This is a genomic window from Pseudomonas sp. JBR1 (genome assembly GCF_028198185.1).
Taxonomy (GTDB): Bacteria; Pseudomonadota; Gammaproteobacteria; order Pseudomonadales; family Pseudomonadaceae; genus Chryseomonas; species Chryseomonas oryzihabitans_E.
Genome location: NZ_CP116340.1, coordinates 4577347 through 4633500 on the forward strand (window position 1 = coordinate 4577347; position 56154 = coordinate 4633500).

General features: G+C 66.6%; 50 protein-coding genes and 1 tRNA gene (2 of these 51 cut by a window edge). 22 read left to right on the forward strand and 29 right to left on the reverse strand.

What is annotated here, in order from left to right; translation table 11 throughout:
* On the forward strand, positions 1–2012 hold the 3' portion of the coding sequence (gene purL / locus PJ259_RS21175; protein WP_271654077.1) for a phosphoribosylformylglycinamidine synthase. Its footprint begins 1888 nt before the window's first position; the window shows 2012 of its 3900 coding nt (coding positions 1889–3900); the start codon falls outside the window, past its left edge; it ends in the stop codon at positions 2010–2012.
* A gap of 102 nt (positions 2013–2114) precedes the next feature.
* A complete protein-coding gene (locus tag PJ259_RS21180; protein ID WP_271654078.1) occupies positions 2115–2429 on the forward strand; it encodes an NGG1p interacting factor NIF3 in 315 nt (104 codons plus the stop codon).
* A 3-nt stretch (positions 2430–2432) separates the two neighbouring features.
* Here PJ259_RS21180 and PJ259_RS21185 read toward each other — a convergent pair whose 3' ends face one another.
* The 7 genes from PJ259_RS21185 to PJ259_RS21215 all read right to left on the reverse strand — a co-directional run bounded on the left by PJ259_RS21185 (position 2433) and on the right by PJ259_RS21215 (position 8954).
* The gene (locus PJ259_RS21185) at positions 2433–2729 is read right to left on the reverse strand and encodes a winged helix-turn-helix domain-containing protein (protein ID WP_059313851.1); all 297 of its coding nucleotides are present in this window, start codon (positions 2727–2729) and stop codon (positions 2433–2435) included.
* A gap of 112 nt (positions 2730–2841) precedes the next feature.
* Positions 2842–3147, reverse strand: a complete 306-nt coding sequence (locus PJ259_RS21190; protein WP_271654079.1) for a HepT-like ribonuclease domain-containing protein — start codon at positions 3145–3147, stop codon at positions 2842–2844.
* A 31-nt stretch (positions 3148–3178) separates the two neighbouring features.
* Positions 3179–3469: a nucleotidyltransferase family protein gene (locus tag PJ259_RS21195; RefSeq protein ID WP_333909682.1), complete on the reverse strand. Its 291-nt coding sequence runs from the start codon at positions 3467–3469 to the stop codon at positions 3179–3181.
* A gap of 201 nt (positions 3470–3670) precedes the next feature.
* A complete protein-coding gene (locus tag PJ259_RS21200) occupies positions 3671–6502 on the reverse strand; it encodes a valine--tRNA ligase (RefSeq protein ID WP_271654080.1) in 2832 nt (943 codons plus the stop codon).
* An 85-nt stretch (positions 6503–6587) separates the two neighbouring features.
* Positions 6588–6950: a hypothetical protein gene (locus tag PJ259_RS21205; RefSeq protein ID WP_059313853.1), complete on the reverse strand. Its 363-nt coding sequence runs from the start codon at positions 6948–6950 to the stop codon at positions 6588–6590.
* A 5-nt stretch (positions 6951–6955) separates the two neighbouring features.
* On the reverse strand, positions 6956–7384 hold the full coding sequence (locus tag PJ259_RS21210; protein WP_059313854.1) for a DNA polymerase III subunit chi: 429 nt from the start codon (positions 7382–7384) through the stop codon (positions 6956–6958).
* 70 nt (positions 7385–7454) lie between these two features.
* A complete protein-coding gene (locus PJ259_RS21215; RefSeq protein WP_271654081.1) occupies positions 7455–8954 on the reverse strand; it encodes a leucyl aminopeptidase in 1500 nt (499 codons plus the stop codon).
* A 171-nt stretch (positions 8955–9125) separates the two neighbouring features.
* On the opposite strand from PJ259_RS21215, the gene lptF reads away from it, so the two are divergent.
* Together lptF and lptG are read left to right on the forward strand one after the other, a co-directional pair.
* On the forward strand, positions 9126–10238 hold the full coding sequence (gene lptF / locus PJ259_RS21220) for an LPS export ABC transporter permease LptF (protein ID WP_059313856.1): 1113 nt from the start codon (positions 9126–9128) through the stop codon (positions 10236–10238).
* Positions 10235–11296: an LPS export ABC transporter permease LptG gene (lptG, locus tag PJ259_RS21225; protein WP_059313857.1), complete on the forward strand. Its 1062-nt coding sequence runs from the start codon at positions 10235–10237 to the stop codon at positions 11294–11296. Before lptF ends, lptG begins: the two co-directional genes overlap by 4 nt.
* Positions 11297–11315: 19 nt before the next feature.
* Here lptG and PJ259_RS21230 read toward each other — a convergent pair whose 3' ends face one another.
* The 3 genes from PJ259_RS21230 to PJ259_RS21240 all read right to left on the reverse strand — a co-directional run bounded on the left by PJ259_RS21230 (position 11316) and on the right by PJ259_RS21240 (position 12409).
* Positions 11316–11636: a hypothetical protein gene (locus PJ259_RS21230; protein WP_059313858.1), complete on the reverse strand. Its 321-nt coding sequence runs from the start codon at positions 11634–11636 to the stop codon at positions 11316–11318.
* A gap of 99 nt (positions 11637–11735) precedes the next feature.
* Positions 11736–12203: a hypothetical protein gene (locus PJ259_RS21235; RefSeq protein WP_271654082.1), complete on the reverse strand. Its 468-nt coding sequence runs from the start codon at positions 12201–12203 to the stop codon at positions 11736–11738.
* A 35-nt stretch (positions 12204–12238) separates the two neighbouring features.
* Positions 12239–12409 (reverse strand): hypothetical protein, encoded by a 171-nt coding sequence (locus tag PJ259_RS21240; protein ID WP_271654083.1) that lies wholly within the window; start codon positions 12407–12409, stop codon positions 12239–12241.
* Between the two features lie 196 nt (positions 12410–12605).
* Between PJ259_RS21240 and PJ259_RS21245 the strand changes: the two genes are divergently transcribed.
* Positions 12606–12935: a DHCW motif cupin fold protein gene (locus PJ259_RS21245; RefSeq protein ID WP_271654084.1), complete on the forward strand. Its 330-nt coding sequence runs from the start codon at positions 12606–12608 to the stop codon at positions 12933–12935.
* 108 nt (positions 12936–13043) lie between these two features.
* Here the strand turns inward: PJ259_RS21245 and PJ259_RS21250 are convergent.
* A tRNA-Leu gene (locus PJ259_RS21250) sits at positions 13044–13128 on the reverse strand.
* A gap of 106 nt (positions 13129–13234) precedes the next feature.
* Between PJ259_RS21250 and queA the strand changes: the two genes are divergently transcribed.
* The 6 genes from queA (at position 13235) to PJ259_RS21280 (ending at position 19333) form a co-directional block, all read left to right on the forward strand.
* Positions 13235–14278, forward strand: a complete 1044-nt coding sequence (gene queA, locus PJ259_RS21255) for a tRNA preQ1(34) S-adenosylmethionine ribosyltransferase-isomerase QueA (RefSeq protein ID WP_271654085.1) — start codon at positions 13235–13237, stop codon at positions 14276–14278.
* Between the two features lie 10 nt (positions 14279–14288).
* Complete coding sequence (gene tgt, locus PJ259_RS21260; RefSeq protein WP_271655908.1) at positions 14289–15407, forward strand: tRNA guanosine(34) transglycosylase Tgt; 1119 nt, start codon at positions 14289–14291, stop codon at positions 15405–15407.
* Positions 15408–15554: 147 nt separating this feature from the next.
* Positions 15555–15899 (forward strand): preprotein translocase subunit YajC, encoded by a 345-nt coding sequence (gene yajC / locus PJ259_RS21265; protein WP_007162951.1) that lies wholly within the window; start codon positions 15555–15557, stop codon positions 15897–15899.
* Between the two features lie 64 nt (positions 15900–15963).
* A complete protein-coding gene (secD, locus tag PJ259_RS21270; RefSeq protein ID WP_271654086.1) occupies positions 15964–17832 on the forward strand; it encodes a protein translocase subunit SecD in 1869 nt (622 codons plus the stop codon).
* Between the two features lie 10 nt (positions 17833–17842).
* Positions 17843–18748 carry a protein translocase subunit SecF gene (secF, locus tag PJ259_RS21275; protein ID WP_271654087.1) on the forward strand — a complete coding sequence of 302 codons (906 nt, stop codon included), beginning with the start codon at positions 17843–17845 and terminating at the stop codon, positions 18746–18748.
* Between the two features lie 57 nt (positions 18749–18805).
* Positions 18806–19333 (forward strand): glycine zipper 2TM domain-containing protein, encoded by a 528-nt coding sequence (locus PJ259_RS21280; RefSeq protein ID WP_059313864.1) that lies wholly within the window; start codon positions 18806–18808, stop codon positions 19331–19333.
* Positions 19334–19480: 147 nt separating this feature from the next.
* On the opposite strand, the gene PJ259_RS21285 is transcribed toward PJ259_RS21280, so the two are convergent.
* The 7 genes from PJ259_RS21285 to PJ259_RS21315 all read right to left on the reverse strand — a co-directional run bounded on the left by PJ259_RS21285 (position 19481) and on the right by PJ259_RS21315 (position 25410).
* On the reverse strand, positions 19481–20521 hold the full coding sequence (locus PJ259_RS21285) for an acyltransferase family protein (RefSeq protein ID WP_271654088.1): 1041 nt from the start codon (positions 20519–20521) through the stop codon (positions 19481–19483).
* Positions 20522–20806: 285 nt separating this feature from the next.
* Positions 20807–21352, reverse strand: a complete 546-nt coding sequence (locus PJ259_RS21290) for a hypothetical protein (RefSeq protein WP_271654089.1) — start codon at positions 21350–21352, stop codon at positions 20807–20809.
* Between the two features lie 120 nt (positions 21353–21472).
* On the reverse strand, positions 21473–21610 hold the full coding sequence (locus tag PJ259_RS21295; protein WP_167348556.1) for a hypothetical protein: 138 nt from the start codon (positions 21608–21610) through the stop codon (positions 21473–21475).
* A gap of 64 nt (positions 21611–21674) precedes the next feature.
* The gene (locus tag PJ259_RS21300; RefSeq protein ID WP_271654090.1) at positions 21675–23027 is read right to left on the reverse strand and encodes an MATE family efflux transporter; all 1353 of its coding nucleotides are present in this window, start codon (positions 23025–23027) and stop codon (positions 21675–21677) included.
* An 81-nt stretch (positions 23028–23108) separates the two neighbouring features.
* A complete protein-coding gene (gene pcp, locus PJ259_RS21305) occupies positions 23109–23747 on the reverse strand; it encodes a pyroglutamyl-peptidase I (protein WP_271654091.1) in 639 nt (212 codons plus the stop codon).
* 8 nt (positions 23748–23755) lie between these two features.
* Positions 23756–24706, reverse strand: coding sequence for a DUF979 domain-containing protein (locus PJ259_RS21310; RefSeq protein ID WP_271654092.1), 951 nt, complete (start codon positions 24704–24706; stop codon positions 23756–23758).
* Positions 24703–25410, reverse strand: coding sequence for a DUF969 domain-containing protein (locus PJ259_RS21315; protein ID WP_059313870.1), 708 nt, complete (start codon positions 25408–25410; stop codon positions 24703–24705). Before PJ259_RS21315 ends, PJ259_RS21310 begins: the two co-directional genes overlap by 4 nt.
* Positions 25411–25682: 272 nt before the next feature.
* On the opposite strand from PJ259_RS21315, the gene PJ259_RS21320 reads away from it, so the two are divergent.
* The 6 genes from PJ259_RS21320 (at position 25683) to bfr (ending at position 30717) form a co-directional block, all read left to right on the forward strand.
* Positions 25683–26603 (forward strand): LysR family transcriptional regulator, encoded by a 921-nt coding sequence (locus PJ259_RS21320; protein ID WP_059313871.1) that lies wholly within the window; start codon positions 25683–25685, stop codon positions 26601–26603.
* A 105-nt stretch (positions 26604–26708) separates the two neighbouring features.
* Positions 26709–27455 carry a 5-oxoprolinase subunit PxpA gene (locus PJ259_RS21325; RefSeq protein WP_271654093.1) on the forward strand — a complete coding sequence of 249 codons (747 nt, stop codon included), beginning with the start codon at positions 26709–26711 and terminating at the stop codon, positions 27453–27455.
* Positions 27452–28129, forward strand: a complete 678-nt coding sequence (pxpB, locus tag PJ259_RS21330) for a 5-oxoprolinase subunit PxpB (RefSeq protein WP_271654094.1) — start codon at positions 27452–27454, stop codon at positions 28127–28129. Before PJ259_RS21325 ends, pxpB begins: the two co-directional genes overlap by 4 nt.
* On the forward strand, positions 28126–29058 hold the full coding sequence (locus tag PJ259_RS21335; RefSeq protein ID WP_271654095.1) for a biotin-dependent carboxyltransferase family protein: 933 nt from the start codon (positions 28126–28128) through the stop codon (positions 29056–29058). The genes pxpB and PJ259_RS21335 overlap by 4 nt, the downstream gene beginning before the upstream one ends.
* A 150-nt stretch (positions 29059–29208) precedes the next feature.
* Positions 29209–30099: a PA4780 family RIO1-like protein kinase gene (locus tag PJ259_RS21340; RefSeq protein ID WP_059313875.1), complete on the forward strand. Its 891-nt coding sequence runs from the start codon at positions 29209–29211 to the stop codon at positions 30097–30099.
* Positions 30100–30219: 120 nt separating this feature from the next.
* Positions 30220–30717 carry a bacterioferritin gene (gene bfr, locus PJ259_RS21345; RefSeq protein WP_007159675.1) on the forward strand — a complete coding sequence of 166 codons (498 nt, stop codon included), beginning with the start codon at positions 30220–30222 and terminating at the stop codon, positions 30715–30717.
* 30 nt (positions 30718–30747) lie between these two features.
* Here the strand turns inward: bfr and PJ259_RS21350 are convergent, their stop codons facing one another.
* The 11 genes from PJ259_RS21350 to PJ259_RS21400 form a co-directional block, all read right to left on the reverse strand.
* Positions 30748–33315 (reverse strand): ATP-binding protein, encoded by a 2568-nt coding sequence (locus tag PJ259_RS21350; RefSeq protein WP_271654096.1) that lies wholly within the window; start codon positions 33313–33315, stop codon positions 30748–30750.
* Between the two features lie 100 nt (positions 33316–33415).
* Positions 33416–34744, reverse strand: a complete 1329-nt coding sequence (locus PJ259_RS21355; protein WP_059313877.1) for a bifunctional DedA family/phosphatase PAP2 family protein — start codon at positions 34742–34744, stop codon at positions 33416–33418.
* Between the two features lie 63 nt (positions 34745–34807).
* A complete protein-coding gene (locus PJ259_RS21360; RefSeq protein ID WP_271654097.1) occupies positions 34808–35953 on the reverse strand; it encodes an alginate O-acetyltransferase AlgX-related protein in 1146 nt (381 codons plus the stop codon).
* 10 nt (positions 35954–35963) lie between these two features.
* The gene (locus PJ259_RS21365; RefSeq protein WP_271654098.1) at positions 35964–37379 is read right to left on the reverse strand and encodes an MBOAT family O-acyltransferase; all 1416 of its coding nucleotides are present in this window, start codon (positions 37377–37379) and stop codon (positions 35964–35966) included.
* Positions 37380–37392: 13 nt separating this feature from the next.
* Positions 37393–38040, reverse strand: a complete 648-nt coding sequence (locus PJ259_RS21370) for an alginate O-acetyltransferase AlgF (protein ID WP_271654099.1) — start codon at positions 38038–38040, stop codon at positions 37393–37395.
* Entirely contained in the window at positions 38037–38702 is a 666-nt protein-coding gene (locus PJ259_RS21375; protein ID WP_059313881.1) for an SGNH/GDSL hydrolase family protein, read from the reverse strand. Before PJ259_RS21375 ends, PJ259_RS21370 begins: the two co-directional genes overlap by 4 nt.
* Positions 38703–38716: 14 nt before the next feature.
* Entirely contained in the window at positions 38717–42499 is a 3783-nt protein-coding gene (locus tag PJ259_RS21380) for a cellulose biosynthesis protein BcsC (protein WP_271654100.1), read from the reverse strand.
* 3 nt (positions 42500–42502) lie between these two features.
* Positions 42503–44731: a cellulose biosynthesis cyclic di-GMP-binding regulatory protein BcsB gene (gene bcsB, locus PJ259_RS21385; RefSeq protein WP_271654101.1), complete on the reverse strand. Its 2229-nt coding sequence runs from the start codon at positions 44729–44731 to the stop codon at positions 42503–42505.
* Entirely contained in the window at positions 44728–46926 is a 2199-nt protein-coding gene (gene bcsA, locus PJ259_RS21390) for a UDP-forming cellulose synthase catalytic subunit (protein WP_271654102.1), read from the reverse strand. The genes bcsB and bcsA overlap by 4 nt, the downstream gene beginning before the upstream one ends.
* Before the next feature lie 2 nt (positions 46927–46928).
* A complete protein-coding gene (locus PJ259_RS21395; RefSeq protein ID WP_059313884.1) occupies positions 46929–47984 on the reverse strand; it encodes a cellulose synthase operon protein YhjQ/BcsQ in 1056 nt (351 codons plus the stop codon).
* A gap of 357 nt (positions 47985–48341) precedes the next feature.
* Positions 48342–51359: a cellulose biosynthesis protein BcsC gene (locus tag PJ259_RS21400; RefSeq protein WP_271654103.1), complete on the reverse strand. Its 3018-nt coding sequence runs from the start codon at positions 51357–51359 to the stop codon at positions 48342–48344.
* Positions 51360–51762: 403 nt separating this feature from the next.
* On the opposite strand from PJ259_RS21400, the gene PJ259_RS21405 reads away from it, so the two are divergent.
* The 5 genes in view from PJ259_RS21405 to mrdA are tightly spaced (at most 12 nt apart) and all read left to right on the forward strand, a layout consistent with a single transcriptional unit that may run on beyond the window.
* Complete coding sequence (locus PJ259_RS21405) at positions 51763–53028, forward strand: glutamate-5-semialdehyde dehydrogenase (RefSeq protein ID WP_271654104.1); 1266 nt, start codon at positions 51763–51765, stop codon at positions 53026–53028.
* Positions 53028–53690 (forward strand): nicotinate-nucleotide adenylyltransferase, encoded by a 663-nt coding sequence (nadD, locus tag PJ259_RS21410; RefSeq protein WP_271654105.1) that lies wholly within the window; start codon positions 53028–53030, stop codon positions 53688–53690. Before PJ259_RS21405 ends, nadD begins: the two co-directional genes overlap by 1 nt.
* 10 nt (positions 53691–53700) lie before the next feature.
* Positions 53701–54051, forward strand: coding sequence for a ribosome silencing factor (gene rsfS, locus PJ259_RS21415; protein ID WP_059313888.1), 351 nt, complete (start codon positions 53701–53703; stop codon positions 54049–54051).
* 4 nt (positions 54052–54055) lie between these two features.
* A complete protein-coding gene (rlmH, locus tag PJ259_RS21420; protein ID WP_007159668.1) occupies positions 54056–54523 on the forward strand; it encodes a 23S rRNA (pseudouridine(1915)-N(3))-methyltransferase RlmH in 468 nt (155 codons plus the stop codon).
* A 12-nt stretch (positions 54524–54535) separates the two neighbouring features.
* On the forward strand, positions 54536–56154 hold the 5' portion of the coding sequence (gene mrdA, locus PJ259_RS21425) for a penicillin-binding protein 2 (protein ID WP_059313889.1). It continues 289 nt past the right edge of the window; the window shows 1619 of its 1908 coding nt (coding positions 1–1619); the start codon lies at positions 54536–54538; its stop codon lies beyond the right edge, outside the window.

Consider the following 56154-nt stretch of genomic DNA (forward strand, 5'->3'; position numbering starts at 1 on the left):
ACCTGACCGAGTCGGTCGAGCGTGTGCTGCGTCACCCGGCGGTGGCCAGCAAGAGCTTCCTGATCACCATCGGCGACCGCACCATCACCGGCCTGGTCGCCCGCGACCAGATGGTCGGCCCCTGGCAGGTCCCGGTAGCCGACTGCGCCGTGACCGCCACCAGCTTCGACGTCCACACCGGCGAAGCCATGGCCATGGGCGAGCGCACCCCGCTGGCGCTGCTCGACGCGCCCGCTTCCGGTCGCATGGCGATCGGCGAGACCATCACCAACCTGGCCGCTGCGCGCATCGAGAAGCTCGGCGACATCAAGCTCTCCGCCAACTGGATGGCCGCCGCCGGCCACCCGGGCGAAGACGCGCGCCTCTATGAAACCGTCAAGGCGGTAGGCATGGAGTTGTGCCCGGAGCTGGGCATCACCATCCCGGTCGGCAAGGACTCCATGTCCATGAAGACCCGCTGGCAGGACGGCGGCGAAGACAAGAGCGTCACCGCGCCGCTGTCGCTGGTGATCACCGGCTTCGCCCCGGTGCAGGACATCCGCCGCACCCTGACCCCCCAGCTGCGCCTGGACAAGGGCCAGACCGACCTGATCCTCATCGACCTGGGTCGTGGCCAGAATCGCCTGGGCGGCTCCATCCTCGCCCAGACCCATGGCAAGCTCGGCCAGCAGGCTCCCGACGTCGACCAGGCCGAAGACCTCAAGGCCTTCTTCGCGGTGATCCAGGGCCTCAACCAGGATGGCCTGCTGCTGGCCTACCACGACCGTTCCGATGGTGGCCTCATCACCACCGTGGTGGAGATGGCCTTTGCCGGTCACTGCGGCCTGGCCCTGCGCCTGGACGCCCTGGCCGCCGACCGTGACGAACTGACCCGCGCGCTCTTCGCCGAAGAGCTGGGCGCCGTCATCCAGGTGCCCCAGGACTTCACCCACGAGGTGCTGGCCCAGTTCAGCGCTGCCGGTCTGGAAGATTGCGTGGCGGTGATCGGTAATCCGGTCAACGGTTACGAGATCAACATCCACTACCACGACGAGCACCTGTACCGGGCCGAGCGGCGCATGCTGCAGCGCGTCTGGAGCGAAACCAGCTTCCAGATCCAGCGCCTGCGCGACAACGCCGACTGCGCCCAGCAGGAATTCGATGCCCTGCTGGAAGAGGATCATCCGGGTCTGTCGGCCAAGCTGGCCTATGATCCCAACGAGGACATCTGCGCCCCCTACATCAAGAAGGGCGTGCGGCCCCAGGTCGCCATCCTGCGCGAGCAGGGCGTCAACGGTCAGGTGGAGATGGGCGCGGCCTTCGATCGCGCCGGCTTCGCCGCCATCGACGTGCACATGAGCGACATCCTCTCCGGTCGCATCGACCTGGCGGACTTCAAGGGCGTGGTCGCCTGTGGCGGCTTCTCCTATGGCGACGTGCTCGGCGCCGGCGGTGGCTGGGCCAAGTCCATCCTGTTCAACGCCCGCGCCCGTGACGGCTTCCAGCAGTTCTTCGAGCGCACCGACACCTTTACCCTCGGCGTGTGCAACGGCTGCCAGATGGTCGCCAATCTACGTGAGCTGGTGCCCGGCAGCGAATTCTGGCCGCGCTTCGTGCGCAACCGCTCCGAGCAGTTCGAGGCGCGGGTGGCCATGGTCCAGGTGCAGGATTCGCGCTCCCTGTTCCTCGCCGGGATGGCCGGGTCGCGGCTGCCCATCGCCATCGCCCACGGCGAAGGCTTCGCCGAGTACCCGAACCAGCAGGCGCTGGTTGCCGCCGATGTCTCCGGCACCGTGGCGCTGCGCTACGTGGACGGTCACAGCAAGGTCACCGAGGCCTATCCGGCCAACCCCAACGGTTCGCCGCTGGGCATCACCGGTCTGTCCAGCCAGGACGGTCGCGTGCTGTTGATGATGCCGCACCCCGAGCGCTGCTTCCGCGCCGTGCAGAACTCCTGGATCCCGGCCGACTGGCAGGGCGAGGACGGCGGCTGGATGCGCCTGTTCCGCAACGCGCGGGTCTGGGTGGACTGAGTCCACGGCTTGCGCCTGACGAAACCCGCGCCTCGGCGCGGGTTTCGTCTTTCTGGGAAGGGATTAAGCTGAAGGGACCGTCCAGCGTCTCCGGAGTCTTCGATGTTCAAGCTGTGTTTCTATGTCCCCGACTCGCACCTTGATGCCGTCAAGCAGGCGATCTTTGCTGTCGGCGGTGGCCGCATCGGGCTCTATGACAGTTGCTGCTGGCAGGTCCAGGGCCTCGGTCAGTTCCGCCCGTTGCCAGGCAGCCAACCGCACCTGGGCGAGCAGGGCAGTCTCGAACAGCTAACGGAATGGCGAGTGGAGCTGGTACTGGGCGATGAACAGGTCGCCCGCCAGGCCGTGGCGGCGCTCAAGGAGGTGCATCCCTATGAAACGCCGGCCTACGACGTGGTGCAGATGCTGGATTTCTAGCCGTCAGGGATAGCCGAGAACGGTCTTGATCCGTGCAAGCTCACGCTCGACCCAGCGTGGATCCACCGCGCCCCAATCGCGAATCTCGTAGCCGCCGGCGTTGTTGCGCGCGCCGTCGCCCTGCACGAACTGACAGTCTATATCCAGATCGGCCAGGGCCAGCAGGGTGTCCTGGGCCGTACGCCGCGGCATGCCGGTGGCGGCCATCAGCGCGGGTACGCTGGTGGCGGTGCCGCTGGCCACCAGCCAGGCCACATAGAGCCGGCGATAGAAGCTGGTCTTGGTCTTGCTCACGTCCATGTCATTGATCCTGCAGAGCTCAAGGCATCGATATTGGGATAGTGGAGGGAAGATCTAGGGCTCGCGGAGCGAGTCGCACAAAGGCGTGTTGTTCGTCAGGCCCGGATTACGCTCAGCTAGCGTCTCTCAAGGCGCCAAGCTGATCCAGTAGCCTGGGCAGGTCATCCCGGATGATGCTCCAGAGGATGTCGTCATCGATACCCAAGTAGCCATGGATCAGTCGATTGTGCGTCGCTATGACCTGTCGCCAGGAAATATCCGGGTTACCCTCGCGCACGACCGCTGGAATGCGCGTCGCCGCTTCGCCGATCAATTCGAGATTACGAAGCGTCGCATCATAGACCAGGGTATTGGTCGAGAAGGTGGTCCTGTCCAAACCTTCGCAATAGGTAACGGCTTTCTCGGCGAAGTCGATCATGTCTTCGATATAGAACGTTCAGAGGCGCTCATCAGACATGGATAGCGTCTCTTTCGATCAGCGGACGCAACTCGCGGCGCAATGCCTTTTCGGTCACCAGATCGACGGGGCGGCCCAACTGATCCTCAAGGTGGAATTGCACGCCGAAGTAACGCTCCGAGGTGGCTGGTCCGTCGAAGTCGACCAGGATATCGATGTCACTGTCGGCTTTGGCCATCCCTCGCGAAGCCGAACCGAACAGGGCGAGCGAGACCAGTCCGAAGCGCGCCGCCAGATAAGGTTTGCTGAGACGAAGCTTGGCCAGGATGACGTCGCGTTCCAGGGTCTTGTCCTCGACAGAGGGTGGTCAGTGCAGTCTGGCATGGATCAGCAGGGGCTTCCAACTCGGTACCAGCCTGCCGAAGCCGAAACAGCGGGGTGATTAATGGCGATCCTCACCACTACAGCCCTCGCAGCTCTGGTAACGGCTGATCGACATCCATAGATGAAAACGCCGCAGTCGTCTCCGACTGCGGCGTCTGCTTTACAGCGTCGCGATGCGCTGCCGCTGTTCCACCATCTTGGCCAGGGCCTGCTCGGCTTCGGCCAGTTTGGCGCGCTCCTTCTCCAGCACCTCGGCCGGGGCCTTGGCGACGAAGCCTTCGTTGGCCAGCTTGCCGCCGACGCGCTTGACCTCGCCCTCCAGGCGGCCGATCTCCTTGTCCAGGCGCGTAAGTTCCGCGTCCTTGTCGATCAGCCCGGCCATGGGTACCAGCACTTCCATCTCGCCCACCAGGGTGGTGGCGGACATCGGTGCTTCCTCGCCGGCGGCCAGGACGCGGACCGATTCCAGCTTGGCCAGCTTGTTCAGCAGCGGCTCGAAGTCGGCCAGGCGACGCTGGTCCTCGGCGCTGGTGTTGGCTACGATGATGTCGATGCGCTTGGCCATGGAGATTTTCATCTCGCCACGGATCTGCCGCACGCCCAGCATCAGCGCCTTGACCCACTCGATGTCGCCTTCGGCGGCAGCATCGATGCGCGCCTCGTTGGCCACCGGCCAGGGTTGCAGCATCAGGGTCTCGCCCTGGACACCGGCCGGCGCCTTGAGGCGCTGCCAGATTTCCTCGGTGATGAAGGGCATGAAGGGATGCGCCAGGCGCAGCACCACTTCCAGGACCCGCGCCAGGGTGCGGCGGGTGCCACGCTGACGCTCGATGGAGGCGTTCTCGTCCCACAGCACCGGCTTGACCAGTTCCAGGTACCAGGCGCAGTACTCGTCCCAGACGAATTCATAGAGGGCCTGGGTAGCCAGGTCGAAGCGGAAGGCGTCGAGCTGACGGGTCACCTCGGCCTCGGTGCGCTGCAGCTGGGAGATGATCCAGCGATCCACCGAGGAGAGCTCCACGGGTTCGTCGTTGACGCCGGTGTCCTGGCCTTCTACGTTCTCCATGACGAAGTTCGCCGCGTTCCACAGTTTGTTGCAGAAGTTGCGATAGCCCTCGACGCGACCCATGTCGAACTTTACGTCGCGGCCGGTGGTGGCCAGGGAGCAGAAGGTGAATCTCAGGGCGTCGGTGCCGTAGCTGGCGATGCCATCCGGGAATTCGGCGCGGGTCTGCTTGGCGATCTTCTCGGCCAGCTTAGGCTGCATCAGGCCACTGGTGCGCTTCTGCAGCAGGGTCTCCAGGTCGATGCCGTCGACGATGTCCAGCGGATCGAGCACGTTGCCCTTGGACTTGGACATCTTCTGGCCCTGGCCATCGCGGACCAGGCCGTGGACGTAGACGGTCTTGAAGGGGATCTGCCCGGTCAGGTGGGTGGACAGCATGATCATCCGGGCGACCCAGAAGAAGATGATGTCGAAGCCGGTGACCAGCACGTCGGTGGGATGGAAGGTCTTCAGCGCCTCGGTCTGCTCGGGCCAGCCCAGGGTGGAGAAGGTCCAGAGACCGGAGCTGAACCAGGTATCCAGGACGTCATCGTCCTGGCGCAGGGCGATGTCACCGAGGTCGTGCTTGGCGCGTACCTCGGCTTCGTCACGGCCGACATAGACGTTGCCGGCCTGGTCGTACCAGGCGGGAATGCGGTGGCCCCACCAGAGCTGGCGGCTGATGCACCAGTCCTGGATGTCGCGCATCCAGCTGAAGTACATGTTCTCGTACTGCTTGGGCACGAACTGCACCTCGCCGCTCTCGACCACGCCAATGGCCTTCTCGGCCAGGGGCTTGGTGGAGACGTACCACTGGTCGGTCAGCCAGGGCTCGATCACGGTGCCGGAACGGTCGCCCTTGGGCACCTTGAGGGCGTGGTCCTCGATCTTCTCCAGGCGGCCGGCGGCGTCCAGGTCGGCGACGATACGCTTGCGCGCCTCGAAGCGGTCCAGGCCGGCGTAGGCCTCGGGCAGGGTGGCGTCGAACATGCCGTTGACGCTGCCGTCCAGGTTGAACACCTGGGCACCGGGCAGGATGGCCGCGTCGGCATCGAAGACGTTGATCAGCGGCAGGTTGTGGCGCTTGCCGACTTCATAGTCGTTGAAATCGTGGGCCGGAGTGATCTTGACGCAGCCGGTGCCGAATTCGGGGTCGCAATAGTCGTCGCCGACGATGGGGATGCGGCGGCCCACCAGGGGCAGTTCGACGTACTGGCCGATCAGATCCTTGTAGCGTGGATCTTCCGGATGCACGGCCACGGCGGCATCGCCCAGCAGGGTCTCGGGGCGGGTGGTGGCGACCACCAGGTGATCCATGCCTTCGGCGGTGCGGGCGCCGTCCGCCAGGGGATAGCGCAGGTGCCAGAGGTGGCCCTTCTCGTCATGGCTTTCCACTTCCAGGTCGGAAATGGCGGTGTGCAGCTTGGTGTCCCAGTTGACCAGGCGCTTGCCGCGATAGATCAGGCCGTCCTCGTGCAGGCGTACGAAGGCTTCCTTGACCGCCTCGGAGAGGCCGTCGTCCATGGTGAAGCGTTCGCGCGACCAGTCCACCGAGGAGCCCAGGCGGCGGATCTGCCGGCTGATGTTGCCACCCGATTCGTTCTTCCATTCCCAGACCTTTTCCAGGAATTTTTCTCGGCCCAGGTCATGGCGCGACAGGCCCTCGGCACCGATGCGGCGCTCCACCAGCATCTGGGTGGCGATGCCGGCGTGGTCGGTGCCCGGCTGCCAGAGGGTGTTGCGACCCTGCATGCGGCGGAAGCGGATCAGGGCATCCATGATGGCGTTGTTGAAGCCATGGCCCATGTGCAGGCTGCCGGTCACGTTCGGCGGCGGGATCATGATGGTGTAGGGCTCGCCCGACCCCTGGGGCGCGAAGTAGCCCTGGCGTTCCCAGGTCTGGTACCAGGAGGTTTCGATGGCGTGCGGCTGGTAGGTCTTGTCCATGGAGGGGGCTTTTGTCGCTGGAAGAGGAAAGCCTCCGAGTATAGCGACTCCAGCCCGCCGACGGCAGGGCGCCTTGCCCGTCGGCTCAGGAGCGTTGCAGGAGTTCTTCCAGGCGTTGTGCCAGGCGGCGCTGCAGTTCGGCTTCCAGGCGCGGCAGCTGCTCGTCGAGCAGTTCCTGCAGGATGGCCGGTGCCTCCTGGCGCAGGCGGACGTGGGCCAGGTCTTCGCGCGGCGCGCTGGGCGTCACGTCTTCGATGGACTCCGGCACGATCTGGTCGAGCAGCGGCGGAATGGCCTTGAGCCGCTCGGCGCTGGGGGCGATGACATCGGACAGGATGGGGATACCGTCGGCGCTGCTCGGCTGGACCGTGTTACGGCTCTTGTCGAGCACCTGGCGGATGGCTTCGAGGTCTTGCAGGACGTGCGCGGGAGGCTTGGTGCTGGTCATGGATATCAGACACGCGACAACTGATGGTCCTGTAGAGCATAGCCAAGCTTGCGGTAGAAGCGAAAACCTTCGCGCATCGCCTGGCGCACGTCGGGGGCCTCGACGACCACCTCGGCGATCCGGGCGAAACCCGCATGGCAGGGCGGTGGGGCCAGGGTCAGGTTGATCAGCAGTTCGCCCGTCTGCTCGGCGGGCGTGGTCAGGCCGAGCACCACCGGACTGTCACTGGCGGTTTCCGCCAAGTCGTGGGGAATGAAGCTGTCGGGACGGAAGGCCCATAGCTGTTCGTCCAGGCGCTGACGCTGCTCGGTGTCGGCGCAATGCACATAGACCGGCATGCCCTGCTTCCAGGCCTTGTCCACCAGCCTGCAGGCAAAGGCCAGCCGCGCCGCGGGATCGGTGGAGGGCAGGACATAGAAATCGACACGGGTCATGGAGGATCACGCGGAGAAGAGGAAAACGGCAAGGCCGCGACGTAGGAGCGCCGCGGCCTTGGGTAGAGGCTTAAGCCTCGGCGGTGCGGTCGAGCAGATACTGCACCAGCAGCGGTACCGGGCGACCGGTGGCAGCCTTGTCCTTGCCGCCGCTGATCCAGGCCGTGCCGGCCACGTCCAGGTGGGCCCAGGGATAGGCCTTGGCATAGCGCGCCAGGAAGCAGCCCGCGGTGATGGTGCCCGCCTTGGGACCGCCGATGTTGGCCATGTCGGCGAAGGGGCTGTCCAGCTGCTCCTGGTACTCCTCGTGCAGCGGCAGTTGCCAGACACGGTCGTCGGCACGATCGCCGGCCTGCTTGACCTGGTCGATCAGGGCATCGTCGTTGCCCATCAGGCCGGAGACCAGCGAACCCAGTGCGGTGATGCAGGCGCCAGTCAGGGTGGCGATGTCGATCACGGCCTTGGGCTGGAAGCGCTCGGCATAGGTGAGGGTGTCGCACAGCACCAGCCGGCCTTCGGCGTCGGTGTTGAGGATCTCGATGGTCTGGCCGCTCATGCTGGTGACGATGTCACCCGGACGGGTGGCGGTACCGCTGGGCATGTTCTCGGCCAGGGCCAGCAGGCCCACCACGTTGATCGCCGGCTTGAGCTCCATGAGGGCGCGGAAGGTGCCCAGGACGCTGGCAGCGCCGCACATGTCATACTTCATCTCGTCCATGCCGGCGCTGGGCTTGATGCTGATGCCGCCGGTGTCGAAGGTGATGCCCTTGCCGACCAGGGTGTAGGGCTGGGCATTCTTGGACCCGCCCTTGTATTGCAGCACCACCAGGCGCGGCGGCTGGGCGCTGCCCTGGGCCACGGCGAGGAAGGAACCCATGCCCAATTCGCGCATCTTCTTCTCGTCGAGCACCTCGACGGAGAGGCCGGCGTCCTTGAACTGCTTGCCCAAGGCCTTGGCCTGATCGGCGACATAGACCGGATTGCAGACGTTTGGCGGCAGGTTGCCGAAGTCCTTGGCGTAGGCGGTACCGTGGGTGATCGCCAGGGCATGGGTCAGGGCACGCTCAGCCTCCGGCTGGGAGGCCTTGGTGGTGACCAGGGTCAGCTTCTTCAGCGGCCGCGACTCGGCCTTCTTGCTCTTGAAGCGGTCGAAGACGTAATCGCCATCGGCCAGGGTCTCGGCCAGCAGGCGCAGGCGGGCGTAGCCGTCGCGATTCTTGACCGGCACATCGCCCAGGGCGATGGCGGCGTCGCTGCCGCCCAGGCTCTTGAGCACGCCCAGGGCGCCACTGGCCAGCTTGCGGTACTGACGGTCGGAAAGGCCTTCGGTAGCGCCGCTACCCACCAGCAGCACGCGCTCGGCCTTGATACCGGAAAGATTGGTAAGCAGCAGGGTCTGGCCGGCCTTGCCGGCGATGTCACCGCGCTTGACCGCCGCGCTCAGGGCGCCGGAGGTGGCAGCGTCCACGGCGCTGGCCGCTGCGTCGAGCGCGCCGCCTTCACCGACGGCCACGACCAGCGTGGCGGTTTTCAGGGTTTCCGGACGAGCGTTTTTGACGACGAATTCCATTAGGAGAAGCTCCCCAAGACAAACACATGAGTTCGCAGGATATAATGCGGGGCTTTCGCCAGGACCTTTCCCGGCGATCGGCCTTCAACGGGTGGGCCTTGCGACGCCAGCCTTGCAACCGAGCTAGTGTGAGCGTTCGCGCCAGAGCCTGACAACCCTGGAGAATCCTGTTTGATCGTCTTCCGCTATCTGTCTCGAGAAGTTCTCACCACCCTCGGTGCGGTCAGTGCCGTGCTGCTGGTGATCATCATGAGCGGCCGTTTCATCAAGTACCTGGCCCAGGCGGCCCAGGGCCTGCTGGATCCGGGCGTGCTCCTGCTCATCATGGCCTACCGGATTCCCGGCTTCCTGCAGTTGATCCTGCCGCTGGGCCTGTTCCTCGGTTTCCTGCTGGCCTACGGCCGGCTGTACCTGGACAGCGAGATGACCGTGCTCACCGCCACCGGCCTGAGCCCGCGCCGCCTGCTGGCCTACAGCATGGCCCCCGCGGCGGTGGTCGCCCTGGTGGTCGCCTGGCTGAGCCTGTCGCTGGCGCCCCTGGGCGTGCAGAAGGTCACCAGCATCCTCAACCAGCAGGATGCCATGACCGAGTTCGATACCCTTGAGCCGGGACGCTTCCAATCCTTGAGGGACAACTCGCGGGTCACCTACACCGAGCGCCTGTCGGCGGATCGCAGCCAACTGGGCGGTGTCTTCATTTCCGAGCGCAACACCTCCGCTGCGGGCGGCAAGGACCGCGGCGTAGGCGTGCTGGTAGCCGATACCGGGCGTCAGGAAATCCATCCCGATGGCAGTCGCTACCTGATCCTGCAGAACGGCTTCCGCTACGACGGGGTGCCGGGCCAGGCCGACTACCGTGCGGTGCAGTACGACACCTATGGCGTCCTGCTGCCCAAGCCGGAGGTGAGCGAAGACATCAGCGAGCGTGACGCCGTCACCACCGGCGAACTCATGCGCAGCAACGAGCTGCAGTATCGCGGCGAGCTGCAATGGCGGCTGTCGCTGCCGATCCTGGTGTTCGTCGTGACCCTCATCGCCGTGCCCCTGTCCAAGGTCAATCCGCGCCAGGGCCGCTTCCTCAAGCTGTTGCCGGCGATCCTGCTGTACATGGCCTACCTGTCGCTGCTGATCGCCGCTCGTGGTGCCCTGGACAAGGGCCGCCTGCCGCCGGCCATCGGTCTGTGGGGCGTGCACCTGCTGTTCCTGGTGCTGGGCCTGCTGCTGGCCTTCTGGGAACCGCTCACGGCGCGTCTGCGCGGTCGCAAGCCGGAGGTAGCGGCATGAACAAGCTCGACTGGTACATAGGTCGCACCGTCTTCGTCAGCATCCTCGCGGTGCTGGGCGTGATCGTCGGTCTGGCCCTGCTGTTCGCCTTCATCGACCAGCTCGGCGACTTCGATGACAACTACGGCGTCGCCGAGGCCCTCAAGTTCGTCCTGCTCACCACGCCGCGGCGGGCCTACGAGATGCTGCCCATGGCTGCGCTCATCGGCTGCCTGATCGGCCTGGGCACCCTGGCCAGCAGCAGCGAACTGATCGTGATGCGCGCCGCCGGCGTTTCCCTGGGGCGCATCGTCTGGGCGGTGATGAAGCCGATGTTCGTGCTGCTCATCGCCGGCATCCTGGTCGGCGAGTACGTGGCGCCCTGGTCGGAGAACCTGGCCCAGAGCGGTCGCGCCCTGGCGCAAAGCGCCGGCAAGGCGCAGAGCTCGCGGCACGGCCTCTGGCATCGCCAGGGCCACGAGTACACCCACGTCAACGCCGTGCAACCCAATGGCCTGCTCCTGGGCGTGACCCGCTACGAATTCGACGACAATCGCCACCTGCTGCAATCCAGCTTCGCCCAGCGCGGTATCTATCGCGGCGATCACTGGGAGCTGGAAAACGTCAGCATCACCGACTTCGGCAATCGCCAGACCAGCGTCCGCCAGGAGCCCAAGGTGATCTGGAACGTCGAGCTGACCCCGCAGGTGCTCGACACCGTGATCATGGAGCCGGATGCGCTGTCGATCTCCGGACTGTGGTGGTACATCCACTACCTGGCCGATCAGGGCCTGAGCAACAAGAGCTACTGGCTGGCGTTCTGGTCGAAGATCTTCCAGCCGCTGGTGACCGCCGCCCTGGTGCTGATGGCAATTTCCTTCATCTTCGGCCCGCTGCGCTCGGTGACCCTGGGTCAGCGGATCTTCACCGGCGTAATCATCGGCTTCGCCCTGCGGATCTTCCAGGACCTGTTGGGGCCGTCCAGCCTGGTATTCGGCTTTTCGCCGCTGCTGGCCGTGCTGGCGCCGGCGCTGCTCTGCGCCGTGGCTGGGGTGCTGTTGCTGCGACGGGCCGGCTAGGGCTCGTCGGCGGCGTCGCTCAGGCGGCGCCCTTGCGTGCCACTGGCTGCAGCTGCAGCCAGCCGGCGTGCTCCTCGCAAAAGCTCAGGATCCGTTGCACGCGACGGATCTGGTCGCGATCACGGCATTCGCCCACCACGGTCCGCACTAGCAGATCGACGTTCTGCATGTGGATCAGTCGCAGATCCGGACTCATGTCGGCAAAGTCTTCCATCTCGCCCATGCGCGTCTCGCAACGTGAAAGCAGGCGCTCGATGAAGTCGGGGGAGAGGCGGGTCGGAGGCTGGGCTGTTTCCAGGTCCTTGACCGCCACCTGGGAAAGGGGGGAGAGCGTTTCCATGTGCAAGATCTCGCGTCCATATCGAAGTCTTACTATTGCACGCTTTGCCCTGCGGATTCAGCTGCCGATTGTCAGCTGGCTCAGCGGTCGTCCTCCAGGCTAGGGACGAGTACCCGCTTCTTTCGTCGCCACGTCCAGCAACATCGATCGCGCCTTGAGATATGACTGTTTGCGCTGCAGGTTGGCTGGATGATCGATGGTCAGCGTCGCCAGATAGGTCTGCCAGGCGGCCAGATAGGCCTTCTGCGCATTGCGCAGCAGCCGATCCTGGCCTGCAGGCAACTCACCGGTAGCCTTCTCCTCCTGAGCGGCAGCCTCGGCCTGACAGCGGCTCAGCCGCTGACGAAAGTCCGCCAGGCGCTCCTGCTCGCCTGCTAGGCGAGCGTTGTTGCCATGCAACACCAGCAATTCGCAGCCATAGAGCGCGCTGTGCAACCGGGCCTGCAGGGTCCAGCTGGGCGAGCGGCTCAGCTCAGTACCTGCGTCAGCTGGATTGGCTGGTTGCTGCACGGCGCAGCCGCCCAGGGGCAGCAGCAGGGCGAGTAACAGGGCAGGGGGGCGGTGCATGGTCTGATCTTGGCAAATCTCAGGCAAACGGCAGCCTACTGGTAACGTTGCCATTCCCGATACTTGTCCATCAGATAGTTGCCGACAGGCTGCCGCTTCTGGCAGTCCTCACCGCTCAGCGGACTCGGCTCGCAAAGCGGGCCGGCATCGCTGTAGTGACTGCAGCCGGACAGCAGTAGCGCAAGGCCAAGCAATATCCATTTCAAAAGGCATCCTTCCCTACGATGAAAGCGGGAGTGGGGTGATCAAGGACGTGCCCGATCAGTGGGAGTCGGCGCATTGGAAGGTACAGGAACCGCACTTTATGCAGTGCTGCGTACCTTCGGAATTCGTCCAATCTGTATCGCTTGGCCGTCTTGCTGCCCGGGTAACATACCCTTCCTGCCCTGGGTAATGGCCGTCATGCAACTGAGCGACATTCCATTCGGGACCACTGATTGGTCGAAAATCGAACCTGTAGTCCATGCGGGAACGACCGGCTTAGCGCTTTGGCGTACCTGCCAGTTTGGGGCAATACGAGTCCGCATGGTCGAGTACAGTGAGGGTTACCTTGCCGATCACTGGTGCAGCAAGGGACACATCCTGCTTTGCCTGGGGGGTCGGCTGGATACCGAGCTGGCCGATGGTCGCGTCTTCACCTTGACCGCCGGCATGAGTTACCAGGTGGCCGACAATGCAGAGGCTCACAGATCCTCGACCGCTACTGGGGCTAGGTTATTCGTCGTGGATTGAGGCTCGTATCGACGCCGCGACCAGGGCGCACCAGGCACAAAAAAACCGCCTCAAGGGGCGGTTTCTTCAGTTTCCATGCCTCTCAGAGGCGGCCTGGAAGGTACAACTTGGTGCCCCGGGGGAGACTCGAACTCCCACTCCTTTCGGAAACGGATTTTGAATCCGCCGCGTCTACCGGTTCCGCCACCGGGGCAATGGCGGCGGAGTATAGGGATGGTCGCAGGTCCGGTCAATCCAAAGTGCGTTGGTGAAAAAGGCCGCTTCCGGTAAGCTGTGCGGCCTTTCGAGATCTACCTGCCATGCACGTCGCCGACTTCCATTTCGACCTCCCCGAATCTCTCATCGCCCGTCATCCGCTGGCCGAGCGCCGCGGCAGTCGGTTGCTGGTGCTCGACGGTCCCACCGGTGAGCTGAATCATCGCCACTTCGGCGATCTGCTGGGCTATCTGCAGCCGGGCGACCTGATGGTGTTCAACGACACCCGGGTGATACCCGCGCGGCTGTTCGGCCAGAAGGCCAGTGGCGGCAAGCTGGAGATCCTGGTGGAGCGGGTGCTGGACGAGGAGCGGGTGCTGGCCCATGTGCGTTCCAGCAAGTCGCCCAAGCCGGGCAGCCGCATCCTCATCGACGGTGGCGCCGAGGCCGAGATGGTGGCGCGCCACGAGGCGCTGTTCGAACTGAAATTCGCCGAGCCCGTGCTGCCGCTGCTGGAGCGGGTCGGGCACATGCCGCTGCCGCCCTATATCGACCGGCCCGACGAGGCCGAGGATCGCGAGCGCTACCAGACCGTCTATGCGCGCAATGCCGGCGCCGTGGCCGCGCCCACCGCCGGACTGCACTTCGACGAGCCGCTGCTGGACGCCATCCGCGCCAAGGGCGTAGCGACCGCCTTCGTCACCCTGCACGTCGGCGCCGGCACCTTCCAGCCGGTGCGGGTCGAGCGCATCGAAGACCACCACATGCACCGCGAGTGGCTGCAGGTCGACCAGGCCGTCGTGGATGCCGTGGCCGCCTGCCGCGCCCGTGGCGGTCGGGTGATCGCGGTCGGTACCACCAGCGTGCGTTCGCTGGAAAGCGCCGCCCGCGATGGCCAGCTCAAGGCCTTCTCCGGCGAGACGGACATCTTTCTCTATCCCAGTCGCCCCTTCCATGTCGTCGATGCGCTGGTGACCAACTTCCACCTGCCCGAGTCGACCCTGCTGATGCTGGTGTCGGCCTTTGCCGGTTACCGCGAGACCATGGCCGCCTATGCGACGGCCGTGGCCGAGGGCTATCGCTTCTTCAGTTATGGCGACGCCATGTTCATCACCCGCAATCCCGGGGCCCAGGGCCCGGAGAGCTGATATGAGTTTCATGAATTTCGAATTGCTGGCCACCGAAGGCAAGGCCCGTCGCGGTCGCCTGACCTTTCCCCGTGGCGTGGTCGAGACCCCGGCCTTCATGCCGGTCGGTACCTACGGCACGGTCAAGGGCATGTTTCCCGACAGCGTCGCCGACATCGGTGCCCAGATCATCCTCGGCAACACCTTCCATCTCTGGCTGCGGCCCGGGACCGAGGTGATCCAGCGCCACGGCGACCTGCACGACTTCATGCAGTGGCAGGGGCCGATCCTCACCGATTCCGGCGGCTTCCAGGTGTTCAGCCTGGGCGCGCTGCGCAAGATCAAGGAGGAGGGCGTCTACTTCGCTTCGCCGGTGGACGGCGCCAAGGTGTTCATGGGGCCCGAGGAATCCATGGCCGTGCAGCGCGCCCTGGGCTCGGACATCGTGATGATCTTCGACGAATGCACCCCTTATCCGGCGGACTTCGACACCGCGCGCCGCTCCATGGAGCTGTCGCTGCGCTGGGCCAAGCGCTCCCGCGAAGCCCACGGCGACAACCCCTCGGCGCTGTTCGGCATCGTCCAGGGCGGCATGCACGAAGAGTTGCGCCTGAGATCCCTGGACGGGCTGGAGCAGATCGGCTTCGACGGCTACGCCATCGGCGGCCTGTCGGTAGGCGAGCCCAAGGAAGAGATGATTCGCGTGCTGGACTTCCTGCCGCCGCACCTGCCGGCGGACAAGCCGCGCTACCTGATGGGCGTGGGCAAGCCGGAAGACCTGGTGGAGGGCGTGCGCCGTGGCGTCGACATGTTCGACTGCGTGATGCCTACCCGCAACGCGCGCAACGGCCATCTGTTCATCGACACCGGTGTGCTCAAGCTGCGCAACGCCGTGCACCGTCACGACGAGACGCCGCTGGATCCCACCTGCGACTGTTACACCTGCAAACATTTCTCCCGTGCCTATCTGCACCATCTGGATAAATGCGGGGAAATGCTGGGGAGTATGCTGAATACGATCCACAACCTGCGGTACTACCAGCGCGTGATGGCCGGTTTGCGCCAGGCTATCCAAGAGGGTAAATTGGCCGACTTTGTGGACGCCTTCTATGCTCGGCGCGGCCTGCCTACGCCGCCGCTCGACAGCTGAAAGCTCCTGTCCGATCGTCAAGGCGAAACGGCGTTTGCGCGTCGTCCGCCGGCTTCGCGAATGGGGTCCTGAAGCGGTCGGACCGGCTGCGAGCGCCCCCCGGCATCTCTTCTTTTTCCGTCATCCAACTCTGCAAGGAGTAGTGCAATGAGTTTTCTGATTTCCACGGCCCAGGCCCAGGAAGCTGCCGCGCCGGCCGCCAACGCTGCACCGGGAGGTGAATACATTCAGTTCATCTTCCTGATCGGCTTCGTGGTGATCTTCTATTTCCTGATCTGGCGTCCCCAGGCCAAGCGCACCAAGGATCACAAGAACCTGATCGGCGGCCTGCAGAAGGGTGACGAAGTGGTGACCACCGGTGGCATCGCCGGTCGCATCAACAAGGTCACCGATGAGTTCGTGGTGCTGGAAGTGTCCGACAACGTCGAGCTGAAATTCCAGAAGGGCGCCATTGCCGCGACCCTGCCGAAGGGCACCCTGAAGGCCCTCTGAGTCTTCCTAAATCTAGCTAACACCGGGGCGCGCAAGGCGCCCCGCCTTTATCTCGGGCGGTGTCATGCTCAACAAATATCCCCTCTGGAAGTACCTGCTGATCCTGGCCGTACTGGTCGTGGGCGCCATCTATTCGGTTCCTAATCTGTACCCCGACGATCCGGCCGTGCAGGTCAGCGCTTCCAGCACCGAACGTACGGTGACGCCGGCCGAGGTGCAGCGTGTGAACGCCGCCCTGGCCGAGGCTCATCTGGCCGTGAAGTCCAGTGATCTCAATGCGAACGGCAGCCGGGTGCTGATCCGCCTGATGCGCGCCGACGATCAGCTGCCGGCCCAGGAAGTGGTCCGTCGTACCCTCGGCGACGACTTCGTGGTGGCGCTGAACCTGGCGCCCACCACCCCGCAGTGGTTGCGCAAGCTTGGCGCCAGCCCCATGAAACTGGGCCTGGACCTCTCCGGTGGGGTGCATTTCCTGCTGGCGGTGGACATGGACAAGGCCGTGGACGCGCGCCTGAAGGTCTATGACAACGAGGTCAAGACCCTGCTGCGCCGCGAGAAGGTGCGCTATCGCAGCATGCCCGAGCAGAACGGCGCCCTGCAGCTCGGCTTCACCGATGCCGCCGACCTGCAGCAGGCCCAGGGCCTGATCCGCAAGAACTACACCGATTTCGAGCTGACCACCGACACCCGGGGCGACCTGCAGGTGCTGCGCCTGCAGCTGACCGAGGCCAAGCTGCGCGAGATCCGCAACTATGCCGTCACCCAGAACCTGACCACGGTGCGCAACCGGGTCAACGAACTGGGCGTGGCCGAGCCGCTGGTACAGCGCCAGGGCGCCGACCGCATCGTGGTCGAGCTGCCGGGCGTGCAGGACACCGCCGAAGCCAAGCGCATCCTCGGCAAGACCGCCAACCTGGAATTCCGCCTGGCCGCCACCGCGGACACGCCGCGTGCTTCCACCGAGAGCTTCGAGTTCCGCGAGCCCGGTCGTCCCGCGGTACCCCTGGAGCGTAACGTCATCATCACCGGTGACCAGGTCACCGACGCCTCGGCCAGCTTCGACGAGAACGGCCGGCCCCAGGTCAACATCCGCCTGGATGGCCATGGTGGCGATCTGATCAACCGCGCTACCCGGAGCAACGTCGGCCGCAGCATGGCCGTGGTGTTCATCGAGCAGCGTCCGGTCACTCGCTACACCACCCAGACCGTCGATGGCGTGCAGAAGGAAGTGGCGGTGCCCGGCTTCGAAGAAGAGCGGCGCATCATCAGCCTGGCGACCATCCAGTCGGCTCTGGGCAACAGCTTCCGCATCACTGGCCTGAACGGCTCGGGCGAGGCGTCGGAACTGGCGCTGCTGCTGCGCGCCGGCGGCCTGGCCGCGCCCATGTACTTCGCCGAAGAACGCACCCTCGGCCCGAGCCTGGGCGCCGACAACATCGCCAAGGGCATCGATGCCTCGCTGTGGGGCATGGTCTTCGTCTCGCTGTTCCTGATCGCCATCTACCGCTTCTTCGGGGTGCTGGCGACCATCGCCCTGGGCTTCAACATGGTGTTGCTGATGGCCTTGATGTCCATCCTGCATGCCACCCTGACCTTGCCGGGTATCGCCGGTATCGTCTTGACCATGGGCCAGGCGGTGGACGCCAACGTACTGATCTTCTCGCGGATCCGTGAAGAGATCGCCAACCGCATGCCGATCCAGCGCGCCATCCATGAGGGCTTCAGTCGTGCCTTCACGGCGATCGTCGACTCCAACCTGACGACCCTGCTGGTGGGCGCCATCCTGTTCGCCATGGGCACCGGGCCGGTCAAGGGCTTCGCCGTGACCATGTCGCTGGGTATCTTCACCTCCCTGTTCACCGCCATCTTCGTGACCCGCGCCATGGTCAACCTGGTTTATGGCGGCCGGAACGTCAAGAAGCTGTGGATTTGAGGACGCGGCGATGAAAAAGACCATCAACTTCATGGGCGTACGCAATATCGCGTTCGCCATCACCGCGCTCCTGACCGTTCTGGCGTTGTTCAGCTGGTTCTACAAGGGGTTGAACTTCGGCCTGGATTTCACCGGCGGTACCCTGATCGAGCTGCGCTACGAGCAGCCGGCCGACCTTGGCAAGATCCGTCAGGAATTGCAGGGCGCAGGCTTCGGAGAGGCCGTGGTGCAAAGTTTCGGCGCCACCACCGACGTGCTGGTACGGATGCCGGGTGACGATCCCCAGCTGGGCCAGAAGGTGACCAGCGCACTGCAACAGGCGAGCACCGAGCGCTTTTCCCTGACCCGTACCGAGTTCGTCGGTCCGCAGGTGGGGGCGGAACTGCGTGACCAGGGTGGCCTGGGCATGCTGCTGGCCCTGGGCGGGGTGCTGCTCTACGTGGCCTTCCGCTTCCAGTGGAAGTTCGCGGTGGGCGCTATCATTTCGCTGGTTCACGACGTGGTGGTGACCCTGGGTCTGCTGTCGTTCTTCCAGATCACCTTCGATCTGACGGTGCTGGCGGCGGTCCTGGCCATCATCGGCTACTCGCTCAACGACACCATCGTGGTATTCGACCGGGTCCGGGAAAACTTCCGGGTGCTGCGCAAGGCCGACCTGATCGAGAACATCAACGTCTCGACCACCCAGACCCTGCTGCGGACCCTGGCGACCTCGATCTCGACCCTGCTGGCCGTGGCGGCGCTGCTGTTCTTTGGCGGTGACAACCTGTTCGGCTTCTCCCTGGCATTGTTCATCGGTGTGCTGGCCGGTACCTACTCGTCGATCTATATCGCCAACGTGGTGCTGATCTGGCTGGACCTGAAGAGTGAAGACTTAATTCCTCCGCAAGCCAAGGAACTAGACGACCGCCCCTGATGTCCCAGGCATGGCAAAGGGCCATGTGCCCGCTATGACAGTAGTCAGGAGGTTGTAGTGAACAAGTCGATGCTCGTAGGTACGGTTCTGGGAGCCATCGTCGCCACCGCAGGTGGCGCCGTGGCGTACAGCTTCGTCGACCGCGGGCCTCAGTACGCCGAGGTCGTTGCCGTCCAGCCGGTCAAGGAAACGGTCAAGACCCCGCGCGAGGTCTGCAAGGAGGTCGCGGTGACGCACCGCCGGCCGGTTCAGGACCAGCACCAGATCGCTGGTACCGCCGTAGGCGCGGTCGTCGGCGGTCTGCTGGGCAACCAGGTTGGTAACGGCAGCGGCAAGACCCTGGCCACCATCGCTGGCGCCGTTGGCGGTGGTTATGCCGGCAACAAGGGTCAGGAATACATGCAGAACCGCGACACCTACACCACCACCCAGACCCGCTGCAGCACGGTGACCGACAGCAGCGACAAGGTGGTCGGCTATGACGTCAAATACCTGCTGGACGGCAAGCTCGGCCAGGTCCGCATGGACCATGAGCCAGGCAAGCAACTGGAAGTGAAGAACGGCCAGGTGCTGGCCAGCCAGTGATCTGCGTTAGCGGCTGAGGCCTAGGGCTTCAGCCAAAAAAGCCCGCTACCAGGTGACTGGTAGCGGGCTTTTTGTTGGGACTTCACTGGGACGAGAGCGGAGCCTTCAGATCCGGCCAGGGCGAGGCGCCCTGGCCGTGGCCGTCACTCAGAGGGCGGGGCGGGGCGTTTCAGCTTTGGGCCGAAGCCACCGCCGGGCGGAGATCCACGCCGGCGCCTCGAAGAGACCGTTGATGCCGCGGGCTTCCAGCAGCTTGGCGATGGCCACCGGCACCAGGATGCCGAAGGCGCAGCCGGCGACGATGTGCAGCAGACCGTCGTTGATGTGCATGCCCTTGCTCAGGACGATGCGGGCGCCGCTGCCGCTCAGTACGTGCATCACATAGATGGGCATGGACAGCGCACCCAGGGTCAGCACCCACTGCAGCGGCCGCTGCGCCAACACCATGCAGGTGGCGCTGACGAAGACGATGCCGTTCAGCGCCAGGACCAGGGTGGCCAGGCCGCGATCGGTGTAGACCAGGCCCAGCAGCCCGTGGAACCAGTACTCCAGCACCACGAACAGCAGACCCGAGCCCAGCATCACCCGGCCGGCCTGTTCTTCGATGGCCTGCTTGAAGTTGTTGAACCAGACACCGAAGGCGAAAAACACGAAGTTCTGCGCGGTGAAGGTAAAGAAGAAGTCTTCCGGGCCGGCGTTCTGAAACAGATAGACGAGGGCGCCAAAGGCGAACACGGCAAAGAAGGCAAGCGGCTTGGCCCAGCGATAGGCGAGCATGGCCAGGCAGAACACCAGGAACAGCGCATAGAGGAACCAGAACTGCTGGCGTGGCTCCCAGACCGTCAGGACTTCGCTGAAGCTCACGCCGCCGTTGGTGTAGCGCGACATCAGCGCCTCGACCGAACCCTGCAGCAGTGACCAGACCAGGAAGGGATAGACGATGGTGTCGATCTTGTTCACCAGCAGGCCGCCGGTACCGCGCTTGACGAAGGAGCTGTAGAAGAAGAGGCCGGAGAGGAAGAAGAACAGCGGCATGTGGAAGCTGTAGATGACGCTGTCCACCAGGCCGTGGAATTGGGCGTCCTGGAGGATGCCCGCGTTGAGCAGGCCACGCACGACATGGCCATAGACGACCAGCACGATGCCAATGGCCTTGGCATAGTCGACCCAGAGATTGCGAGTGTTCATTGAATGATCCTTTTCAGAAGAGAACCTGTGCAGCTGGAGCCAAGCGCTGGGGCAAACGAAAGCGTGAGCGTTGCGACGCCGGGGCGCGCATCGCGACAGGTTCGGTCATGGTAGGACTCCCGAAGGAACGACGTCCGTAAGTAGCCGGTGACAGGATGGGGCTCCTTGCCCGCGTTCTGACCATGGCTATCTGCCATTGTTCATGGCTTGTTTCCGAGCAGGCGTGAACGGGGCGACACTTTCACCGCTCGGCAGGCAATTGTCCGACGAACTGTAACCGGATGTTTAGAGGGAATCTTTGACGAACTGCAGCTGCTTCTCCTTGAGCAGGGGCTCGTAGCGCGGCGAGGTATAGATCAGCAGGACCTGTTTCCTGCGTGCCGCCTGGGCGCTGAACTTGTAGACCACGGTGTCGTGATCGAAGGCCAGATAGGCCTGGGCGTCGTCGTCCTGGTTCAGGCGCTCGAAGGCGGCGGCCGACGACTGGGAGGAGGGTTTGCCATACTTTTGAGTGAGTCCTTCGGCGATCAGAAAGGACTGGGCCAGGGGCGTGACGATCGACAGGCGCAGGAAGCGGCCATCGATGAAGAAGGCGCCCGCCTCGACCTTTTCGCCAGCGAAGGCGAGGTCATTGCATTCGAAATACTCGACGCCGACTACGTCGATCTTGCGCGGCTGGAAGGTACAGAGCTTTTTCGCCAGAAAGGTTTTCTGGTCGGTGCCGAAGGCGATGCCCGCATAGCCATCCACGGCCTGGGCCAGTGCCGGGAACAGCACCAGCAGCGCCAACAGGGGCGCAAGGAGAGGCGACAGGTAGGACCTGACGGTCATGGTGATCTGGATTCCCTTCACGAAGGCCCTGGGGCCCACTCAACCCGACGGATGCTAGAAGCTCCGCCGGGGCTTTGCCACCGCTGTCGACGGCTTTTGTCGAGGGGTTCAGGGTTGGCGTCAGGCGATGCCGGGCGGAATCTGGTCCTTGCCGTAGTCCTTGAGCTTTTCCAGGTTCTCCGGCTTCTGGTGCTCGGGTACGTCGTCGCCTTCGGCGGGGGTGTCCTGGGGTTCCTGGTCTCGGGTGTCTTCGCTCATGGCAGCGCTCTCGGCAGGGGGTGTCCGACTTTGAGGGGGGCGCCTGGCCGGCGGTTCCGCAGGATCAGGCGTTGACGCCATCGGTGAGCCAACCTTCGCGCCGGGCCAGGCGCCAGGCGAGGAGGGCGGAAATCAGTCCGCGCAGGGCCATGAAGGTGAGAAAGGCCAGCCACAGACCGTGATTGCCCCAGCCGCGCAGCAGCCAGCCGAGTGGCAGGGCCAGGAGCAGGGCCAGCAGCATGGCATTGCGCATCTCCCGGGCGCGAGTGGCGCCGATGAAGAGGCCGTCCAGTAGATAGCTGGCCATGGCGATCAAGGGCAGGACGGCGAGATAGGGCAGATAGGCATGGGCCTCCTGGCGCACCGCGGAGATGTCGCTCTGCAGGGCGACGAAGAGGTCGCCACAGAGGGCGAAGGCCAGGGCGAAGCCGAGGCTGGCCAGCAGCGACCAGCCGCCGGCGATCACCAGCACCCGGCGCAGGGTGGCGCCTTCGTGCGCGCCCAGGGCATGGCCGGCCAGGGCCTCCACCGCATGGGCGAGGCCGTCGAGGGCGAAGGCGGTGACCAGCAGGCCGTTGAGCAGCAGGGCGTTGACCGCGACGGTGGTCTCGCCCAGCTGGGCGCCCTGGGCAGCGAACAGCAGGAACACCGCCTGCAGGGCCAGGGAGCGGATGAAGATGTCGCGATTGACCGCCAGCAGGGGGCGCCAGCTGACGAGGCGCTGCAGGGCCTGGCGGTCGATCCGGCCCGGCCACCGCCGCAGGCGGCGCACCACCAGCCAGAGGCCGAGCAGCATGCCGCTCCACTCCGCCAGGACCGAGGCCAGGGCGATGCCCTGCACCCCGCTGCCGAGGCCGAGCACGAAGCCGGTCACCAGCAGCAGATTCAGGGCATTGGTGGTGAGCAGCAGCACCAGCGGCGTGCGTGCATCCTGGGTACCGAGCAGCCAGCCGATCACGGCGTAGCTGAGCAGCGCCGCGGGCAGGCCGAGCAAACGCAGGTGCAGGAAGCGTGCGGCCAGTTCAGCGAAGGCGGGGTCCAGGCCGAGCCAGGCGAGCAGGGGGTCGAGCGCCAGGCTGGCCGCCAGCAGCAGGACCAGCGACAGGCCCAGCCCCAACAGGCCGGCTTGCAAGAGGATCTGGCGCAGGGCGGCGCCGTCGCGGCGCCCGCTGGCCTGGGCGGCGAAGCCGGTGGTGCCCATGCGCAGAAAACCAAGAATGCCGAGCAGGGCGGTATAGAAGGCGCCGCCCATGGCCACCGCGGCGAGCTGGCGGGCTTCCGGCAGATGGCCGGCGATGGCGCTATCGACCAGGGTCACCAGCGGTACGCTGAGATTGGACAGGATCATCGGCGCGGCCAGCGCCCAGACGCGCCGGTGCAGCAGGGGGTGGCGCCAGTCGGCAAGCAGGGTGGACATTGGGCTGATCGCAGCGGCGGCGGAGGACGCATTGTAAGCCAGCCGGCGCGGCCGGTCCTCCGCCTGAATGCCAGGCTGACGCTAGTCCAGCTGCCCGCCGCCCTCGCGCAGGTCCTCGCCAGTGGTCGCCGCGCAGGTCAGCGCCAGGCGCAGCCCGGCGACCAGGGTCTCCAGGGCCATGGACGGCGCCCCGGGCTGGGCGGCGGCCTGGGCCGGCAGATAGGGGATATGGATGAAGCCGCCGCGCACTCCGGTGCCCTGCAACCGATGCTGCAGGCCGTAGAAGACATGGTTGCAGACGAAGGTGCCTGCGGTCTGGGACACCGCCGCGGGAATGCCGGCGGCGCGCAGGGCATGGACCATGGCCTTGATCGGCAGGGTACTGAAGTAGGCGGCCGGACCGCCGTCCACCACTGGTTCGTCGATGGGCTGGCGCCCGGCGTTGTCAGGGATGCGGGCATCGTCGACATTGATGGCGATGCGTTCCAGCGACAGCTCGGCCCGCCCGCCAGCCTGGCCGACCGCTATCACCAGGGTGGGGCGATGGCGGTCGAGCAGGTCATCCAGCATCTTGAGCGCAGTGCCGAATTCGGTCGGCAGCTGAGCCACCACTACGGTCAGGTCGCCGAGGCGTTCTCCATCAAGCCGGCGCACGGCCTCCCAGGAGGGGTTGAGATCCTCGCCGCCAAAGGGGGCGAAGCCGGTGAGCAGCAGGGTCATGGGATACCTCACATCAGCAGATAGAGCAGCACCACGTTGCAGGCCAGCACCGCCAGTGCCGTGGGGACTTGGGCCTTGATCACGGCGTTCTTGTCATCGAGTTCCAGCAGGGCGGCCGGGACGATGTTGAAGTTGGCCGCCATGGGCGTCATCAGGGTGCCGCAGTAGCCGGAGAACATGCCGATGGCGGCCATCACCGCCGGATCGGCGTGGTAGACACCCACCAGCACCGGCACCCCGATGCCGCCGGTCATCACCGGGAAGGCGGCGAAGCCGTTGCCCATGATGACGGTGAAGGCGGCCATACCCACTACATAGACCACCACCGCCACCAGGCGCAGGTCGAGGGCCACGTAGGCGGTGGCCAGGTGCGCCACCGCCTTGCCGACGCCGGCATCGGTGAATACCAGACCGAGCATGGCCAGGGCCTGGGGCAGCACCAGCGACCAGCCCAGGGCATCGGTCAGGCGGCGCGACTCGCGCATCGCCTGGATCGGAGTGTCACGGGTCAGCCAGCAGGCCAGCGCCAGGGCCACCAGAGCGCCCAGGCCCAGGGAGACGAAGGTGACGTTCTTCGGGTCGAGCAGCGGCAGGCCGGCAATCTGCACGTCCTTGAGCAGCACGCTGCCGATCACCGTCACCACCGGAATGGCCAGGGCTGGAATGAACAGGCGATTGCCCAGCCGCCCGGCGCTGGCGCGCGTCTCCCGCTCGGGACGGCTCTCGTGGTGTCCGCTGCCCACCGCACCGCAGCCGGCCAGCACCGCCATCAGCAGCACGCCGGCGCCGACCCAGGCCGGTGGCAGGCGATCGCCGACCAGGAAGACCAGGCTGAACAGGCCCCAGAACAGGCCACTGGTCCAGCGCTTGGGGTGGTGGCGGTCGGCCAGGGTCATGACCGCGGTCAGGGCCAGGATGGCGCCGGCCAGCCAGAACAGGTATTGGATCGACAGGATCATGGCTGCACCTCCTTGGCCGCGGTCAGCTCGCGATAGAGCTGACGGTCGAAGCGGTGCAGGCGCAGGGCGTGGATGAAAAAGGCGCAGAGGGCCGTAGGAATGCCCCAGAGGGCGATGTGCAGGGGTTCGACATCGAGGCCGGCACCCAGCAGGAAGGTGTGCATCAGGGCGATGGCGCCAAAGGCGACGAAGATGTCTTCGCCAAAGAACAGCCCGACGTTGTCGGTGGCCGCGCAAAAGGCCAGCAGGCGCTGGCGCAGGGCTTCGGGCAGGCGGCCATGGCGTTTCTCCGCGGTGCCTTCGGCCATGGGCGCGAGTAGCGGCCGGACCATCTGCGGATGGCCGCCGAGGCTGGTCAGGCCCAGGGCGGCGGTGGTCTCGCGGACGAACAGGTAGAAGATCAGCAGGCGGCCGACGGTGGCGTTGCGAAAGCGGGCGATCCAGTTCTGCGCGTGCAGGCGCAGGCCGTGGCGTTCGAGCAGGCCGATCACCGCCAGGGGTAGCAGGATGATCAGCGGCAGGGCCCGCGCCTTGATGAAGCCGGTGCCGATGGCGGCGAGCAGCGCCTCGGGGCTGAACTGGGCGGCCAGGCCGGTGGCCACGGCGGCCAGGGCGACGACCAATAGCGGATTGAACCTCAGCACGAAGCCGACCACGATGACCAGCACGCCCAGCAGCGGCCAGAGGTTGACGGTGGTTTGCATAGGTGGATGTCTCCAGCGGATCCACCGCGCTCCGGGCAGACGGTGCGGCAGACGGTAGGAAGCCGCAGGCGGCTTCGGCTGATCCAGGCAGTGCCCGTGGCACGGCTCGTTATTGTTGTCGGACGTCATTTGGCGTGGCGCCGGCTGGCATCTTTTGCCGTCGGTGGAGCTGGCGTCCAGCAAATAAAACTGTTCGCCGCCGATAGGGAAAAGCGGGGCAGACAAGCCCGCTGGTGGGGGTAAAGTGACGGGATAGCCTTGTCGAGGTCCCCATGAATCTGCGCTTTCTCGATACCTTCGTCTGGGTCGCCCGCCTGGGCAGTTTCCGACTGACGGCAGAAAAGCTCTCCACCACCCAGGCCGCCATCTCCAGTCGCATCGCCGTGCTGGAAAGCGAACTGGGCGTACAACTGTTCCTGCGCGACTCCCGCGGCGTGAGTCTGACCGCCGAGGGGCATCGGGTGCTGGGCTACGCCGAGCGGATGCTGGCGACCCAGCGTGAGCTGCACGAGGCCCTGGGGCATGGCCAGACCCTGGAGGGCCGCCTGCGCATCGGCGTCATGGATACCGTGATCCACAGCTGGCTGGATCAGCTGATCGCCGCGGTTACCCAGAGCTATCCGGCCATCGAGCTGGAGCTGACCGCCGACACCGCGCTGAATCTGGCCGAGCAGCTGGCGCGGGGACAGCTCGACCTGATCTTCCAGACCGATCTATTGCGCGCTGAAGGCATTCGCAACCTGCACCTGGCCAGCTATCCGGTGCGCTGGCTGGTCGCCACCGACAGCCATCTGGCGCGGCCCTATGCCAATCTGGCCGAGCTGGCCGGCGAGCGGCTGATCACCTTTTCCCGCCATTCGCGGCCGCACCAGGACATCCTCGGCCTGCTGCAGCGCGAGGGCATCGCCGAACCGCGGGTCTGCTGCATCAATTCGGTGGCGGCCATCATCAAGCTGATGGGCGAGGGCTTCGGCATCGGCGCCCTGCCGCCGGCACTGGTGATAGAGGAGTTGGCCCGTGGCAGCCTGATGCCTGTGCCGCTGGCCGGACCGCCGCCCTTCGATGTCCAGGCCAGCTGGCACGGCGGTGCCGGCCTGGCGCTGAGCGAGGCGGTGGTGGCGTTGAGCCAGACGGTGGTGGCCGACTGGTGTACGCGCCTGGGTCCGGAGCGCGCCTTGCCGGTGCTGGTCTAGCCCGGGTGTTTCGACGCCTTCTTATCGCCAGCGCCTGGAATCTTTTGTTGGACAGCGGCGCCCCGTCTTTCCGACACTCGAAGCTCTTCCTCAGAGGATCCTGTCATGCCCGCTCGCCTGCTGCTCAATTGCGATTCCGGTGAAAGCTACGGTGCCTGGTCCATGGGCGACGATGCCCATGCCATTCCCCTGGTCGACCAGGCCAATCTGGCTTGCGGCTTCCATGCCGCCGATCCCCTGATCATGCAGCGCGCCGTGACCCTGGCGGTGGCCAATGGCGTGCAGATCGGTGCCCATCCGGCCTATCCCGACCTGGTGGGCTTCGGGCGCCGGCCCATGGCCTGCACCCCGGCCGAGGTGGAAGCCATGATCCTCTACCAGATCGGCGCCCTGGACGCCTTCTGCCGCGCCGCAGGCGTACGCGTCGAGTACGTGAAGCCCCATGGCGCCCTCTACAACGCCCTGGTCAAGGATGATGCCCTGCTGACCGCTGCGCTCTCCGCCTGCGCCCGTTATCGCCAGGGACTGCCGCTGATGGTGCTGGCCAAGGCCGACAACGCCCGCGAGCGTCGGCTGGCGGAAGCCGCTGGCGTACCACTGCTGCTGGAGGCCTTCGCCGACCGCGCCTATCTGGCCGACGGCTCCCTGGCGCCACGTGGCCAGGTTGGCGCTGTTCACCATGACCCCGAGCGCATCCTGGCCCAGGCCATCGCCATCGCCCGCGGTGAGGACTTCCCCGGTTTCGACGGCCAACCCATGCGGCTGCAGGCTGACAGCCTCTGCGTGCATGGCGACAATGCCGAGTCCCTGGCAGTGCTGCGTCGGCTGCGCGCGGCGCTGGACGCCCTATGATCACCTTCAAGCCCTTTGGCGTCGCGGCGCTGCTGCTCGAACTGGCCGAGCACCCCGATACCGAACTGCCCTCGCGCATCGCGCGCCTGGGCGAGCGGATTCGCCAGCGTTTCGGCGCGGCGGTGACCGATCTGGTAGCGGGCTGGACCAGTCTGCTGGTGCACTACGATCCGCTGCAGCTGACCTTGGCCGAGGTACAGGCCGGCCTCGAACCCTTGCTGGCCGACTGGCCGGGCGCTGCGCAGGCGGGCGAGGGCGGGCGCCTGCACGAGGTGCCGACCTTCTATGCCGGCCCGGACCTCGCCGAGGTGGCCGAGCGCTGTGGCCTGAGCGAGGCCGAGGTCATTGCCCGGCACTGTGGTCGTGACTATCAGGTAGGCGCCATCGGCTTCATGCCTGGTTTCGCCTTTCTCGGCGAGCTGGACGAGCGCCTGGCCCTGCCCCGGCGCAGTACGCCCCGTACCACCGTACCCGCCGGCAGCCTGGCCATTGCCGAACGCCAGACCGCCGTCTATCCCCAGGCCTCGCCCGGGGGCTGGAATCTCATCGGCCGTTGCCTGTGGACCGTCTTCGATGCCCGGGCCGAGCCGCCGTGCCTCCTGGCGCCAGGAGACCGGGTGCGCTTCGTGCCGGTCGACGAAGCCGCCTTTCGTGCCCAGGGAGGTCAGCCATGAGCGGTCTCAAGGTCATCAAGCCCGGTCCCCTGACCCTGCTGCAGGATCTCGGACGCCAGGGCTGGCAGCACCTGGGCGTGGCCCCTTCAGGGCCCATGGACGGTCATGCCGCGCGTTGGGCCAATCGCCTGGTGGAAAATCCGATGACGGCGCCGCTGCTGGAGATCGCTCTGGGCGGTGCCGAATTCGAGATCGAGACCGACACCTGGCTGGCGCTGACCGGCGCGCCTTTGGAAGCCCGCCTGGAGGGTGAGCCCCTGCCGCCCTGGTCGTGTTTTCCAGTAAGAGCCGGCATGCGCCTGCGGCTGGGATTCGCCCAGGCCGGGCAGCGTGCCTACCTGGCTGCGGCCGGCGGAGGCTTTCAGGTGCCTGCGACCCTGGGCAGCATGGCCAGCAACAGACGCGAAGGCCTGGGCGGTCCGGATGGCAATGGCGCCGCGCTGGTGGCGGGGCAGCAACTGGCCTGCGCCGCCGTGACCGAACTGCATGCGCGCGGTTGTGGGCCGGCGGCGCGCTTCGTGCCGGACTATCGCGAGGTGCCAACGCTGAGGGTGATCTTTGGCGGTGACGCCGAGGCCTTCGGTCCGGCGGCGCAGCAGGCGCTCTGCGATCAACCGTGGCGGATCAGCCCGCAGTCCGACCGCATGGGCATTCGCCTGGCCGGACGCACGCCCCTGGCGCCACCACGCCGTCAGTGGTCGCTGGGGGTGGTGACCGGTGCCATCCAGGTGCCACCCGATGGCCAGCCCATCGTGCTCATGGCCGATCGCCAGACCATGGGCGGTTATCCACTGCTGGGCTTCATCCATCCCCTGGACCTTTCGCGCCTGGCCCAGTGCCCGGCCCACCACGAGGTGCGTTTCGCCCCGGTGGAACTGGCCGTCGCCCAGGACGAATGGCGCCGTTTTCTCGCGTTTTTCTCCGGTTGAAGGCGCAGCCGGTCACGGCCGAGGAATCTTGTCCGCTTCGATGAGTCGCACGCTCAGGGGCGACGCCGACTTCCCTTTCTCGGCGTCTGGCTTGAAACTTGCCTCACACGTCCCCCTGTGACGACCGACAAGAAGGAGCTGGAACCGGCGATGAAAACTCCCAAACGCATCGAGCCGCTGATCGAGGACGGCTTGGTCGATGAGGTGATACGGCCCCTGATGAGTGGCAAGGAGGCGGCGGTCTACGTGGTGCGCTGCGGCAGCCAGGTGCGCTGCGCCAAGGTCTACAAGGAGGCTGACAAGCGCAGCTTCCGTCAGGCCGCCGAATACCAGGAGGGGCGCAAGGTGCGTGGCAGCCGGGAAAATCGCGCCATGGCCAAGGGCTCCAAGTTCGGTCGCCGCGAGCGCGAGGACAATTGGCAGAACGCCGAGGTGACGGCGCTCTATCGCCTGGCCGATGCCGGGGTCCGGGTACCCAAGCCCCACGACTTCCTCGACGGCGTGCTGCTGATGGACCTGGTCACCGACGGTAATGGCGAGGCCGCGCCCCGTCTCAACGACGTGACCCTCACCGCCGAGGAAGCGCTGCGCTATCACGACCTGATGATTGGCCAGATCGTGCGCATGCTCTGCGCCGGGCTGGTCCATGGCGACCTTTCCGAATTCAACGTGCTGCTGGCCGAGGATGGCCCGGTGATCATCGACCTGCCCCAGGCGGTGGATGCCGCTGGCAACAACCACGCCTTCCGTCTTCTGGCGCGGGACGTGGAGAACATGGCGCTGTACTTCGGTCGCTTCGCCCCTGAGTTGCGCACCACCCGCTATGCGCCGGAGATGTGGGCCCTGTTCGAGAAGGGCGAGTTGTTCGCCAACACGCGCCTGACTGGCGAATTCGCCGAGCGTGAAGACCAGGCTGACGTCCATGCGGTGATGCGCGAGATCGAGGCGGCGCGGCGTGACGAAGAGCGCCGCCAGGCGGCGCGTCGCGAACAGGACGAGCCGAGCGTGCGCGAAGAGCCGCCACCGCCCTGGCTAAGCTGATCGTGAAGCAGAACGATTAGCGCTGCGATGAGACGAACGGCCCCAGTGGTCGGGCGATGAACGGCGCCTCCCAGGCGCCAGCGCGCTAAACTGGGCACTGAACAGCACAGGACTCTTTTCATGCAAGGCCATCCGGACGTCATCAACTACCTCAACCAGCTGCTGCGTGGCGAGCTGGCGGCGCGCGACCAGTACTTCATCCATTCGCGGATGTACGAAGACTGGGGCCTGATGCGGCTGTACGAGCGGATCGGCCACGAGATGGAAGAGGAAACCCAGCACGCCGATGCCCTGCTGCGCCGCATCCTCTTCCTCGAAGGCACGCCGGACATGCGTCCCAACGCCATCACCGTGGGCCAGACCGTGCCCGAGATGCTGCGTGCCGATCTTGCCCTGGAGTACGAGGTGCGCGAAGCCCTGGCCCAGGGCGTGGCCCTGTGCAACCAGCACAAGGACTTCGTCACCCGCGAGATCCTGGTCGTGCAGCTGGAAGACACCGAGGAAGATCATGCCTACTGGCTGGAACAGCAGCTGGGGCTGATCGACAAGATCGGTCTGCAGAACTATCTGCAGTCGCAGATGAAAGGCGGTACCACGCCCCACGGCGCCGGCCTGTAACACCGGCTGCCCGGCGCCACCCGGCGCTGATCAGGACCTGCTGGCGTCACCTTCTGGCGCCCGCGGCAGATAGAGCGAAATGCAGGTACCCACGCCCGTCGTGCTGTCTACCTGGATCTGCCCGCCCGATTGGTGCACGAAGCCGTGCACCATGGACAGCCCCAGTCCGGTGCCCTGGCCTGGCGGCTTGGTGGTGAAGAAGGGATCGAAGATCCGTTCCCGGATCTCCGGCGCGATGCCGGTACCGGTATCGCTTACCTTGACCCTCACGTAATCGCCTGCGGGCAGCCCTTCCGGGCGGTCAACGGCTGCCTCGGGCAGATTCGCCGTGGACAGCAGCAGCTGGCCGCCCTGGGGCATGGCGTCACGGGCGTTGATCGCCAGATTCAGCAGGGCGCTTTCCAGCTGCACCGCATCGATCACCGTGAGCCACAATGGCTCCGCGGGCTGTGCCTGGACCTCGATCGCCGGGCCGACGCTGCGGCGAATCAGTTCTTCCATGGCCAGCATCAGCTCGTTCACGTCGGTGGGCTTGGGTTCCAGCGTCTGCCGGCGGGAGAAGGCCAGCAGCCGCTGGGTCAGGGAGGCGGCGCGCGCAGCGTAGGCCTGGGCGCCGCCAAGCAGCCGGTCGAGCTGATCGGTGCGATTCTGCTGCAGGCGCCGCTCGATCAATTCCAGACTGCCGATGATGCCGGCCAGCAGATTGTTGAAGTCGTGGGCGATGCCGCCGGTCAACTGGCCGATGGCTTCCATCTTCTGCGCCTGGTGCAGGGCCTGCTGCGCCTGGGTCAATTCGGCGGTGCGTTCGACGACCCGCTGTTCGAGCGTTTCATTGGCGGTGCGTACCGCCTGGAACAGTTGAGCCTGCTCGATGGCGAGGGCGGCGCGGGCGGCCAGCGCGGCCATCAGCCGTTCGTGACGGAGGTTGAAGCGACCCGGTTCGGGATGCCCGAAGAAGAGTCCACCCAGCACCGTTCCGTTGCGGGCGACCACCGAGACGGCCAGGTAGCTGCGTACTGACAGGGGCCCGACCAGCAGGCCCTGATGCGGTTCGGAGCGGGACGGGTGCGAATCGCTGGCCACGTCGTCGACGCGAATCACGCCTTCGCCGCCCAAGGGCGGGGCGAACAGGGCGGTGGCATCCGGATCGCCCAGGTGTTCGAAAGCGACACGCTCGGCGCCAGACAGGGTGAGGCGCTGCAGATGCCCGCTGTTTTCCTCATGCTGCTGATTGAGGTAGGCGCCAAGGCGCGCCCCGGTCAGCTCGACCCCGGCATCGGTTACCGTCTGCACCAGATGCGCCAGATCCAGCTGGCTGGCCAGCTCCGTATCGATGCGCTTGAGGGCTTCCAGGGTACGGGTTTCTTCGCGCAACTCGGCTTCGGCCTGCTTGCGGTCGCTGATGTCGACGACGAATTCGAAGGCGCTGCCATCGGGCAGGCGCTTGGCCGCCACCAGGGCCCAGCCGACGGAGCCGTCACGCCGCCGGTAGCTGCGTTCGTCGGGCGGCAGCTGATCGCCAGCCTGGCTCAGGGTTGGCGCCGGCCAGCGGATATGCCCAGCCAGGAGGTCCTGACGAGCGTGACCGCTCATGCGCAGGAAGGCATCGTTGGCATCGATCAGATGGCCTTCGGCGTCGAAGCAGAGGGCACCCACCGTCTCGATTTCCAGGGCGGTGCGAAAGCGTCGCTCGCTGGCTTCGAGGGCGGCGCGGGCCAGATGGGCTTCGGTGACGTCCTGCCCCTGGCAGAAGATGCCGATCACCTGGCCGGCTTCGTCGGTCAGGGGCTCGTAGATGAAGTCGAGATAGAGGGTACGAACCGGCTCGCCTTCGGTCTCCAGGCGCATCGGCATATGTTCGGCGACGAAGCGGCGGCCACTCCGGTACACCTGTTCGAGCCACTCGAAGTAGCCCTGATTCTGCAATTCGGGAAAGACGTCGCGTACCCTGAGGCCTTCACAGGGACGGTCGTCGAACAACCGGCGGAAGGCGACATTGACGAAGTCGAAGACGTGATCCGGGCCGCGCACGATGGCGACGAAGCCAGGCGCCTGCTCGAACATCCGCCGCTGGCGTGCGGCGTCGGCGGCGCGGCGTCGTTCTTCGAGGATACGCTGGGTGGTCTCGTGCCCCTGGTTGAACAGCCCGGCGATCTCGCCGCCCTCGCCGCGGATGGGCGTGAAGCTGTAGTTCCAGTAGGTCTCGGTGACCACGCCCTGGCGCACCATCGGCAGCAGCTGATCGAAGACGGAAAAGCCCTGGCCGGTGGTCAGCACCTGCTCGAACTGAGGACCGACCACCGGCCAGATGTCCTGCCAGACCTCCTGGGCGGGACGCCCCAGGGCCCAGGGATGGCGCTCGGCGGGGATCGGTGACCAGGCGTCGTTGTAGAGCAGCAGCAGGTCAGGGCCCCAGTAGATGGCCGTGGGAAAGCTGGAGTTCAGACAGATACTGAGGGCGGATCGGAGGGACTGCGGCCACTGGGACGGCGGGCCCAGCGGCGAGTCCGACCAATCGTGGGTGCGCAACCGAGCGCCCATGTCACCGCCGCCGGCGAGAAAATCCAGTTCGTTCCAGTCGGCAATCTGCGCTGCCATCGGTTATGTCTCCCCAGCCACTTCTGCAGTTCCAGGCGTTCTGACCACAATCGCACCGGAACTGCAGGACCGCGACGAGTTTTTTTAGTTCGCGTCTGCCTTACAGCCGCGGCGTGTAGCGCTCGACGGCTTCCGGCAGGGCCCAGCCGGCAGCGAAGGCGAAGATCAGCAGGATCAGCGGCAGCAGCACCAGCCAGGTCCGGGTCGGGATCGGCTCCAGACGATTGCCGCCGGTCTTCTGCAGCAGGGCGAGACTCAGGCCGCAGAAGCCGCCGGCAAGCAGGGCGCCGGCGAGGACGTCGGTAGGCCAGTGTACCCCCAGATAGACGCGGCTGAGGGCGATGAGCACGGCTGGTAGCGCAGCGATCACCAGCCAGGCGAGGCGCCCGCGTGGGCCGTAGCGGCGCCCGACCAGGATGCCGAGGGTCAGGAAGAAGGCGAAGGAGGCCGAGCTGTGGCCGCTGGGCAGACTGTAGGTGGTGAGCGGCTCAGCGAGCACGTCCGGCCGGGCGCGGGCCAGCAGATTCTTCAGCTGGCCATTGGCGAGGGCGGTACCCAGGGTGGTACCCACGGCGAACAGCAGCGGACGCCACTGGCGGAAGCCGGCCAGCACCAGGGTGAGCACTGCCGCGACGATCAGCTGGGTGCGAAAGTCGCCCATGCGGGTGACGACCACGGCGACCAGGTTGAGCCAGTTCTCGCGATGCGCCTGGACCAGCGCCATCAGGCCTTCGTCGAAGGCGCGCAGATGATGCCAGCCAAACAGCAGCGCCAGCAGGCCGGCCAGGCAGAGGGCGCCACTGAGCAGGGTGGTGCCGGCCCGCTCGCGCCAGGCGCCATGGGCGATGACGCTCGCCAGCAGGACGATCCCGCCCGCCACGACGCCCGCCTGATACCAGAACCCCTCGGGTAGCGGCAGGCGCAAGGCTGCCCCGGCTACCCAGCCTGGTCCCAGTGCGGCGATCGACCAGCCAGCCGCTGCCACCAGGCTGACGGCGGCGAACTTCACCAAGGGCATGTCGAGCATCCCGGCGATCAGCGGCAGCAGCGGGCGCAAGGGGCCGATGAAGCGGCCAACCAGCAGACTGGCCACGCCGTACTTGTGGATGAAGTCCTCCGCGCGGCTGATCCATTCGGGATGGGTGCGCAGGCCCGGCAGGCGGCGAATGCGCTCGTGGAAATGGCGGCCGAGGAAATACGACACGGCATCGCCGAGGATGCCACCCAGGAAGCCGAGCAGAAGGGTATCGAGGAGGTTCATGGCGCCGTTGCCGGCGGCGATGGAAATGGCGAACAGCACCACCGTGCCAGGCACCACCAGACCGGCCAGGGCCAGGCATTCGAGAAAGGCTACGACGAAGATGGCAACGCCGAGCCACTCATTGTGATGGGTGATCCACTGGGTGAGGCCGGCGAACAGTTCCGTCATCGAAAGGCTTCCTGGGGGCTAAGGGCTGCGTCCTCAGACCCGTAGGAAAAGCCTTTGGTTGCCTCAAGGACGCGGATCGAGACGTAACGCCTCGGGGCCCGGGGATTGTAAATCGCGCTCGGGAATTTCCCAGACCAATAACTGTGGCGGGGTTTGTCGGAAGGCGGGGCTGGCAAAGTAGTCCCGCGCCGCACCGGCGAAGTGGCCGCCGTCCTTGGCGAAGCGCCCGACGCTGGCGCCCAGGGCCTGCTCCAGGAAGGGCAGGAAGTTGGAGTTGCGCGAGAAGGAGGTACCGATCACCGCGACATTGGGCAGGTCGCCATCGCCGAAGAGGTCGTCGCTGGCACTGGCGGGCGCGCGGCTGTCGACCTGGGTATGGCTCGGCTGCTCGGGGGTGGGTTGCAGGCGCGGAGGCAGCCAGTCCAGGCCGGCCAGGCGGACCAGGTCGCCGGGGCGGGTCGTTGGCGGCAGCGCCGTGCGGCTGAACTCCCGCGCCGGGGTGGCCTGGAAGGGCAAGGCCTGGAGGTAGGCAGCCAGGGCGCGGGCTGCGGCCTCGGCACCGGTTTCGTTCCAGTGGGTGTCGGTACGCAGGAAGGCATTACTGCCCAGGGGGGCGAGCACCGCAGTGAGGTCGAGCACCGGCACCCGCGCCGCGCTGAGCATCCGCGTCCAGTCGGCGATGCGACTGGCGAAGGCGGCTGGCCGGCGCAGCCCGCAGAGCTGATCGGCGGCGATGCGGCTCTTGTCCGGAACCACCGCGACCAGCAGCTGGATGTGCCGGGCGGCCAGCTGTTGCCGCAACTCGATCACCGTCTGAGCGCGGGCCCGGGCATTGGCGGCAGCCTGGCGCGGGACGTCGAGCTCCTCGGCGAGAAATAGCCAGTCGGGACAGCCCTGGCGTACCCGCGGACCGGTATCGCCAAGCAGCAACCAGCTGGCGCCCCGTTCCAGGCGGGCGGCGGCTTCCGGCAGCGGTGCCTTGGCCAGCTCCTTGGCGATGTGGTGGGTGATCTCACCTTCGAGCAGGGCATGCCGATCCACCTGCTCCGGCCAGAGCGAGAGCCGGTCGGTCAGCAGCGCCCAGGCGCAGGAGCCGAGGCCGACCGCCAGGAACAGGGCGAAGACGCCTCCGGCCAGGGGCGCCAGGCGCGTGCTGGCGGCACTGGGCGGCTGCGGGGCGGGCGAGGGCGGCAGGGCGGGAGCGCTCATGACGGCGGCCTCAGAACTGGAAATAGAGGAAGGGCACGGCTTCGCGGCTGGCGATCAGCGCAAAGCAGAGCAGGAAGCCGGCTATCGGCCAAAGGGCACCGACACCCCGCAGCAGGGCGCTGCCGGGCAGACGCGCCTCGATGCGCGCCTGCCACAGCGGGGCGAGGATGCAGGCCACCCCCAGGGCGGCGGCCAGGCCGTGCACGGGTCTCAGGGTCACGGCCAGGGCATCGCCCAGGACGAAGCCGTGCAGGCCGAACTGGCCAGCGTACATGGACAGCGCCGTGGCGAAGTCCGGCGCGCGGAACAGCGTCCAGGCCAGGGCCACGAACAGCAGGGTCAGGCCATGGGCCAGGGCACGCGGCAGCGGGCGGCCACCGAGTTCGTCCCAGAGTCGGTCCAGGCACAGCGCCAGGCCGTGCAGCATGCCCCAGAGCAGGTAGTTCCAGCTGTCGCCGCCATGCCAGAGGCCGGCGATGGCCATGGTCAGGAAGAGATTGCGGTAGGTGCGCCAGCGGCCGTCGCGGTTGCCACCCAGGGAGATATAGAGGTAGTCGCGCAGCCAGCTGGACAGCGACAGGTGCCAGCGCCGCCAGAAGTCCTGGATGCTGCGGGCGAGATAGGGCCGGTTGAAGTTTTCCGGGAAGTGGAAGCCCAGCATCAGGCCCAGGCCGATGGCCATGGCGCTGTAGCCGGCGAAGTCGAAGAACAGTTGCAGCGAATAGGCCAGGCAGCCGATCCAGGCGTCAGCGAAGGACGGCTGGTCGAGGTGGAAGGCCACGTCCACCAGCGGCGACAGGGTGTCGGCCACCAGCACCTTCATGCACAGGCCGATCATGAAACGGCGCGCGCCGAGGGCGAAATTCTCGCGATTGAACCAGCGCTGGTTGAGTTCGCGACGGACCCAGTCGTAGCGGATGATCGGCCCGGCGATGGAGTGGCCGAACATGGAGATGTAGGTGGCGTAGTTGACGAAGCTGCGCTCCACCGGCACCACGTGGCGATGGACATCTACCAGGTAGGAAATCGCCTGCAGCACGATGAAGGACAGTCCGGCCGGCAGGGCCACCTTCTGCCAGTCCAGTGGCAGGGCGCCGGTCGTCACCAGCACCTGACTCCAGGTGGCGGCGACGATGTTGGCGTACTTGTACCAGCAGAGCACCGCCAGGTTGATCACGATCAGCCCGGCAAGCAGCCGCAGCCGCGTCTTCGAGCCTTCGCGCGCGCGATCCACCAGCAACCCGCCGACCCAGGCCAGCAACGCCAGGGCCATGTGCAGCAGCAGGAACAGCGGGCTCAGCCAGCCGTAGAACAGCCAGCTGCCCACCAGCAGCACCCCGTTGCGCCCGCCGGGCCGCGCCAGGGCGTAGACCAGCAGGAACAGCGGCAGGAAGAGAGTGAGGAATTCCAGCGAGGCGAAGACCATCGAGGGGCTGTCCTTAGTGGGCGATAGCGTCCTGGGTGGCGAGCAGACGCGGACCCGCGGCGCCGGGGAGCAGCAGCACGCTATAGCGCTCGCCGGCCTTGAGTTCGCCCAGATCCAGCGGCGCGCCTTGCGGCTGACCGGCGCAGGTCAGTTGCACCTTGAGCGCCACGGCGTTGAGGCTGCGGCGCTGCAGGGTGCCGTCGGTGACGTCCTTGAAGATCTCGGCGTTGCGCCCCGCGGCCTGCAGCCCAGGTGCTGCGCACTGCGGATCCAGGCTGTAGAAGGCCAGGGAAGCCTTGAGGGCATTGAAATCGTCGGCTTGCTCGCGCACCAGGCGCTGCACCAGCGGCGTGCCGGGCAGGACCACCAGGGTGGCGAATTCACCGGCCGCCACGGTCAGCTCCAGCGGAGCCTTGGCCGCGCCCTGGACCAGTTCGCCCTTGATGGCCTTGGTCGCGGGCACCGTCAGGTAGTCGGAGACCGGCTTGGCGGCCTCCAGCTGCAGGCGCGCGGCGGAGCCGGAGGCCTGCAGCGCCAGGGGCTCGCTGCCGGCATTGACGAATCTCAGGAAGGCCGAGTCCTCGCTGGGTCCGGTGGGGTAGAGGGAGACTTCCGCCTGGGCGACTCCAGTCGCCAGCAGGCCGAGCAGCAGGGCCTTCACTGGGCGGCTCCCTTGAGCTTGTCGGCGGGCAGCTTGTTCAGGGCGTCGACGATCGCCGAGCTCCAGGACTTGTAGCCCTGGCCGGTGAGGTGCTGGCCGTCGATGGTGGCCCACTGACCGGGCTTGGCGAAGCTCAGGGAGTCGATGTAGCTGCAGGGCGCGACGTTGTTGGCGAGGAAGCCGGACATCAGCTTGACCCGGTCGAAGGTCTTGCCGTACTTGCCGCCCTCGGTGCCCCAGGTCGGGCCGACCCAGGCGCAATGGGTCTTGGTCGCGGCGATGGCCTTGGTCAGGCTGGTGGTCTGCTGCCAGACCCAGGTCTTGGGAAAGCTGGGATTGGTGTAGCTGGCCATGGTGTCGCCCATGACGATCAGCACCAGGTCGGGCTTGTCGGCGGCGATGAGTTCGTTGATCGGCTGGGTGGCGGCCTTGCCGCCGAGCACCACGGCCTTGTCGCCGTTACGCCTCTCGGCGCCGCCACAGGTGCCGGGGGTGACCTTGAGCCAGTCGCCGGCGTTGCTCCCGCAGATACCCAGGGTATGCACCTTGGCGCCTTGCTGCACCAGGCTGTCCTGCAGCGCGCCGATCAGGTAGTCGGGGGTGGCCAGGTGGCTGTCGCCGATCATGAGAATGGTAAGGCCGGTAAGGAGGCTGGCTGCCATGGGAGCTCCGTGAATCAGTTGTCGTAAGGGGAACGATAGGGACTGACCGGCAGGGCGAGTGCGCGGTCCTGGGGTTCCAGCGCATAGCGCAGATAGACGGCGCCATTGAGCTGTTGGAAATCGCGGCCGTTGTCGACGCCGAGGTTGCCGCCGACGAACAGCTGGCGCCCGAGCTGGTACTCGGTGGCGCCATGAAGGCTGTAGCCGAGACTGGTCTTGCTCTGGCCGCCATAGGCCGCCGGGGCGCCGAGCGCCTGGCTCGCCGCGGCCTGCAGCCGGGCGTCGGTCGGATAGAAATCGGCGCCGTCCTGCACGATGCGCTGCACGCCCACCGCGCCACGTAGCTGCCAGGTCCAGCGGTCGGTGCGCTGCGACCAGGTCAGGGGCACGCCCAGGGCGTAGAAGCGCTGGGGGCTGAAGTAGCCGCCATGGCCATAGGTGAAGAAGGCCTGGTTGTTGTCATAGGCGATGCCCGTGAGGGACAGACCCAGCGTCAGGCGGCTGTCTTCGCTGTTGATCAGATAGCGGTACAGCCCGGCACCCAGTTCGCCGCGGCTGTTGTCGGCGACATGATTGCCCAGCAGCCGGTACCAGGAGGCATAGGCATAGGCACCGAACTGGCTGTCGTCGTAGCCGAGCTGGCCGCGTACGCCATTGGCGGTCACGCCGCCCCATTGCTGGCCGGTACGGGCGTCCTCGCTGCCGGCGAAGGATGTCAGGCTGTCGATCACCGCCCGGCGCGAGGCCGAGAGGGTATAGCGGCTGTTATCGGTCAGCGGCCGGTCCAGGCTCACCCCACCCACTGGCGTTGAATAGCGAAAGCCCAGAGGCGTGGTGCCGGCGTCGGCCTTGAGGCCGAGCTGCGGATCGCTGTAGGCCACCGCGAGGCCTACGCCGCTGTCGCTCTGGCTGCCCGGTGAACCCTCGGGCGCAGCCTGGGTGGCGGCCGGACCGCCCCCGAAGCGACTGCGGGCATCGCGGCCGACGCTACCGGCGTTCAGGCTGACCGGGGTCACCCGCACGGCCAGGCGCACGTCGCCCAGCGGGAAGTCGATCTCCAGTGGCGCTTCCACGTCGGTGAGCTTGCCGAGGCCGCGCTCGTTGTCGTTGCTGCGCACGGTCAGGCCCTGGGTGATCCGCGCGCTGCGCGTCTGCAGCAGGTCGTCGAGGGCGCGTTCGGCGGCGCTGTCGCGCGGGGCCTCGGCTACGTCCGCTGGCGGGGCGGTCTTGGCCGCCGCCAGCAACTGGTCGGCGGTCGGCGGAATGGCCTGGCTGGCGAGCGTGGCGCTACCGCGTCGTGGACCGAAGGGATTGGCGGGTGCATCCGCCAGGGGGCGTGCGGTTTCGGCATCCCGGCGCTGCACGGCAACCACCTGACGCAGCAGCTCGGTGGCCCGGCCTTCCCGGCCCAGCTGGCGATAGAGGCGGGCGGCATCGGTCAGCACCGCCACGTCGTCGGCGCCCAGGGCGACAGCGCGATCCAGGGCGCGATCGGCAAAGGCGGTGTCTCGTGCGCGCACGGCGGCATCGGCCGCGCCCAGTTGCAGGCGGGGATTGTCGGGCGCGCGGCGCAGCAGCGGTTCATAGAGCCGTAGCGCCTTGTCGGCGTCGCCATTGGCGAGGTAGAGCCGCGCCAGGGCGGTGTTGACCAGATCGTCGTCCGGGCGCTGGGCAAGGGCCGGCGCCAGGGTGTCGTAGGCGGTCACCAGATCGCCACGCTCGCGCAGCTGGTCGGCCTGACGCACCCGGTAGCGATAGAGCAGGTCTTCATAGCCCTGGCGCTGCGTCGCGCTCAGGCGCTGCCCCTGAAGGTCATGCAGCAGGGCGTTGACCTCGTCGTCGGCGCCACTGCGCAGCAGCACCTCGCCATATTGCAGGCGCAAGGTGGGATCGGGCGTGTGCTCGCGGGCCAGGACATCGCGCAGCAGGCGCAGACCGCGCTCGACGTCGCCTGCTTCGGCATAGGCCGCCGCCAGGCCGCCCAGGGCCGCGGCGCGTTCGCCGGCCTGCGGTTCCAGGGCCGCCAGCTGGCGGCGCGCGGCCTGCTGCTGGCCGCGGCGGGCCAGGTCGCGGGCGGCGCTGACCTTGGCGTCGAAGTCGAGATCGGCGGCCAGGCCGTTCATGGCCGGGCTGCGCTGGGCCGACGGGATGCGACCGAGCAGCTCGCGCGCCGCCGCGGGATCGTTCTGCTCCAGGGCGAACAGGGCGCGTACATAGAGCGCCTCCGGGCGCTGGGGATCCTTGGCCAGGCCGCTGTCCAGGGTCTGGCGGGCGGCCTGGGCCTGGCCCTGACGCAGCTGCAGACGGGCCAGGGCGAGCAAGGTCCAGACATCGTCCGGATCGGCACGCCGGGCGATCTCCAGGGCGCGCCGGGCGCCCTGGAGATCGCCACGGCCTTCGGCCAGTTTGGCTTCCTGCAGGGCCTGGGTGGCCTTGAGCCGATCCAGGTTGCCGAGCTTGGCGCGCTCGGCTGGCGTCAGGGTGTCGAGCAGGCGCAGGGCCTCGGCGGGACGATCGCTTTCGGCGAGCAGGTCGATCAGGCCACGACGGGCTTCGAGATTGCGCGGATCTTGCTGCAGGATTCGCCGATAACCGGCCTCGGCGGCATCCAGTTGGCCGGTCTGGGCCTGCAGCCCGGCCAGGGCCAGCGGTGCCTCCGGACGCTTGGCATCCAGCCGCAGCGCCTGCTCCACCCGGGCGCGGGCGGTAGTGAAGTCGTTGGCTTGCTGGGCCTTGCGAGCCTGGGCGAGCAGGGCCCAGTAGCGCACCTCCGCCAAGGGCGCCTGCCAGCGCGCACCGCCCGGTTGGCGGCTGGCGCGGCTCAAGAGATCCTCGGCGTCGCTGAAGCGCTCCTGGCGCTGGCGGACGATACCCAGTCCGCCCAGGGCGTTGGCATCGTTAGGGGCCGTCTTGAGGCGTGCCTGGAAGGCGCTTTCGGCCTCGCCCAGCTCATTGCGGCGCAAGGCTTCGATGCCGCGCGCCAGTTGCGGATCAAGGCCGCCGCTACGGCTCAGGGCACGGCCCTTGTCCAGCTGGGCGCGCAACTCGGCGTCATCCGGATGCTGGCGCAGGTAGGCCTCGAACAGCGGTGTCTCGGCCGGACCGGGCGGACCGCTCCAGACCAGCGCCTGACGCCAGTATTCGGCGGCCTCGCCACCGATGTCCTTGCGCGAACTGAGATCGGCCAGGGCCTGGATGCCGCGACTGCGACTGGCCGGGAAGCGCGCCAGGTGCTTGGCCTGGATCAGCATCAATGCCGGATCCTGGGGCCGCAGCTTGCGCAGGCGTTCGATACCCGGACCGGCTTCCTGCCACCCATTGGGGGTATAGGCGAGGATATCGTAGTACTCCCGCGCCAGATCGCCCTGGGGCGGCCGACCGGCGAACAGCTGGCGATAGAGCGCCAGTGCCTGTACGGGCTTGTCTTCGCTGACGAGCTGGCGGGCATCCACCAGGCGCTGGGGATTGTCGCCACTGGCCAGGGCGATGTCCTGCTCCAGTTGCAAGGCCTGCTGGGGCAGGGGTTTGAGCGCCTGCAGGCGACGCAGATAGGCCTGGGCCGCTGGCAGACGCGCAGCCTGTACCTCGATCAGCCCCAGGCCGTACAGCGCCTCGGGCTGCTGCGCATCCAGTTCGAGCAGCTTGTTCCAGGTCTCCTGGGCACGAGGCGCGTTCTTGCGCGCCTGCCAGAAATGCCCCTGCTCGATGAGCAGGTCTTCGGGCGTGCTGGCCGCCAGGGCCAGCGGCGGCGTCAGGAGACCGGTCAGCAGGGTGGCCAGCAGCGGTGCACGGATCATGGTCTAGCGCTCCAGTCGCTGGCGAGCGCGGGCGCGCAACGCCGTGTAGACCAGGCCGGCGAGCAGGGCGACGCCCATGGCGCTCAGCAGCAGCATCAGCAGCGGGTGGCGAGCCAGTTGCCAGCGTGCGTAGAGCAGTGGCCCCAGGCTGCCGACATGATAGGTCTCATCGGCCACCAGGCTCTCCACCTGCTCGCCACGCACCGTGGCCAGGCTGCCCTGCAGTGCCTGGGCATAGTCTTCCCGGGTGGTGAGGGCGCGGCTGATGTCGGCCAGGCCTTCGGGGCGGGTGGCGACCAGGGCCACCACGCTGCGGCCGCTCTTTAGCGGTGACTCGAAACCGGCCACATAGGCGCCGGCGGTGCCACCGCTGGTGCTCAGCGCCGCACGACTGCGCTGCAGGCTGGCCTCGTTGTCGGAGCTGAACCACTGCCGCACCCGGAACGCCAGGTCCGAGACCTCGAAGCGCTGGGTGTTGCCGGCGAAGCCGACCGGGAGATGGGTCGCCCAACGTTGCAGCAGTGGCTGGTCGGCGCTGCCGGCGATCAGCAGCAGGTCCTTGTCGGCGAGCCCCTCGACCTCACTGGCGCGGGCCACGGTGACCGCCGTGGCGGGATAGCCGGTGGAACTGCCGAAGCGGCCGAGCACGTTCAGGTAGGTGTCGATTTCCGCCGCGCTAGGGGTGTCGGGCAGGATCACCGCGGTTTCGCTCAGATCGGCCAGGCGGGTGAAGGGAAAGCCGCTGTCCTTGAACACGCCCAGGTTGGGCAGGGCGATGAAGTGCCGATAGCCGGACAGGTCCAGGGTGGAATCCGGTTCCAGGGTGCCGCGCATGTTGTCGATGATGACGTCGCGGCATTCACCCTGTTTGAGATAGTCGTACATGAAGCGGAATTGCAGGCGCGCCTGCAGGGCTTCGCCATCCAGCGGCAACCGCACCTCGGCTTCGCGGGGCAACTCCTCGTCCTTGATCAGACCCAGCAGGCCCTGGCTCAGGTGCTCCTGGGACGGCAGGGGAATGGACTGCACGAAACGGTCGTTGAAGCTCACCAGCAGCGAGGAATTGGTCGCTACCGGCTGAGGGGTGTAACGGTATTTGAGGTGCAGCGGCAGGCCCTGGTTGCGCCAGAGGAACAGGTCCGGCGGCAGCCTCAACGGCACGGACACGGTACCCGGAGCGTAGCCGGAGACGGCGAGCTCCTTGGGCGTCGCCAGCTCGCCCAGGCGCACCGGACGATCGCTGGGCAGCCAGTTGGGGGCATCGTAGGGCTTGCGCGGCTGCAGCATCTGCAGGGTGTCGATGGTCATGCTCTGGCCGGCGAGGGTCTGATGACCGAGCGCCACGGCGGCGGCCGCGCGTTTGAGTTCGTTGGCGTCGCGTCCCGAGATGACCAGCAGTTGGCCCTGGGGATCGAAGGGATTGACCAGGATATCGACCCGCGCTGCCGCCGGTGCCGGCAGGCTCAGGCCCAGGGTCTTGGCGCGTTCCTCGCTGGTGACCAGCACCACGGCATTGCCCTTGGCTGGCAGGGCGGTCTGGCTGCTGGGAAAGCGCGCGCCGCGATAGCTGGCCAGGGCACTGAACCAGGACGACAGGGTACCGGCGGCTTCCAGGGTGCCATTGTCGGCCGCGCCGGCGATGACGAAGGGCAGCTCCAGCTGGCGGGCATCGCGGCGATCGAAGAACGGCTGCGGCAGGCGTGCCAGGTCCGGTGCCAGGTCTAGATGGCTGACCTGGATATCCAGGCGGCTGCCGTTGCTCACCTTGGCCCAGAGACTGGAATGCAGCGGATCTTCGCACTGCATGGTGTAGTGGCCGATCAGCTGGATGCTCAGCCGATTGAATTCGGTGATCAGTCGCGGCGGGATGTCCACCACCCGGGTCTGGGGCGTGCCGGCGGTTTCCTTGGGCAAGGGAATGCTGGCCGCGACCTCGTCGTTGACCAGCACATTGAGCTGGGACAACTCCGGCAACAGCGCCGGGGAATAGGTGTAGTTCAGCGTCACCTTGGCGGCGCTGACGATCTCGTCGGCGCGGACGTCGAAGCTGACCCCGTCGCGGCTGTCGATGCCGCGCAGGTTGAAGGGATAGACCGCGCCGAGCTGCTTGAAGCTGTTGTCGTAGCCGGTGCCGGCCACCGCTACCGGGGGAGCGGTCTGGGCCAGGGCAAGGGTGGGCGCGCCGGCCAGGGCGACAAGCAGGAGCGGGGCGAAGCGGAGCGACGCGGTCATGGGCGATCCAGGGGAGCGGTAGAAGGGGATGTCTTGCGCCAGGAACGGCTGCTCACCCGCCAGAGGTTGCGGTTGAGGTCGGCGACGCCGCGCAGGCCGATCAGGCTGACCTCGCGTAGCGAGCCCAGCAGGGAATCCGGACGGTGATTGCCCCAGGCCTCGGCCCAGAGGTCGGCCCGGGAAAAGGTCATGCGTACCAGTTCGCGCTGTTCGGTGACGCTGAGGTCGCCGAAGCGAGTGCCCACGGCACCGGCGCGGCTGAAGGCCACGGTGGCGGGAAAGCGTCGGCTGCGGCCATTGCGACTGAGCTCGACCTGGACCGCACAGCCCTCGGGCAGCTGGACACCCTCGGGCAGCTTCAGCCCCAGGCCGCTCTGGGAAAAGTCCAGGGTGCTGCAGTCCAGGCGGCTGCCATCGGCGAGGATGAGTCCGGCCGGCAAGGTGGCGGCCACGCGGGGTTCGGCGCGCACCTGACGTGTCTCGCTCGCCACGGCTACCGCGGCACTGGCGATCACCAGGTTGTAGAGGGTCCAGGCCAGGTTGATGGCAACGGTGGTCATTGCCTCGGGATCACCCAGGAACAGCCGGCCAATGCCCACCCCCAGGCCGAGCAGATTGAGCGCCAGCAGCGCGATGTAGGGGCGCGCCAGCTCCCAGTCGAAGTAATCGCGGGCGATGATGCCGCCCTTGTCGGTCACGTTGAACTTGCCCAGTCGCGGGTTGATCAGCGCCAGCAGCGTGGGCCGCAGGATGTACCAGGCCAGCACCGTCTCGTAGACCTCGTTCCAGAAGGAATGGCGGAATTCGCCCTGGATCCGCGAGTTGGTCAGGTTCGAGTGCAGTACGTGGGGCAGCACGTAGCAGGTGATCAGCAACGCCGAGGCGTGGAAGATCTGCGCACTGAACAGCAGATAGGCCAGGGGCGCGGTGAGGAACACCAGGCGTGGCAGGCCGTAGAAGAAGTGCAGCATGGCGTTGAGGTAGCAGAGCCGCTGCCCGAGGGCGAGGCCCTTGCCGAGCAGCGGATTGTCCGTACGAAAGATCTGCGCCATGCCGCGGGCCCAGCGGATGCGCTGGGCGATGTGCCGCGACAGACTCTCGGTAGCGAGACCGGCGGCCTGGGGAATGCCCAGGTAGGCCGTGTTGTAGCCCAGGCGATTGAGTTTCAGCGCGGTGTGAGCGTCCTCGGTCACCGTCTCGGTGGCCACCCCGCCGACCTCTTCCAGCATGGTGCGCCGGATCACCGCGCAGGAGCCGCAGAAGAAGGTGGCGTTCCACAGGTCGTTGCCATCCTGCACCAGGCCGTAGAACAGCTCGCCCTCGTTGGGCACGGTGCGAAAGGTCTTGAGATTCTTCTCGAAGGGATCGGGGGAAAAGAAGAAGTGCGGGGTCTGCAGCATGGCCAGCTTGGGGTCCCTGAGGAACCAGCCCAGGCAGACCTGCAGGAAGGAGCGCGTCGGTACGTGATCGGCATCGAAGATGGCGACGTACTCGCCATCGGTCACCTTGAGCGCTTCGTTGAGGTTCCCGGCCTTGGCGTGCTCGTTGTTTTCCCGCACCAGATAGGAGACGCCCGCCGTGGCGCAGAAGAGGCGAAAGTCCTCGCGCCGGCCGTCGTCGAGCACGTGGACCCTGAGCTTGTCGCGCGGCCAGTCGATGGCCTGGGCAGCCAGGATCGACAGCTTCACGATGCTCAGGGCTTCGTTGTAGGTGGGGATGAAGACGTCCACGGTTGGCCAGGTGAGCGGATCCTCCGGCAGCGGGACCGGCGTGCGGCGCAGCGGCCAGATGGTTTGCAAATAACCGAACACCAGCACGGCCAGGGCATAGAGTTCGGCAGCCACCAGGCCATAGCCGAGCAGCATCTCCAGCGGCGTCTCGAAACCAAGGGTGCTGGTCAGGCGCCAGTAGAGGTAGCGCAATGAGGCCAGCAGCGACAGCGTGACCAGCATGATCACCGGCAATCGTCCGGGGAGGCGGCGCAGCAATAGCGCCGCGAGGAAGCAGCCGCCAGCGAACAGCGCCTGCTCTTCCAGGGCCAGGGGCACACTTACCAGCAGGGCGCCCAGCAGCGCCGCCGTGATCCAGGCGATCAGCTGCAGCCAGAGCGGCGCCGAGAACGTCGAGTGGGTTGCCGACGCGCGGCGCTGCCGTTGGCGCTGGCGAACCTGTTCCAGGTGGTCGAGAAAGCTCATGCCTAGGAACGCGCGTAGTGCTGGACGGCCAGGCGGATGTCGCCAAGCAGTTCATGGCCCAGCCCGGCGAGACAGCTCGACCAGGCGTCCTTGACCGTTGCCAGGCCCTGACCCAGGGCCAGGGCCTGCTCCAGGTCAGGGCTCTCGGGCAGCACGCCCAGCAGCCGCTCACCCCAGGACTGGGCGACGATGGCGGCGATGTCCTGGCTCAACGGGCGCGCGGGATCGACCCGGTTGAGCAGGTGCAGCGGACTCGCCTGGCCAGCACCGTGCTGCCATTGCCGTTCGAGCCGGGGCAGGCTGGCATAGCCGGCGGCATCCGCGGTCGTCACCCCCAGTACCTGGGTGGCCAGGGCCAGCGCCTGACGACTCAGGGGGGTGGCGCCCGTGGGGCAGTCGAGGATCACCAGGGTATCGGCGGAGACGCTCAGCGCCTGCAGGCGCCGCGCCAGCCACAGGGGATCGCTCGCCAGGGTCCGTTCCAGCGCGCGCAGCTCGATGTCATCGGGGGCGCCGAAGGGGACCAGCCGCAGCCGTTCATCCACCGCCAGGCACAGCGACAGCGGCGCGCCGACCGAGCCCGTGGTGGAGGAGGCTTCCGGCAGCAGCAGCGACGACAGCACGTTCTGGGTGTCCAGCTCCACCAGCAGCACCTGCTGGCCGTCGCGACTCAGCGCCTGGGCCAGGCCTGCGGCGATGACCGTCTTGCCAGTTCCGCCCCGCGCCGACATCAGCGCCAGGACTGGACCGGCCAGCGGTGGCGGCGTCCGGCTCAGGGCCTGGTCCAGCGCAGCGACCGCCTGGCTGGCCTGGCGGCTGCTGTGCAGTTGCGCCAATTCCTGCGCCAGCGGAGGCAGCGTGCTGGGTTCGGCTTCTACCAGGGGCGCTGGAGCCGCAAGGGTCTCCTCGACCGGCGTACTTGGTTCCGGCTGTCGCGCTGGGGCTACCGGCGACGTCTCGGCGTGATGCTCGATGTCCGGCGCCTCGAATTCGTGGTAACGCTGCGGATCTCCACCGAAGGAGCGGAACAGATTGGCGACATCCAGAGAGCGGCCCATGGCGAATCCCGTTGGGTCGAAAGAAGGGTTTCAGGTTGTTGGCGTCAATTTAATGGCTAAAGGCCACTAGGCGACAAATTTTGTGAATACTGTCACGGGCACTCCGTGACGTACCAACAAAATTTTCTTGTTCGGATACTGCAACGGGACGACCGGATCAGCGACCGATGCGGTGGTCGTGTTGCGCTCATGTTTGGATGAGGCGCAGAGGTCGTCAACGGCAGGCGGCAAGGCATGCGGACGAAAGGTTGCCGCTGGGGACGGGGCGGTCGAAGTGGCGACGAGCGTGAGGATGAACGGTCGTTTGCAGAGGGTTCGATCAGCTAGAAAAAGGCCCGCATGCGCGGGCCTTTTTCCTCATTCCTCGTTACGTGACCGGTAGGGCTGCGGACGCGAGAGTTGCGGCCGGCCCTCCTGTTCCTCGAAGAAGTAGCGCAGATAGAGGTTGCCGTTGACGTCGCGCTCGTCCTGGGCGTTGTCCAGGCCCAGGCGACCGCCCAGGGCGAACTGCCCGCTAAGGCGGTATTCGCCGTTGGCCGAAAGGCTGTAGGCCACGCCGGTCTTGCTCTTGCTGCCATACTGGCCTTCGCCAGCGGCTTCAGCGGCCGCTTGCAGGGCGGCGTCGTCGGGATAGCGATCCGCAGCGTCCTGGCGGATGGTCTGCACGCCCAGCATGCCCTGCACCTGGTAGGCCCAGAGGTCGCCGCGCTGCGCCCAGACCAGGGGCACGCCGATGGCGAAGTAGCGCTGCGGGCTGAAGTAGCCGCCATGGCCGTAGGTCAGGTGGTTCTGGTTGTTGTCGTAGCCGATCGCCGTGGCGGAGAGGCCGACGGTGAAGAGGCTGTCCGGTCCGTTGCGCAGGTAGTAGTAGACGCCCGTGCCGATCTCGAAGCGGTCGTTGTTCTTGACGTCATGGCCGGTCAGGCGATGGGCCGCGCCGTAGATGTAGGAACCGTAGCGCCCGTCATCGTAGCGCAGGCGGGCCAGGCCGCCATTGGCGGTGACGCCACCCCATTCCTGGCCGGTGCGCGGATCGCGGATGCCGCCGTAGGAGGTCAGGGAGTCGGTCACCGAGCGACGCGACACGCTCAGGGCATAGAGCAGGTTTTCGCTCAGGCTGCTCAGCGGCCGCTCCAGGGTCGCGCCACCCACGACGGTGCTGTATCTCAGACCCACCGGCGAGACGCCGATGTCGCCCTTGAGGCCGCGACCGGCGTCTTCCACGGCAATGGACGCCGCCACGCCGTTTTCCTTCTGGCTGCCGTCACTGCTGCTGTCGTTGATCCGCGTCGGGGTGACGCGTACCGCCATGCGCTGGTCGCCGGCCGGAAAGGAGATCTCCAGGGGGGCGCTGACGGTGGTCTGGCGCGAGCTGCCACTGGGGTCGTAGCTGCGCACGTTCAGGCCCTGGGTGATGCGGATGCTGCGCTCACGCTGCAGCTGGCCAAGGATCTGCTCGGTGGCCAGGCTGCTCGACAGGCTGCTGGTGGGCACCACGGACAGGTCGTTGAAGGGGTTATTGGTCGCCTTCTGCGCCTGCAGCGGATCGCTCCAGGCGTAGTCGGCACTGCCACCGCTGCCGCCCACAGCGGCAGGAACGGCCGCCAGGGCGTCATCGCTGCGACTCTGGCCGGGCAGGGTGGCGAAGGGGTTGTCGCTGGCACCGGCAGCGCGGGCCGCGGATTCGCGATCCTTGCGCTCCACCTGGACCACCTGCTCCAGCAGGCTGGTGGCGGTACCGGCCATGCCGATGTCGCGATAGAGCAGGGCGGCACGGCGTAGCACCTGGGGATCGCTCTGGCCCAACTTGACCGCCTGGTCCAGATATTGGCGCGCGGTGACGCTGTCCTGGGACTTGGCGGCGATCTCGGCCGCCCCCAGATAGAGTTCGGGGTCCTTGGGCTGGTCGCTGAGCACGTCGCGATAGAGCTGGCGGGCCTTCTGGGTGTCGCCACTGGCCAGGTACATGCGCGCCAGGGCAGCCTGGGCGGCCTTGTCGTCGGGACGGGCCTTGAGCGCCGGCGCCAGGGTGTCGTAGGCCGCGGCCAGCTTGCCCTGATCGGTGAGGCGGTCGGCCTGGCGAATGCGATAGCGCGCGAGGAGGTCGTCGTACTGCTGCTTCTCGCCGCTGTCGAGCACCACGCCTTGCAGGTCGCGCAGGACATTGCCCACGGTCTGGTCCTGATTCATCTGCAACTGGATGCTGGCGTAGTGCAGCTGCATGCCAGGCGCCGGCCGGGTATCGCCGGAGATCAGCGGCTTGAGCAATTCCAGGCCGTGCTCGGGATCGCCCGCGGTAGCAAAGGCCTCGGCCAGATCGCCGATCAGATCCGGGTTGCGCCCGGCGCGGGTTTCCAGGCGCTGCATCAGGCTGCGCGCTTCTTCGCGGCGCCCCTGCTTGGCCAGGGCCACGGTCTCGGCCAGTTGTTCGTTGAAGGTGATGCGCGCGGCCAGGGCGTTCATGTCCGGCGAACGCTGCGCCTGGGGGATGCGCATCAGGGTTTGCATGGCGCGCGGGTATTCGCCCAGTTCGTTGGACAGCAGGGCGCTGGCATAGAGCACCTCGGGACGCTGGGCGCCATCCTTGACCAGGCTGTCGACCAGGTCGCGAGCGGCGCGCGGCCGGCCCTGGCGCACCTCCAGACGGGCCTGGGCCAGGCGCAGCCAGGGATCCTCCGGAGCCTCCTTGCGGGCCTGTTCGAGCAGCCGCGAGGCGCCCTGCAGATCACCCCGCGCCTCGGCGGCTTCGGCTTCCTGCATGGCCTGGCCGGCGCGCAGGCGATCCAGGCCCTTGATCGGGCTCTTGGCGCTCGGCTGCAGACTCTTGGTCAGTTGCAGGGCTTCTTCGGTACGGCCCAGCTCGTTGAGTGCGGCGATGCGCCCGTAGTAGGCGTCGACGTTGGCCGGCTCACGCATCAGCACCTGGCGGTAGGTGGCCTCGGCCAGCTCCCATTGGCGCTTCTGGCTCTGGATGCCGGCCAGGAACAGTTGCGCCTCGACGGCTTCGGGGCGCAGGCGAATGGCTTCGACGCTGAGATCCCGTGCCTGATCCAGCTCGCGCTTGTTCTCGGCCGCGTGGGCACGTTCCAGCAGATGGTGATAGCGCGCCTCGTCCAGCGCCGGCTGCCAGGTCTTGCCGCCTTTCTGCACGGCCTGGGTCAGCAACTGCTCGGCATCGGTATAGCGCTGCTGCGCCAGACGGGCACTGCCCAGCTTACCGAGGGCATCCGGATCCTGAGGCGTCTTCTTGAGCTGGGCTTCCAGCGCCTGGACGACAGCTGCGGTCGGTGCGGCATCGGTAGCGGCGGCCCAGGTCGCATCGGCATGGATCAACAGGGCGAGCAGGCCGAGGGGCAAGGTAAGGTGCTTGGGCATGGTTCTTTCCGTGAAGGCTGGTAGGCATCGCTGCAGCACCCGGTCGCGGCTGGCGCAGAGCTGGAACGGATTCGGCTATCGGGTTCTGTACGAAAAGGGCTGCGCTCGGTGATGCTTGGTTGAAAAACGCCTCGGAATGCTCATTTACCACGCGTAAATTTCGCTTCCTCGGCGCTTTTCCCTTCGCCTGACCTTCGCTCGACGACTTTTCGTCCAGAACCTAGGGAATAGCTGAACGCAAGCTGAACGGCAAATATAGCGGCGGATGATTCCCGACAGGCCGTGGCGAGTCAACCAAATCGAGCAACCGGATGCCATCGCCAGGCCCCTCGGCGCTGGCCGCGCGAGACCTGGCGACGCTATACTCTGCGGCTTTCCTACCGTCTTTCGCAGGCCGCCGACCATGACCGAGTCCGTCTCCGCCTACATGACCCGTCTTGGCCAGGCTGCCCGTGCCGCGTCGCGGGTCGCCGCCCGGGCGAGCACCGCCCAGAAGAATCGCGCGCTGCTCGCTGCTGCCGCGGCCCTCGACGCTTGCCGCGCCGAGTTAACCGCTGCCAACGAGCAGGATCTGAGCGCGGCACGGGCCAACGGCCTGGAGCCGGCCATGCTGGATCGCCTGGCACTCACGCCCCAGCGCATCGACGACATGATCGAAGGCCTGCGTCAGGTCGCGACCCTGCCCGATCCCATTGGCGAAATCCGCGACATGAGATACGTGCCCTCGGGCATCCAGCTAGGCAAGATGCGCGTGCCGCTAGGTGTCATCGGCATCATCTACGAGTCGCGGCCCAACGTGACCATCGACGCGGCCAGCCTCTGCCTCAAGTCCGGCAACGCCACCATCCTGCGTGGTGGTTCCGAAGCCATTCATTCCAACCAGGCCATCGCTGCCTACATCCAGGCCGGTCTGGCCGAGGCCGATCTCCCTGCGGAGCTGGTCCAAGTGGTGGAAACCACCGACCGCGCCGCCGTAGGCGCGCTGATCACCATGCCCGAGTATGTGGACGTCATCGTGCCGCGCGGTGGCAAAAGCCTGATCGAGCGGATCAGTCGCGATGCCCGGGTGCCAGTGATCAAGCATCTGGATGGCATCTGCCATGTCTACATCGATCGCGCCGCCGATCTGGACAAGGCCATCCGCATCGCCGACAACGCCAAGACCCAGCGCTATGCCCCCTGCAACACCATGGAGACGCTGCTGGTTCATGCCGCCATCGCCGAGCAGGTGCTGCCCCCCCTGGCCGCCATCTACCGCGACAAGCATGTGGAGCTGCGCGGTTGCGAGCGGACCCGCGCGCTGCTCGGCACCGAGGTGCTGGCCGCGAGCGAAGAAGACTGGCGTACCGAATACAACGCGCCGATTCTGTCCATCCGGGTGGTGGACGGCCTCGACGCGGCCATCGAGCACATCAATGCCTATGGCTCGCAGCACACCGATGCCATCGTGACCGAAAACTTCAGCGACGCCCGGCGTTTCCTTACCGAGGTCGATTCGGCGTCGGTGATGGTCAACGCGTCTACCCGCTTCGCCGACGGCTTCGAATACGGCCTGGGCGCCGAGATCGGCATCTCCACCGACAAGCTGCACGCCCGCGGGCCGGTGGGCCTGGAAGGGCTGACCAGCGAGAAGTACGTGGTCTTCGGCGATGGCCACGTCCGTAGCTGATGAGCAGTCTGCCCAACCGCATCGGCCTGTTCGGCGGTACCTTCGATCCCGTGCACATCGGCCATCTGCGCGCTGCGCTGGAGGTGGCCGAGGCCCTGGCGCTGGACGAGCTGCGGCTGATTCCCAGCGCCCGGCCGCCCCATCGCGAGGCACCCAGCGTCTCCGCCGAGGATCGCCTGGCGATGGTGCGACTGGCGGTGGCCGACGTCGCGACCCTGGTGGTCGATGACCGGGAACTGCGCCGAACGCGCCACTCCTATACCATAGAGACCCTGGAAAGCCTGCGCGCCGAACTCGGCGATGAAGTGCAGCTGTTACTGATGCTGGGTTGGGACGCCTTTTGTGGCCTGCCAGGCTGGCATCGCTGGCGCGAGTTGCTGGAGCTGTGCCACATCCTGGTCCTGCAACGGCCCGACGCCGACAGCGAGCCCTGTCAGGAATTGCGCGATTTCCTGGCGGCGCGCAGTCAGCCCGATCCCCAGGCCCTGAAAGGGCCGGGCGGGCAGATCACCTTTATCTGGCAGAACCCGCTCGCGGTGTCCGCTACCCAGATTCGCGGCCTCTTGGCCACCGGGAAGTCGATCCGCTTCCTGGTGCCCGATGCCGTGCTTGACTACATCCGGACGCACGGTCTCTATCCGGCGTCCTCCGAACCGAGGTAAGAGCTACACCATGCAAAGCGAACAACTCGTCCAGGTGGCCATCGCCGCCCTGGAAGATATGAAGGCCCAGGACATCGTTTCCCTGGACGTGCGCGAAAAGACCAGCGTGACCGACATCATGGTCATCGCCAGCGGCACCTCCAGCCGCCACGTGAAGTCGCTGGCCGACAACGTGCTGGAAAAGGTCAAGCAGCAGGGCGTGCGCCCGCTGGGCAGCGAAGGCCTGGAAGGCGGCGAATGGGCGCTGCTGGACCTGGGTGACGTGGTCGTCCACGTGATGCTGCCGACCACCCGCGAGTTCTATGACCTCGAGCGCCTCTGGCGCGGGGCCGAGCAGAGCCGCGCCGCTCACGGCGAATAAGCCGGTGCGCCTGCGTCTCATCGCCGTCGGCTCGCGCATGCCGCGCTGGGTCGAGGAGGGCTGGCACGAGTACGTCAAGCGTCTGCCACCGGAACTGCCGCTGGAGCTCGTCGAGATCCCGCTGCAGACCCGTGGCAAGAACGCCGACGTCGCCCGGCTGATCCGCCAGGAGGGTGAGGCCATGCTGGCCAAGGTGCAGCCGGGCGAGCGCGTGGTGACCCTGGAGGTCACCGGCAAGCCCTGGAGCACCGAGCAACTGGCTGAAACACTCCAGCAGTGGCGCCTGGAAGCCCGCACCGTCAATCTCATGGTTGGCGGCCCCGAGGGCCTCGCCCCCGAGGTGCAGGCGCGCAGTGAGCAGCGCTGGTCGCTCTCGCCGCTGACCCTGCCGCATCCGCTGGTGCGCATCCTCGTCGGTGAACAGCTCTACCGTGCCTGGACCGTACTGGCCGGCCATCCGTATCACAAGTAGTCCGTACCTGCGATGTCGCAACCCATACGCCTCAAGGACCACGAGAAAGACGCCCAGCTCGTCCGCGCCCGCGTGATGGTCGGTGCGGCACTCTTTCTCGTGCTCGCCTGCGTACTGGTGGCGCGCATGTACTACCTGCAGGTCATCCAGTACCAGTACCACTCGACCCTCTCGGAAAACAACCGGGTCCACGTTCAGCCGATTCCGCCTACCCGTGGGCTGATCTATGACCGCAACGGCATCATCGTTGCCGACAACCGCCCCAGCTTCAGCCTGACCATCACCCGAGAGCGGGCTGACAACTGGCGGGAGACCCTCGATACCCTGGTTCAGGTCCTGGGCCTGACCGAGGAAGATCGCGAGCTGTTCGAGAAGCGCATGAAACAGGGCCGGCGGCCCTTCGAACCGGTGCCGGTGCTATTCGAGCTGACCGAGGAGCAGATCGCCAAGATCGCCGTCAACCAGTTCCGTCTACCTGGGGTCGAGGTGACGGCGCAGCTGGTGCGCCACTATCCCATGGGCGAGCACTTCGCTCATTCCGTGGGCTACGTCGGCCGGATCAACGAGCAGGAGCTCAAGCGCCTGGATCCGGTCAACTACAGCGGCACCCATCATATCGGCAAGACCGGCGTGGAGCGCTTCTACGAACCCGAGCTGCATGGCGAGGTGGGTTACGAGGAAGTGGAAACCAACGCCCGCGGCCGGGTGTTGCGGGTGCTCAATCGCACCGACCCCAAGCCGGGCAAGGACATCGTCCTGACCATCGATTCCCGCCTGCAGGCCGCCGCCGAAGCCGCCCTGGGCGGGCGCCGCGGTGCCATCGTCGCCATTCAGCCCAAGACCGGCGAGGTGCTGGCCATGGTCAGCCAGCCGAGCTACGACCCCAACCCCTTCGTTACCGGGATCAGCTTCAAGGAATATTCCGAGCTGCGCGATTCCATCGATCGCCCGCTCTACAACCGCGTGCTGCGCGGGCTCTATCCGCCGGGCTCGACCATCAAGCCGGCGGTGGCCATCGCCGGTCTCGACAGCGGCGCCACCACGCCCCAGGCGCGGATTTTCGATCCGGGCTACTACGAGCTGCCCAACTACGATCACAAGTACCGCAACTGGAACCACGGCGGCGAAGGCTACGTGGATCTGGACATGGCCCTGATGAGATCCAACGACACCTATTTCTACGATCTGGCCCACAAGATCGGCATCGACCGGCTCGCCGAGTACATGGGCAAGTTCGGGCTCGGGCAAAAGGTCGCCCTGGACATGTTCGAGGAGTCCCCGGGCCTGATGCCTTCGCGCCAGTGGAAGCGCGCTACCCGTCGGCAGGCCTGGTTCCCGGGTGAGACGCTGATTCTCGGTATTGGCCAGGGCTACATGCAGACCACGCCGCTGCAGCTGGCCCAGGTCACCACCCTGATCGCCAACCACGGCAAGTGGATCCGTCCGCACCTGGCCAGAACACTGGACGGCCAGCCGCCGGTGGACACCAATCCCATGCCCGATATCCAGCTCAAGGACGACAGCTACTGGGATCGCGCAGTCCACGGCATGGAGATGGTGGTGCAGAATCCCCGCGGCACCGCGCACAAGATCAATGTCGGTGCCCAATACCGCATCGCCGGCAAGAGTGG

Bases quoted from the DNA above. Each gene is read 5' to 3' on its own strand.
- PJ259_RS21180 (WP_271654078.1), top strand. From the start codon at position 2,115: ATGTTCAAGCTGTGTTTCTATGTCCCCGACTCGCACCTTGATGCCGTC.
- PJ259_RS21185 (WP_059313851.1), bottom strand. From the start codon at position 2,729: ATGGACGTGAGCAAGACCAAGACCAGCTTCTATCGCCGGCTCTATGTG.
- PJ259_RS21190 (WP_271654079.1), bottom strand. From the start codon at position 3,147: ATGATCGACTTCGCCGAGAAAGCCGTTACCTATTGCGAAGGTTTGGAC.
- PJ259_RS21200 (WP_271654080.1), bottom strand. From the start codon at position 6,502: ATGGACAAGACCTACCAGCCGCACGCCATCGAAACCTCCTGGTACCAG.
- PJ259_RS21205 (WP_059313853.1), bottom strand. From the start codon at position 6,950: ATGACCAGCACCAAGCCTCCCGCGCACGTCCTGCAAGACCTCGAAGCC.
- PJ259_RS21210 (WP_059313854.1), bottom strand. From the start codon at position 7,384: ATGACCCGTGTCGATTTCTATGTCCTGCCCTCCACCGATCCCGCGGCG.
- PJ259_RS21215 (WP_271654081.1), bottom strand. From the start codon at position 8,954: ATGGAATTCGTCGTCAAAAACGCTCGTCCGGAAACCCTGAAAACCGCC.
- lptG (WP_059313857.1), top strand. From the start codon at position 10,235: ATGAACAAGCTCGACTGGTACATAGGTCGCACCGTCTTCGTCAGCATC.
- PJ259_RS21230 (WP_059313858.1), bottom strand. From the start codon at position 11,636: ATGGAAACGCTCTCCCCCCTTTCCCAGGTGGCGGTCAAGGACCTGGAA.
- PJ259_RS21235 (WP_271654082.1), bottom strand. From the start codon at position 12,203: ATGCACCGCCCCCCTGCCCTGTTACTCGCCCTGCTGCTGCCCCTGGGC.
- PJ259_RS21245 (WP_271654084.1), top strand. From the start codon at position 12,606: ATGCAACTGAGCGACATTCCATTCGGGACCACTGATTGGTCGAAAATC.
- queA (WP_271654085.1), top strand. From the start codon at position 13,235: ATGCACGTCGCCGACTTCCATTTCGACCTCCCCGAATCTCTCATCGCC.
- tgt (WP_271655908.1), top strand. From the start codon at position 14,289: ATGAATTTCGAATTGCTGGCCACCGAAGGCAAGGCCCGTCGCGGTCGC.
- yajC (WP_007162951.1), top strand. From the start codon at position 15,555: ATGAGTTTTCTGATTTCCACGGCCCAGGCCCAGGAAGCTGCCGCGCCG.
- secD (WP_271654086.1), top strand. From the start codon at position 15,964: ATGCTCAACAAATATCCCCTCTGGAAGTACCTGCTGATCCTGGCCGTA.
- secF (WP_271654087.1), top strand. From the start codon at position 17,843: ATGAAAAAGACCATCAACTTCATGGGCGTACGCAATATCGCGTTCGCC.
- PJ259_RS21285 (WP_271654088.1), bottom strand. From the start codon at position 20,521: ATGAACACTCGCAATCTCTGGGTCGACTATGCCAAGGCCATTGGCATC.
- PJ259_RS21290 (WP_271654089.1), bottom strand. From the start codon at position 21,352: ATGACCGTCAGGTCCTACCTGTCGCCTCTCCTTGCGCCCCTGTTGGCG.
- PJ259_RS21295 (WP_167348556.1), bottom strand. From the start codon at position 21,610: ATGAGCGAAGACACCCGAGACCAGGAACCCCAGGACACCCCCGCCGAA.
- PJ259_RS21300 (WP_271654090.1), bottom strand. From the start codon at position 23,027: ATGTCCACCCTGCTTGCCGACTGGCGCCACCCCCTGCTGCACCGGCGC.
- pcp (WP_271654091.1), bottom strand. From the start codon at position 23,747: ATGACCCTGCTGCTCACCGGCTTCGCCCCCTTTGGCGGCGAGGATCTC.
- PJ259_RS21310 (WP_271654092.1), bottom strand. From the start codon at position 24,706: ATGATCCTGTCGATCCAATACCTGTTCTGGCTGGCCGGCGCCATCCTG.
- PJ259_RS21315 (WP_059313870.1), bottom strand. From the start codon at position 25,410: ATGCAAACCACCGTCAACCTCTGGCCGCTGCTGGGCGTGCTGGTCATC.
- PJ259_RS21320 (WP_059313871.1), top strand. From the start codon at position 25,683: ATGAATCTGCGCTTTCTCGATACCTTCGTCTGGGTCGCCCGCCTGGGC.
- PJ259_RS21325 (WP_271654093.1), top strand. From the start codon at position 26,709: ATGCCCGCTCGCCTGCTGCTCAATTGCGATTCCGGTGAAAGCTACGGT.
- pxpB (WP_271654094.1), top strand. From the start codon at position 27,452: ATGATCACCTTCAAGCCCTTTGGCGTCGCGGCGCTGCTGCTCGAACTG.
- PJ259_RS21335 (WP_271654095.1), top strand. From the start codon at position 28,126: ATGAGCGGTCTCAAGGTCATCAAGCCCGGTCCCCTGACCCTGCTGCAG.
- PJ259_RS21340 (WP_059313875.1), top strand. From the start codon at position 29,209: ATGAAAACTCCCAAACGCATCGAGCCGCTGATCGAGGACGGCTTGGTC.
- bfr (WP_007159675.1), top strand. From the start codon at position 30,220: ATGCAAGGCCATCCGGACGTCATCAACTACCTCAACCAGCTGCTGCGT.
- PJ259_RS21350 (WP_271654096.1), bottom strand. From the start codon at position 33,315: ATGGCAGCGCAGATTGCCGACTGGAACGAACTGGATTTTCTCGCCGGC.
- PJ259_RS21355 (WP_059313877.1), bottom strand. From the start codon at position 34,744: ATGACGGAACTGTTCGCCGGCCTCACCCAGTGGATCACCCATCACAAT.
- PJ259_RS21360 (WP_271654097.1), bottom strand. From the start codon at position 35,953: ATGAGCGCTCCCGCCCTGCCGCCCTCGCCCGCCCCGCAGCCGCCCAGT.
- PJ259_RS21365 (WP_271654098.1), bottom strand. From the start codon at position 37,379: ATGGTCTTCGCCTCGCTGGAATTCCTCACTCTCTTCCTGCCGCTGTTC.
- PJ259_RS21375 (WP_059313881.1), bottom strand. From the start codon at position 38,702: ATGGCAGCCAGCCTCCTTACCGGCCTTACCATTCTCATGATCGGCGAC.
- PJ259_RS21380 (WP_271654100.1), bottom strand. From the start codon at position 42,499: ATGATCCGTGCACCGCTGCTGGCCACCCTGCTGACCGGTCTCCTGACG.
- bcsB (WP_271654101.1), bottom strand. From the start codon at position 44,731: ATGACCGCGTCGCTCCGCTTCGCCCCGCTCCTGCTTGTCGCCCTGGCC.
- bcsA (WP_271654102.1), bottom strand. From the start codon at position 46,926: ATGAGCTTTCTCGACCACCTGGAACAGGTTCGCCAGCGCCAACGGCAG.
- PJ259_RS21395 (WP_059313884.1), bottom strand. From the start codon at position 47,984: ATGGGCCGCTCTCTGGATGTCGCCAATCTGTTCCGCTCCTTCGGTGGA.
- PJ259_RS21400 (WP_271654103.1), bottom strand. From the start codon at position 51,359: ATGCCCAAGCACCTTACCTTGCCCCTCGGCCTGCTCGCCCTGTTGATC.
- PJ259_RS21405 (WP_271654104.1), top strand. From the start codon at position 51,763: ATGACCGAGTCCGTCTCCGCCTACATGACCCGTCTTGGCCAGGCTGCC.
- nadD (WP_271654105.1), top strand. From the start codon at position 53,028: ATGAGCAGTCTGCCCAACCGCATCGGCCTGTTCGGCGGTACCTTCGAT.
- rsfS (WP_059313888.1), top strand. From the start codon at position 53,701: ATGCAAAGCGAACAACTCGTCCAGGTGGCCATCGCCGCCCTGGAAGAT.